This window comes from Bradyrhizobium sp. WBAH42 (assembly GCF_024585265.1).
Lineage (GTDB): Bacteria > Pseudomonadota > Alphaproteobacteria > Rhizobiales > Xanthobacteraceae > Bradyrhizobium.
In genome coordinates this window covers 7582681-7640351 of record NZ_CP036533.1, presented here as the reverse complement: position 1 = coordinate 7640351, position 57671 = coordinate 7582681, and the positions used below count along the sequence as shown (strand labels likewise).

Here is a 57671-nt window from a genome sequence, read left to right as displayed (position 1 = left end):
AGGTGAGCTCGCATCCGAGGAGACACGAATGCGAATAGCGCCGTCATTCTCATGTGCTCGCCGCGTCGCAACGCAATCGCGGAGCCCAGCATCACAAGCCAGAGAAACAGCATAGAAGCCAGCTCGTCCGACCAAATGATGGGCTTGAGGAAGACGTAACGCGCCAGGACTCCTGCAAACAGCAGCAGAATCTCGGCCGTCAGCAGTATGCTGACGCAGACTTCAAGAATATGGCCGAACAATTTATCGGCGCCATCTGCAATCGCCTGCAGAACGCTCTGGCGCGAACTCTCCACGGACCGTCCAAACGGCGCGTGCGAGGTCGCACTGCCGCGACTATCGTGCGCGGCCATGCCGCCCGAAGCCATCGTTGGGACACGCATTGGCATCCTCCCTATTTCGTTCTTACTAGACTCGACCCAGCCATCCGCGCTTGAAGAATTCTTCGTCGCCGAGTTGACCGCCCTTGAATGCTATCTGAAGTCCATCGAGACGGCCGCGGATCGATCTGGCTCGGCAAAGTGGCACGCCAGGGCTTACGCGCGATTCAATTTCAAGCGCATCAATATTCAAGAGTTGTGCGACCTGACTCGACGTGTCGCCACCGGACAACAACAATCTCTTTAGGGGCACCTCCTGCAGAATATCACTAACGAGTTGGCCAAGCTTCCGACCAAGGTTTCGGCCACCTTCATGCTTGGCGAACTCGCGCGACATCCCGCCGCTTACGAGCATATCAATCATCTTCCCGATCCGTGGATCATCGGGACCACGGGCTGTATGCAAAATGACGCTGCGTCCTTCCTTGAGCAGCGAGAGGGTACGTGCGACGGCTTGCCTCGCGGCTGCCATGTTTTGGCCATCACCGAGCAGCGCAGCAGCGTCGAGGGGCACCTCCGCAAATCCCGCCCGCACAGCGGCATCGATCTGCAATGCGGTCACAGGTGAGGCACTGCCCGACACGGCCAGTACCTGATCGATCGCAGCTGGGCCGCCGTAGGAGCTGGTAGGTGGAGGGATCACACCAGCCTCCCGCCACCACTGCGTCAGGGCATACTCCACCCCTGACGGACCCACCACGAATGCGCTTCCACTCACTCCAGCCCAATCCACGAGGAGTCGCCCAACCTGTGTAAGCTGTGAAGCATTGGTCGAGTCGAACAGGATTGCGTCGGCCCCACGCTCTGCTAAATCCTTGAACCGCCCGGATGCCAATTCATAGCCCTGGTCCAAGAACGGGCATGTCAGCTTTTCGATCCTGAGCGCTGCCTGCCGTCCGATGTGCAGCGCCAGATCGCTTTCGTGCATAGGCGTCACGGGGTGAACGCTCATAACCGGATGCCTATCGATACGATAGACGTTCCCATCAGTTCCGGATCGGGCAAACAGGTTTCCGAAAGCGCAATATCTTTGAAGCGATGGCGTACCCCCAACGATGGGAACTGGATCGCCAAAGATTGACCTTGCGATTTCGATCACTCGACCGATGCTGCCAATCTCCGGCGAACTGTCAAAGGTCGAGCACACCTTATAATGAACGATCGGCGCGCGAAGCGATGCAAGGTACCGTAGATCCTTCTCCAGATGTTCGGTCATCTCCGATGGAGACATGCCGCGACTCACACCGGCAAGCCCGACGACGTCAATGTCCCGAAAGTGATTCAAGACATCGGGGCTGGGCGGACGGAGAAAGAGAGCAGCACGGAGCCCGGCGAAGGCTACGACCTCAAGCGCATCCGTCGATCCAGTGAAATCATCACCGTAGAATGCCAACCGGTAGCGAGGTTGCGTCACGGCGCCCCCCCGAACTTGGACAGCGCGAGCTGAAGCGGCGCATGGGATTTTGCGTACTCGACTGCTGGTATACCCTGGACTGCCGCCTGCCAGGCTTCTCGCAAACTCATGACGCCGTCAGCGATGCCGCCGGGATGCCCCATGATCCCGCCACCGGCGAGGTGCATGAGATCTATGCTTCCGAGGCGCTCGAATGTGTCTCCGGCTTGTCCGGCCCATTGTCCTGAAGAGAAGACCGGCATCATTGGTTTGACACCTGAAAACGCAGCGAGGCATGAGCTCGCAGACAGGATGACGGAATCATCCGGCTCCCAGAATTTACTCCTCAGACCATTCACGTGCAGATGATCGACACCAGTCAGTCGCCACAGCTTTTGAAATGCCAAGAAATCGAAGCCGAGCCAGGGATGACGGGTAAATAAGCCCCACCCATTGCGGTGACCATGGATCGGCAGATTCGTGTAGGTCCGCAGATGTTCGATCGCAGAGAAGCCGCACCAATTGACGCTCACCATTACGCAGGTTCCACCGGCCTCTAGCACCAGGTCATGGCGACGCCGCATGTCGTCGATCGAACCACTGATATTGATCGCGTACATGGGCTTTCGGCCCAATCGGTCGGCATGCCTCTCAATTACGGGAAAGACCGCCCTCAAGCGCTCCTCGAAAGGCGCGTAAGGCGGATCGGCGATTAACTCGTCGTCCTTGAGAAAGTCGATCCCTGCTTCGCAGATCTTATCGACCAGCGAGGCGGTCTCGGATGGAGACATACCGATACTTGGCTTCAATATCGTACCGATGAGCGGGCGATCGAAAACACCGGCTAAGCGTCGGGTCCCGTCGACGCCGAACTTCGGACCTGGAAAGCTTGCGGCGTACTCGATGGGAAGGTCGATGTCGAGCAACCGAAGGCCCGTGATTTCGCCGAGCTCGAATAGATTGCCGGCAACCGTCGCCAAGAGCGTTGGAATATTGCGGCCCACGTTATCGACCGGAAACGCGATCTCGATCTCGCCGCGCCGAAACGCCTTTGGTCTCTGCCTCCGCTCTGAGAGCGCACTGCGCAATGTCGGGGCGTCGGCGGATGGCAGCTCGGTCACCCGAAGCACCCGTGCGCGCGACCGCTTCTTCAACTCATCCGTTTCGCCGGGCAATGAGAGAAACGTCCCGCTTGACTGCTCTCCTGCCACGACTTCCGCCGCCCTCTCCAGACTATCGACAGTCTCGATTAAATATCGGGCTGTGAACTCGGCTCGCGGATTGTCGCTGCGCATTGTGACGCCTTGCTGCATTTCTTCCCGGAATTCGTCTCATCCATCCGTACGATCGAAGAACGTTTGGATGCGGACGGTGATATCTTCACCCGGACTATGGCATGACGGCAAACGATATTCGTGAAGCAACCCGTGAGGAAAACTCACAGGGGCTCGGCCTTCGCTGGTGTCGGGAGAGGTTGCTAAGCCTCGACGTTACCCAACATGGCACAGCTCTTCACAGTGGCAGACATTTCGCGCGTGAGCCATTGCGAAACCGCTCTACTCTCGGGGCGAGTTTCGACGTGGGGCGCCGTCCATAGCATTAAGGTGCGTTTACCGGGGATGCTGCCAAAGGGCGCAATCAGTCTGCCGCTATTGATCTCCTCCAAGACGAACATCGTCGGGACCAGCGCCAAGCCCAGCCCGCATAGCGCCGCCTGGATGAGAAGATAGAAGTGATCATACGACTCTTGAATGCGGATATCCTGCTTCAACCGCATCTCATCCAGCCAATCTGACCAAGCCTCCGGGCGTGTTCGCGTGCCGAGCAAACGGCACCCCGCGATATCATCCGGATCATTCAGGCTGTTGGCCTTGGCGTAAGAAGCTGCGCAAACCGGGGAAATCCACTCCCGCGCAAGCTCCTTGATGACTACGTCCCGCGGCGGTGCGATGGTACTTGAACGGATAGCAATACTGACCTTGTCACGAATGAAATCTACCTGGTCGTAGTTCAAGTTGAACTGGAGATCGATGCCTCTGTGAGCGTCGTGGAAGGCTGCGAGGCGGGGAATCAGCCAATACATCATGATGGTCGCAGAACATGAAACCGTCAGCGGCCCCGGCAGGATTTGCTCTACACTCGCGTCGATAAGGCTAAATGCGCCAGATAGTCCTTCCGCCAGACGAATCCCCTCCGGCGTCGGGTCTGTGGAGGACGACCCTCGCACCAATAGCGGGACACCGAGCAATTCCTCCAGCGATCGGATGTGCCGGCTAACCGCCCCATGGGTGACGGACAATTCCACCGACGCGGCAGTCATGCTGCGCAATCTCGCCGTCGCCTCGAAGGCACGCAGCGCATTGAGCGAAGGCCGGGGACGCACCATCGATACCTCGAAAGCCTAAAGTTTAGCCGTTGTGAGCTTTAGTCACAAGTGCCGCGATAAAAGTCGTTTGGGCATTTGGCGACGGAGCCATAGTCTTTCTGCCGGAGGATCGTTCGTGGCTGATGCACTGCGATGGAGGCCGCCATGAACCGAAGCTCGAGCACCGCCGGCACTTCGCGAGAGAAACAGACTATGTTGAGAAAGATGATCGTTGAAGCCCGCGTGAACGAATACGCGATGCGGGACGATAACCCAAACGTGCCATGGACAGCCGATGAAATAGCCGAGACCGCGGCCCGCTGTCGCGAGGCGGGAGCGTCGATCCTTCATTTTCACGCCCGCGCAGACGATGGGGCGCCGCTCCACACAGCTGAGAAGAACGCTGAGATCATCCGCAAGGTCAGGCAGAAATGCGACATCCTGATACTGCCGACGCTCGGCTTTTTCGCCAACGACACTGACCCGAACGCACGGATCGACTGCATTCTTGAGCTTGCCAGGGATCCGCAGACCAAACCGGATATCGTTCCCATAGACACGGGAAGCACCAATCTCGACGTGTTCGATCGCGACAAGCTCGTGTTCGAACATTCCGAGCGCATCTATGAAAATCGTACGGCCGCTGTAGAGCACTACTTCCGCTCTCTCAAATCCGCAGGCATCAAACCGAAGATGACGTGCTGGTCGATCGGGTTTGTTCGACGCGCGATAGCATTCATGGAGATGGGCCTTGTGGCGGCGCCGGGCTATTTCCTTCTCAACATGACGGACGGTCCGTATCTCACCGGCCATCCGGGGACACTCGAAGGTCTAGACGCATTCTTGCCGTTCTTACCGAAGCAGATCCGCCACACTTGGACTGCCAACATCGTCGGCGGAAACCTGCTGGCTCTGTGCGAGGGCGTGGCCAGGCGCGGCGGCAACATCGCTCCGGGCATTGGAGACTATCCCTACGTAGAGTATGGCTGCCCAACTAACGAGGAACTCGTTCGCCGGACATGTGACATTGCAAGAAATTGCGGTCGCGAGATCGCTTCTCCTGACGACGTTCGAGAGATGCTTGAAATTTGTTGAGGCGCTCGTCCCGGCGTCCGTGCTTCGCCGCTAACCAACGGGCGCCGGGCGAACGACCGCGCCGTTCCACTCCCTCGAGGCTCTCTCCCTGACTGTGCCGGGACTTCAGTGATCCCGGCACTTTTTTTACAAACTTATTTGCCTCTGCTCTACAAAGCCAAGCAGCAAAATCGGGTTCCAGCGGCTACTCACTTCAATCCGACAACGCTGTGAGGCACATAACGCTCTTCCAGTCGCGCGATTTCTTCTGAGGTTAGCTTCAGACTTAAAGCGGCGATCGCATCGTCCAAGTGCTGAGGCTTCGTAGCGCCTATGATCGGTGCCGTTACACCATCTTTTCCGGCCACCCAGGCCAGTGCTACATGCGCCGGTGCTACTCGGCGCTCCCTTGCAACATCGGAAACCACATCCACAATACTCCGATCGGCCGCTTCAGCATGTCCGTAAAACTGCGAAGTTACATTGTCAGTCTCCGAACGGGCACTTTTCTCGGTCCACGGGCGGGTCAAGCGCCCGCGAGCCAGCGGACTAAAGGCGATCACACCGATCCCTTCGTCGCGACAAAGCGGCAGCATCTCTCGTTCCTCTTCACGATAGAGGAGATTTAGGTGGCATTGCATCGACACGAAACGCGCCCAAGAATTTGCGTCGGCCCGATGGAGAGCTTTGGCAAACTGCCAAGCGTAGGTGTTGCTGGCACCGATGTAACGGACCTTCCCGCTCCGCACGAGATCGTTCAAGGCTTCAAGCGTTTCATCGATTGGCGTGTCGTTGTCCCAAAAATGGATCTGGTACAGATCGATATAGTCGGTGCCGAGCCTCCGGAGACTGGCTTCCACTTCGGCAAGAATTGCCTTTCGCGAAAGGCCCATCCCGTTTGGCCCCGGCCGCATACGGCCGTAGACCTTCGTAGCGATCACGACCCCGTCTCGCGGCACCATTTCCTTTAGAATTTTGCCGACGATCTCCTCGCTCGTACCGTCCGAGTACATGTTGGCCGTATCGAAGCAATTGATTCCGCAATCGAGGGCCTTCTGTATGAAGGGCCGGCTCTCGCTCTCACCGAGAGTCCAAGGATGATTCCCTCGCTCTCCTACTCCGTAGCTCATACAACCCAGTACGATCCGCGAAATCTTGAGGCCCGAGCGGCCCAAACGCATGTAATCCATGAGCAATACCCTCGCTGGCTTGCCAGCCCCTGAGCCGTTTCAAAGTGTCGCGATATCGGTGATTCGAAGTCCCCGATCGCTCACCCGTGAGGGGAAGTGTTCTCTGAGCTTTTCCTCGTGGACGGGTACCAGCCTCAGCATGTCGCCGCCGACGCTGGCGAGCATCTCTTCTGCCGTGAGAATCAGATTGGTCTGGCTTCCCGTCGCGAGTCCGGGCGGCACGAAGCATGGATCATCCCGATCGCCTCCGTGCAGGTTTTCGTACGTGTAGACGACGTCTCCGGTAAGGACCCATCGGTCCTCGATGCTTCCGCCGTTGCGGACCACCACGTACTGCGAACCTGCCGTGTGCGTGTCGAAGGCGGGAAGAAGATCGATATTCGGCAGGACATCGTGCGACGCACCGTCCAGCACGACCAGCCGATTCTTCAGTCCGAGATCCACGAGCTTCAAGATATCGGCAGGATTGATGCCGCCGAGGAGGGAACGAAAACGACGTCCCTTGGTCATGGCCCAGACCCAGCTGTCGATCTCGCGCTTCTGGATGTAGAACTTGGCGTTCGGGAAGTAGTCCAGCCCCCCCATGTGGTCGAAATGAGCGTGTGTCAGGAACACGTGCTGCACATCCTCGGGACGAATGCCGACGGCTCCCAGGACCTCAAAAGGTGGGGTCCAGCCGGTGACGCCGATGGAATTGGCGATCTCGCCTCCGAAATCCGACTGATCGTAACCGGTGTCGACCAAGGCGACCGTGTCGCTGCTGCGCAGGAGCACATAGGCAAACGGCAGGTTGATGCTTCCGCTGTTATGCCGGCCGTACAAGACTCCACTTGTCGGATGCTTGGGACTCGCTGCGTATTCGAGCACAGTGATCGCATATCTCGTCATTCGGAGGCTCCAATCAGAAGGTCAGCACCAAGCTTAAGTTGGCCGCAGCACTGCCGCAGGTCGATCAAACCGCCGCTACCGACCGGGCTCGCCCGACGCAGATGGCCCCAAGCCCTTGACAGCAAGCTCGCCTCGCTCGTGCGCCGATGCGGCGCCAAAGGGGCCGCCCGCGACGGCAGCAGCAAATGCGCCGCCTGCTTCACGTGGTGATGCTCGTGCCGCCGCTGCAGCGGCACCCGAACCGCTGTAAGAACATCGTACACATGATCCGAATCGCCGTCGTCAGGCTTGCTTTCGTCCTCCAGATCCGACGTCCCGATGAAGTTCGCGAGAAGACGAACAGAGCGGTCAGTCACGACATCGCGCAGATAGCGGATGACCGGCACGATCACGATATCGTATTCGGCGACCGCTGAACCAGGTGCAATGCCTTCGAAGGGATCGTCGGCACTGAACTGTGCGCCCACAAACCCGCTCACGAGGATTGCCCGCCTTCAGGAACCGGAGCATTCGATGGGATCAGTTTGGAGGCCCTCAAGTCCTGCCAGAGGGCGGCGGGTATCCGCGCCGAGACAGCATGGACGTTCTGGGTAACCTCGCTTGTCGACTTCGCGCCATGAACCACGGTGGCTACGGCGGGATGCGCTTGCACGAACTGCGTCGCGACGGTCGGCAAATCGACACCCTGCCGTTCGCAAACTTCCTCGATTGAACGGACGCGCTCAAGGATGGCGCTCGGGACCTGCTGGTAGTCATAAGTCGAGGCCGCCGCCTTCGATCCAGCGGCCAGGATGCCCGAATTGTAGATGCCGCCGGCGATTACCGAGACATTTCGAGACCGCAATTCATCGAAATGTCCATCAAGCGGTGCATGGTTGAGCAGCGTGTATCGACCTGCGATCAATGCGCAGTCAATCGGAAATTCGCGCGCTACTCCGACAACCGAGTCGGTCTCGTTCACTCCTAACCCGACCGCACCAATGGCTCCCGAGCTCTTCAGCTCCTCGAGCGCTCGGTACCCGCTCTCACGAAGCTGGTTCCAGTAAAATTCTGCCTGATCGCCGTGCCATGCGCGCCCGACGTCGTGAACCAAAAGCACATCGATATAATCGAGGCCCAAGCGCTGCTGACTGTCCTCGAACGAGCGCATCACGCCATTGTACGTATAATCATACGTGTCTCGAAACGGGTACGGATCAACCCATTCGATCCCGTAGACGGTATCGAGCTTCGGTGTCCGACTGGCTGGCTTGAGCACCCGGCCGCATTTCGTACTTACTACAATTTGGTCTCGGATACGGAGGTCACGGATGGCGCGGCCGAGGAAATGCTCGGCCTTTCCGAGACCATACATCGGCGCGCAATCAAAGTAGCGCACGCCGAGATCGAATGCAGCTTTCACGACAGCTTCGAATTCGGCATATGGCACAGCGACATTGAACCCAGAAAGAGGTACCGTCCCGAGCCCCAGCGACGTGACGGAAACTTTGGTGCGGCCTAGAGTACGTGTCTCGAGCGGCATGATCGCTCTTCTCCTTGCTTGATTTGGAACTTCAGCCCGACCGGGCCAGCGACCCCGGATCCGGGAGCGGGGCTTGTTTGGGAATCAGGCCTTCGCTCTTGAGGTCCATCCAGAACGCCTGAGGAATTGGCGTCGATATCGAGGCGACGTTCTGCGCGACATGCGCGGTCGTGAGTGCGCCCTGAACGACCGATGTCACGGCGGGATGCGCATAGACGAACTGGGAAGCCGCATTGGCGAGCACGACTTTGTGACGTTCGCAGACAGCTTCCAGCGTCTTTACGCGCTCTACGATCGATTCGGGAGCCGCCTGATAGTCATAGGTCCGGGTTAATGCGTTACCTCGACTACCTTCAGCCAAGATCCCCGAATTGTAGACACCGCCGGCGATGATGCCGATGCCGCGGCGTTGAGCCTCGGGAAAGAACTCTGTCAACGGCGCATGATTAAGGAGCGTGTACCGTCCTGCTACGAGTGAACAGTCGAGATCGAATTCGGCAGCCACTTCAAGCACTGAAGCCGTCTCGTTGACGCCGAGGCCGATCGCCTTGACGGCTCCCGACCGACGGAGCTCATCGCAAGCCCGGTATCCGCTCTCGCGGAGTTGCCCCAGATACAGGGGATACTTCTCCTCGTGCCAAACTCCGCTCACGTCATGCAGGAAAAGAATGTCGATGTGGTCGAGACCGAGGCGCTGCTGACTATCCTCGAAAGACCTCATGATGCCGTCGTAGCTGTAATCGTATTCGTCGACGAAGGGCAGCGGATCAACCCAATTGATCCCATAGAGGCTTTCCGCGCGCTTCGACCGGCTTGCTGGCTTCAAAAGCCGGCCCGCCTTGGTGCTCACCACAACGTCCGGACGAAGGCCGTGCACACGAAGAACATGACCGAGGAAATGCTCGGACTTTCCGAGACCATAAAGCGGAGCAACATCGAAATAGCGTACGCCCTGCTCATAGGCCCTCAGGATCACCGCCTCGAAGGTCTCGAAGCCGACCGGAACACCGCACCCGCCCAAAGGTGACGTCCCAAGCCCAAGCGAAGTCAAACTCAGACGCCCGTTCGGAAGCGCCCTTTTCTGCAGAGCCACCATTTCCAAATATCCCTGTTTAAGCATCAGTGCGCACGCAGCTGTCCACCGCGTGCGCACGATAGGGTTCACATGTATTTTGCGACGTTCGCAGAATCCAAGATGAGCCATGGAACGGTGTAGTCCTTCTGGGTCCCGCCTTTCCACTCCATCAACGACTCCCAGATCTCGGACCGGGGCTTATAGCTGTCTCCCTTGACGGCACGCAGGGCGAGATCGACCGCACCCTGCCCCTCGGCACGGGCGTACTTGTAGAGCGTGACGGTCATTTCGCCTTTCTGCACTGCGCGCTTTCCGTCCGGGATGCCATCGATTGCGAGCACCGGAACGGACTTGAAGTCGACCTTGGCACTCTTCATGGCCTCGATCGCGCCCAGCGCCATCTCGTCATTTTCGGCGAGTACGGCATTGATCTGCCCTGGATGCGCGAGCAGCCAATTCTCCATGAGCGACTGCCCCTCGGCACGGCTCCAGTTGCCCGACTTGCTGGCGATCAACTTGAGCTTCGGGAACTTGGCCAAGCCGGCATCGATGCCAGCTTTGCGCTCGATCTGCGCCGACTGGCCAATGGGGCCTTCCATCAACACCACGTTCCCACCATTCGGAAGCAGCTTGCCTAACTGGTCCCCGATGATACGGCCTCCCTCCGTGTCGTTGACGATGATCGAGGCGGTGTAGTTCTTCGATGCGGTTTTCAGCGCCGATACGATCACCGGAATGCCAGCAGCGACGGCTTTATCGATTGCGGGCGCCGACGCCTGGAGATCGAACGGCGACATAATGATGGCATCGAACTTTTGGGTAATGGCCGTATCGATCTGGTTCGCTTGGACGAGAGGATCGTACCTGCCGTCAAAGATCGTGACTGCGACAGAGCCGTCCTTGACTGCCGGGTGGCTCTGAATCTCGCTGGACCAGGCCTTCATGTACTCGCCGGATTCCCCGAACGAGAGGACTGCGATCCGTGTCTTGCTTTGAGCAAAGGCCGTACCGGTCGATAGAATGATTGCAGCAGCGGCGAAACTCGCCATCGTCGATCTACGCGTAACCTTCATCGTCTCCTCCGATTGATGTGGTCAGTCACCTAGTCCGCCCATGCCGGGCGTTACAGCCGTTGTCATCGCCTGTAATGGTCTTCGCAGGTGTCACTTGCGAAATTGGTCAAGCATCACGGCGACGACAATGATCGCGCCCTTGAGAAGCTGTTGGTAATAGGAAGACACGCCCATCAGATCCATGCCGTTGTTGATCGTCCCGATGATGAGTGCGCCGAACAAGGTCCCGACTAGCGAGCCGCGCCCTCCTGCGAGGCTGGTCCCGCCGATCACCACGGCTGCAATCGCATCGAGTTCGTAGCCGATGCCCGCCTGTGGGAGCGCGGCAGTCGTACGGGAAGTAAGCACCAGGCCCGCGAGGCCGGCGAGAAGGCCTGAGATAACGTAGGTCGATGCAATGACGCTCCGCGTGGAGACGCCGCTTGTCCTGGCGGCCTTGTCATTTCCTCCCACTGCGTACACGTAGCGCCCGAACGTCGTGTAAGAAAGAACGACCCATCCGATGGCGAATACAAGAAACAGAATCAAGACCGGCACAGGAACGCCAGCAACGCTGCCGCCGCCGATCCATCGAAACGACTCGGAGAGATTGGGAACAGGACGCCCCTCAGAAAAGATCAGGGTCAAGCCGCGCGCCATGCTCAGCATTCCGAGGGTGGCGACGAAGGGTGGAACATTGAATGTCGTCACAATGACGCCATTGACCAAGCCGAACGCTGCGCCCGTTCCGAGGCCCGCCAGAACCGCCCAGGGCACGAAGTGCTGGTTGGTCGAAGTCACAAGGCTCGCAGCGATCATACCTGCGAGAGCCATAACGGAGCCGACGGAAAGGTCGATGCCTTTTGTCAGAATGACGAATGTCACCCCGATCGCCAGAACGCCATTGATCGAGGATTGGCGCAACAGGTTCACCCAGTTCAGCCAGGTCATGAAGTATTCGTTGGCCACGGCGAAGAATGCCGAAATCACCATGAACACGATGACGATGCTGAACGACTTCAGGTACGGTCCTAGGGCGGCCATACTTTTCGATCGCGCACCCGTCGGGACGCTGCTTATTACGTTGGTCACCACCTCAACTCCTCGCTTCGACCGCATGCGCAAAGCCAATTTCGAAAGCTGTTCGATCCGCTCAACTGGCGAGATCTGTCAGCATTTGCAGGGTTGTCTCGTGTCCATCCACGACATAATCCAGTCGTCCTTGCCTAAACACGGCAATCCGATCGCTGATCTGGAGGATCTCCGGCGCTTCGGATGAGACCACGAGCACGCCATTGCCCTTCGCCGCGAATTCGCGGAGAAAGGTGTAGATCTCCTGCTTTGAACCCTCGTCGATCCCGCGTGTCGGCTCGTCGCATATCAAAAGACGCGGGTTGGTCAGAAGGCAGCGTGCGAAAACGACCTTCTGCTGGTTTCCGCCGCTGAGCGTCTCCACGGCGACATTTGGGGATGCCGCCTTAATCCGATGCAAACGCATCATGCCATCGGTCGCGGCCGCCTCCGCCTTGCGGCGGACAAATCCGCTGACGGCCCGCAGCGCAAGGGACGACAAGGCAATATTATGGGCGATGGAGGCACACAGAACGAGGCCGGTATCCTTCCGATCCTCGGGCACCATGGCCATGCCTCGTTGAATGCACTTCTTGGGATTGCCGGGATCGACCCTCTTTCCATCAAGAAAGACGTCGCCGGCAGTCGGCGCGTGGATGCCATAGATCGTCTCCAGGAATTCGGTCCGACCAGAGCCAAGCAAACCGTAGATTCCCAGAACTTCTCCTGCAGCGACGGTCACAGAGATGTTCTTGAAATGAGATCCACGCGACAAGGAGCGCACTTCGAGCAGGATTGGCGCGCCCTCGTTCGGCCTTCCCTTTTCCACCGACTTGATTTCGCGGCCGACGATCTGAGTCACAAGGTGATTTCGGTCAATCGAGGAAATTGGTCCGCTTTCGATGAAGCGGCCATCGCGGAAGACCGTGTATTCGTCCGCAATCTCGAAAATCTCGGTCAGCTTGTGCGAGACGTAGATGATCGCGGCTCCACGCGCCTTTAGCCGCTTCAGCGCATTGAAGAGGATGTGCACCTCGTGTTCGCCGATGGCCGAGGTCGGCTCATCCATAATGACGATGTCCGCACGGTGACTCAGCGCCTTCGCAATCTCGACGAGCTGGACCTGGGCCAAGCTCAAGTCTCTCATGCGGGCACTGACCGGAACGTCGAATTCAAGGTCATCCAGAAGCCGTTTTGCGGCCTGCCGCATCTTGGGGAAGTCCACCACAAGCCCGCCGATCTTCGGCTCTCTTCCCAAGTAGATGTTCTCGGCCACTGTCATTTCCGGAACCGGAGACAGCTCCTGAGTGATGATCGTCACACCGTGTCGCAGTGCGTCTGCGGCGCTCCTGAAATCGACGGCCACCCCGTCGATCTGAATGCTGCCCTCGTCGCGGTGCAGCAAGCCCATCACGATGTTCAGGAAAGTCGATTTTCCAGCGCCGTTACCTCCACACAGCGCGTGGACGGTTCCGCGTTTGAGAACCAGCCGACCGTCGCGAAGGGCTGGAACGCCATTGAAAGACTTCGTGATTCCTTCCGCCACCAATAGCGGCTCGTCTCGTGCCTTAACGGCGACCCCGTCGCGGCCTTCCGGATTTGCGCCGGTCGACAAATGCATCGGTTTCCTCCAGCGGCGTCTTTGATCGCGCTCTTCTGTAGAGATATGAGGTCATACCTTATACCTGTTGTCAATGGAGATCATACCTCCTACGTTGTGGATGTTCGGTGGTTTGGGCTGGTCGCCTAGCGGCTTATGTGTTCGCTTGGCTTGCGACGGCAGAAAATTAGAGTTGCGAGCGACCCATGGAGCGAATGGAAACCAAAAAACTGCCCACGCGTGTCGAAGTCGCGCTGAATTACATTACGGGTGAGATCGCCAACGGAAATCTAAGTCCCGGAGACAAATTGCCCAATGAGAAGGAGCTCGCAGAGAAGCTTGGCATCAGTCGCACTCCTATCCGTGAGGCGATGAAGACGCTTGCGGTGTCGGGATTGATCGAAACCCGACATGGGCACGGCAACTACATCCGGAAGGATGAAGGCACCGCCGTGATGCCGCTGATGATGTTTCAGCTCTATCTCCAGGATTCAACTCCCGAGATGCTGATGGAGCTTCGATACATTTTCGACCGCAATTGCGCAGAGCTGGCCTCGATAAGACGCACCGAAAAGGATCTAGCCGTCATGAGAGAGAGCATCGACCGGTTGAAGGCTCTCTCCGAAGACCCCCATTCGCCGATCGACAAACTGCTGGAAGCGGATCTCGACTTCCACCGAGCAGTCTATGCGGCAGCGGGCAACAAACTGATCGTGGTGATCGCCGATTTCGTGCTGAACATGGTCGCTCCCTGGATCCGCAAATCGCTGGAGGTCAGCGGACGCTACCGCGCTGTGGGCCTACACGAGAAGATGTATGCAATGATCCGCGATCAGAAGACGGGCATGCTCAGTCGGGAAAGCGTGGAGGCGAACATGGAGCACTTCATGTCTTCCTTGAAGATTCCCGCGGCGTAGCGCCTGTGGCAACCTCGATTCAGGCACAGCTCGGGCCCGGTAGGCCTGTTTCTGCCATACGGCTGAGCTTTCTCACATCGACCTCGCATCCGTCTTGCCGGCAAAATACTCATGCAAGCCTGATTGAGCCCAGTTTGGCCACCGTCGAGCGCCTCGCATGATCGCAGGTCTCAGCCTGATTCTGCTCTGCCAGTTGGTGGGCGAAGCAATTGTGCGCGGTGTCGGGCTGCCGATGCCCGGACCGGTGCTCGGCATGGCGTTCTTGCTGCTGCTTCTCTTGACTCGCGATCACTTCACCGCCCTCAGGCGGGGCCCATTGCAGAACGATGCAGTTGAGACAACGGGCCGTAGCCTGCTCGGCCATCTATCTCTAATGTTCATTCCCGCTGGCGTAGGCGTCGTGAAGAAACTCGACTTGGTCATCGAGCACGGCGCCGCAATTTTATTGGCCTTGTCGGCCTCGGTGGTCATCACACTGCTCGTGACCGTGACTACATTCCTCGCGGTCAACCGGCTTCTCTCAAGGAGCCAACCGGCGCTATGAGCGAAAACTCATTCTCGCTGTGGGTCTACCTCTCGCAGTCCCCTCTGCTTTGGCTCACCGTAACGCTCTCGATTTACGCCATCGCGGACGCTATCTCGCTTACGACGCACCGGCATCCGCTGGCAAATCCTGTATTGCACTCGATCTGGATCATCGGCGCTTTCTTGATCGTCACGGACACTACGTACACCACATACTTCGCGGGCGCCCAGTTCGTGCACTTTCTTCTCGGGCCAGCGACGGTTGCGCTCGCGATCCCACTCTACGACAACCGGGCACGGGTCACCGCTGCGCTTCTGCCAATGTTGGTTTCGCTGGTAGTTGGCTCGATTACCGCGATCATTACGGTCGTACTGTTAGCCGAGGCCTTCGGTCTGCCTCGATCAGTTATCCTATCGCTTTCGCCAAAATCAGTTACAGCCGGCGTGGCCATGGGAATCAGCGAATCCCTGCACGCCGATCCGTCCCTGACCGCTGTCTCGGTTGTACTCACCGGGATCCTGGGAGCCATCATCGTCACGCCCCTCATGAACCGGGCCGCCATTACCGATTTTCGCGCCCGTGGTTTCGCGGTCGGCATCGCCGCACACGGCATCGGCACAGCACGGGCGTTTCAAGTCGACGAGGTGGCCGGCGTTTTCTCCGGGATTGCCATGGGCCTGAACGCGCTTGTGACGTCGTTCTTGGTCCCGATCGCGGTGACCCTCCTTCTACCCTGATGCCGTCTTGCGTGTCCGCTCGCGCCCCAAGAACCCGCTCGGCGAGCAGGCATCAGGAAGCGCCCGATGAACGTCACGGCTCGATTACAGCGCGTGCGGAGCGCCCGGGCAGAATGAGCAGCTCCCGGTATGTCGGCTTCAACTAAAGTGCTCGGGCAAAATTGGCGAAGAACTCGTCGGCGAGCTTCTTAGCCGTTCGGTGGACAAGCCGCTGTCCCAACTGCGCAAGCCTTCCACCAATCTGCGCGTCGACGTGATAGGTCAAGAGCGTGCCATCATCCCGCTCGAGCAGGCTGACTTTTGCGCCACCCTTCGCGAAGCCCGCGACGCCGCCCTCACCCTCGCCAACGATAGTATAGCTTCTCGGCGGATCGAGATCGTTTAGAGTAACCCTGCCTCTGAAATCGCGCCGAAACAGGTCCCACCTTCATCTTTGCAATGGCCCGAAACCCCTCCCCATCGCTCCTCTCCAACTCTTCGCATCCGGGAATGCAGGCCTTCAAGACGGTGGGATCGTTCAATTTGGTCCAGACAACTTCTCGCGAGGCGGCGAGCAGGATTTCCCCGTTCATTGTCATTGCCATTGATGTATCCGAAATCGCCGAGATCGGCCCGCTTCTGTGGGCTCAGTTGGTAACAGGCGCAAAGACTCTGGCCATGTAAGTCGATAGGTCGTTCTCGATCTCTGCCCGCGTCGTGGAAGAAATGCCAGCGAGCGCTTTGGCCAGTTCCTTCTTGAGCTCGATCTGCATGGATCGGGCGATCTGGATACGCTGTGCTTGCGGCGAGCCGGCACCATGCATGGACTCAGTCAGATAGCCCACAGCGTTCCTTCCGAGAGTCATGTTTTCGACCAGGCGAAGGATGCGAATCCGGTCTTCCGTTGCGATCTCAGCTCGCCCCTTCAGATATTTCTCGATCATCGGACCGATCTTCTCGTGCCTGAGCTCGCGCTCGGACGGCAGCGTCACCATCAGCCCCCCAGCGAGATCCTGCGCCAATCGGCCGATCTCGTAAGGTAACCGCGTGACATGATGCTTGCAGACGTTCGCGAGCATCTCATCCGGCAAGAAAGCACCGGATTTCATCTCGATTCCTTGATTGCTCGCGGCAATGGCTGTGCCGTAGATCGTCTCGTTGAGATGGGTCATCTCGACGAGCTTGTCGCGGATATGCGATGCGCGATCGACACCGTTGTAGTCAGCAATGGTTGCTGCAGCACCGATCAGGACATCGCCCACTCCCGTTTTGCAGACGTAGCTACGGCGGTGATAGCAGGTAAAGCGCTCGACGAGCGTCGAGGCAAATTCGACCTCCCCATCCAGGAAAATGTGCTCATTGGGAATGAAGACATCCTCAAAGATGATCATCGCCTCCTGGCCGGCGAATTGAGCGTTGCCTGCGTCGATATCTCCGCCTTCGGTGCTTCGGGTATCACAGGACTGCCGGCCGTAAATGTAGGTGATGCCCGCAGCATCGACCGGGATCGCGCCGACAATTGCGTAATCCTTGTCGGCCGCCTCCAATCTCATTGTTGGCATAACGATCAGCCAATGCGAGTTTAAGCACCCGGTTTGATGCGCTTTCGCTCCTCGGACGAAAATGCCTTCCGCAGTTCGACGGATGACGTGCAGGAACAGGTCTGGATCCGACTGCTGTGAAGGCGAGCGACCGCGATCTCCCTTGACATCGGTCATTGCCCCTCCGATGACCAGGTTCAGGGCCTGTATGCGCGCGAGGAACTGTATAAATCGCGCGTGGTATTGGGTGCCGTACTTTCCGTCCAAATCGTAGGTTACCGAGTGCAGTGAGTTTAGTGCATCCATGCCCACACAACGCTGAAAGCAGGTACCCGTGAGTTGTCCAAGACGGCGCTGCATCTTGTTCTGCATCACAAGATCGGCAGAGCTGGTGGAGATATGGTGGAACCTGTTGACGTTGCCGCCCGTGATCGGTGACACTGCTGACGCGAGGGCGGGGTCCTCATTTGCAAGATCGTAGGTTCTTGCCACCGCATTGATCGACGGCCGGATCATGGGGTGATCGACCGGTTCATCGACCAGCTCGCCCATCAAATAGACTGTCAATCTACGTCCGCGGAGGCTCTCGACATATTCGGCTCGCACTGCGGATCGGGTTCGCAACTCCAGATCTCGCCGCCACAACTTCCTGATCCATCGAGATGCCTCCTTGAGTTTGAGCCATGACGCACACGGGTTCGAACCGGCTCTCCTCGCTCAACCTTTCTTCACGATCGGGCAGGCGCTATCCTTGAGCGGACGGAACGCCTGATCGCCCGGAATCACTTCGCGGAGCCTGTAGAAATCCCAATCCCCCTTCGATTCCGACGGCTTCTTGACTTCGTATACGTACATGTCGTGCACCATGCGGCCATCCTCTCGAATACGTCCGTTTTTGGCGAAGAAGTCATTCACGGGCATTTCGCGCATTTTTTTCATGACTGGACCATGCACTACCTGCGCGCGGTCGAAGCGGCCGGCACGGACGAAGCTCAGGCGACGAATAGTCGCCGGCATCACCCATGTGCGGCATCACCTTCATCTTTTCGAAGAACCGCTTCGACCATGCGCGCGTCTCATCGTCGCGGTCCCAGTAAAATGCGTTCGTCAATACCAGACCCTGAGCGGCCGAAAGGCCAAGGGCCTTAATGTCAGTTTCCCAAACGAGCAGGCCAGCCAGCGTTTGGCGTTGTTGAATTCCAAATTCCTGCGCGGACTTGATTGAGTTGACCAGTACGTTGCCCGATCCGGCTAGTGCAACAACCTGGGCTTTCGACGATTGCGCCTGGAGCAGGTACGAGGACTGATCGAACGACTCAGGCGGGTATCGTGTCGATCCGACGACCTCACCACCCATTGCCCTCACGACAGCGGAAGTGTCGGCTTCGAGGGCGTGCCCGAACGCATAGTCCGCGGTCAGGAAGTACCAGGACTTCTTTCCTTCCTTCGCCAGCGCAGCGCCGGTTCCGCGCGCGAGCGCGTAGGTATCATAAGAGTAGTGTATGCTGTTCGGCGTGCACGCATCGCCAGTCAGACGAGAAGATCCGGAGCCGTTGATGATGGCAATCCGGTTCTTGTCCTTCGCAAGCCCGGAAACGGTAAGTGCGATTGAGGAATTGATCAGGTTCCCGATCATGTCAACCTTCTCAACATCGAACCATTTGCGCGCCAATGCGGAGGCCGTGTCGGGCTTGTTCTGATGATCGGCGACAATGACCTGAATCGGTTTTCCGAGGATTTTGCCCCCGAAATCCTCGACAGCCATCTTGATCGCAGTCACCGCGCCTTCGCCCGACTCGTGCGAGAATTGACCGGACATGTCCGTCAGCACGCCGATCTTCACGACATTGTCCGAGATTGTAACGGTCTGAGCACCGGCGCCGACGCTCACCGTCAGAATCGTTGCCGCCGCGATCAGGCCGCTATTCACTCTACCCTTCATGACACGCCTCCCGCATTTGGTTTCCAATCCCGCTCTTACTATCATAACTAGACTGCTGTTACATGCATAACTAGACTTATTTTTTCAACGAGTCAATCGCGCGATGTGCTACAGGTGCGCAACTTTCAGGGCTGTCCGGTCGTGGCGGCTGTGCGAAACGGACCGTCGGAATGCCTGTCGCCGCTAAGCTCCAAACGTCCAGAACATCGGCCAAGTCCAAGACGGCACCCACTGCTGCCCGTACTGCCGCTGGACGAACGGAGCGCAACTGCTCTGTCGCTCGCACGTTGGACATCGTCTCGGACGCATGGGCTTTCCTGATCATCCGCGAGGCATTTTTTGGAACTCAGACCTTTGAAGCCTTTCGATCGGCGCTTGGCATTCCGCGGGCCACTCTGACCGATCGGCTGAAAAAACTGACGCAGCTCGGGATCTTCCGCCAAGTTGCGCCTGGCTCGTCACAGAGGAAGGAGTACCGACTGACGAAAATGGGCTTCGATCTCTATCCGAGCTTTATTGCGCTCATGCAGTTCGGAGACCGTTGGCTGTCCAAAGGCAAGCCGCCTCCACTGACGCTTGTCCACGCGACCTGCGGCTGCGAAAGTCACCCGATCGTCACGTGCTCCCATTGCGGCGAAAGCATCTCGGCGCGCGACGCGAAATACCGCGATGGACCTGGTGCCGGCCGCAGTCCCGCGAAAGCTGGTCGTAATACAAGGCGCCCTTCGGATGGAAGCCGGTTCATGCTCGGTCGCCCCAGCTCCGTATCTCGCGCCCTTGAGATCATCGGCGACAAATGGAGCTTTATGGTCGTCCGGGAGGGATTCTTCGGCAACCGGCGCTACGACAAGATTCTCAACGAGCTCGCAATCGCACCCAATATCCTGACTGATCGGTTGAATCGCTTGGTCGCCAGGGGAGTGCTCCGACGGAGACGCTATCAAACTTCTCCCGACCGCTACGAATACCTGCTAACGGACATGGGTTTAGAGCTTTACGGTTCCTTCATCGCCATGCTGAGATGGGGTGATCGCTGGCTTTCGAAGGGAAAGCCGCCCCTTATCCTCACGCACATCAAGTGCGGCCACGACTTTGATCCTGTCGTCGATTGCGATCGGTGCAAGACGCCGATCGTGGCCGCAGACATGCGGTATCGTCTCGCCTACGATCCGAAATCCTTTGGCGCGCTTGGTCCGCGCTCCGTCGACTGAATGCGCGCGCGGATCAAGCCTGGGCGCTCAAGGCCTCGACGAGCTTGAAGCGCATGATTTTGCCAGACCCCGTGCGCGGAATTTCTCCGACGAGATGTGTGGATTCCGGGATCTTGTATGAGGAGAGATGCGCTCTGCAATGCTCCAGCAGCGCGGGGACGTCGAGAGCCTCATCCTTCGGGACAACGAAGAGGCACGGCACTTCGCCTAATGTCGCGTGCCGCATCCCGACGACGGCGCAATCCCTGACCTGGGGGTGCTTCACGACCACTTCCTCGATCTCGGCCGGCGAAATGTTCAGACCGCCGCGAATGATCAGTTCTTTGATCCGGCCGGTGATCGTCAGATAGCCCGACCGGTCCGATTTCGCGAGATCGCCGGTATGATACCAACCCTTGCGCAGCGCCGAAGCAGTTTCCGCAGGCTTGTTGTGATAGCCGTGCATGAGGTTCGGCCCGCGGACGATCAGTTCGCCTTCCTCGCCGATCGGGACGTCCTCCAGCGAGGACGGATCGACGATGCGGACCGCGAGGCCGGGCACCGGAAGGCCGCACGATCCCATCGGCCTGCCGCCGTGCAGCCAGTTCATGGTCACCATCGTAGATGTCTCGGTGATACCGTATCCGTCGAGAAGCCGCGTCTTGAAGCGTTCCTCGAACGCCTTGTTCAAGGTTGCGGGCATGATCGCGCCTGCCGAGATGCACAGGCGCACGGCTCCCAAACGCTCGATGCCGGCCTCATGCGCGCGGAGCAAAAGGTAGTGAAACATCGTTGGCACGCCCGGCATGACCGAATATTTGCCGGTCTGGAGCAGTTCGAGCGCATGCTGCGGCGAGAAGCGCTCCATGGTGTGCTCACTGGCGCCGACTGCAAGCACACCAAGAACCGAGAGGTTCAGACCATAGGAATGGAAGAGTGGAAGCGGCGATAGGATCACGTCCTCGCTCGTCAATTCGGCGATCGGCGCCCAGCACGCTGCCGAAATCCACAGCATACCGCGGATCGACAGCAGCACGCCCTTTGCCCGTGCCGTCGTTCCTGACGTGTAGATGATAAACGAAGATCGATCGATGTCCGCCGGATCGAGCGACGCCGCGCCATGCGCCTTAGCGAGATCCTCCATAGATACTCCGGCTCCACCGGCGTCCGGCCCAGCGAAGATCACTGTCGGCGAGATACTCGCGTCCCGACAGATCTTTTCCAGCAGGTCCTTTCGGGCACCCGCTGTGACGATAATACCGCAGTCGGCGTCGGTCAGACGATAGCTGACCTCCCCCTCGGCTGCATCAAAGCTGATCGGCACCACAACGGCCCCGGCCCGCAACGCAGCGAAGCAGGCTTCGATCCAGTTCACCCCATTCGGCAAGTACACCGCGAGCCTGTCGCCCTCCTTCAACCCTGCCCTCGTCAGGTTCGCAGCGATTGAGGCGGTACGGTCGGCGAGTTGTGCGTAGGTGATTGACCGCGCCGAAGCCCAATACGCCACCTGCTCCGGTCGGCTTTTCGCCTGACGCTCCATGAGCCTCGCGATAGGTGCGATTAGATCGACATTGAGCATCGCCGCCTCCCTCAGACCATCGAATATCCGCCGTTCACGCTGATTACCTGGCCGGTAATCCAGGCGCCGGCGTCCGAGGCGAGCAAAGTTACGAGGGGAGCCACATCCGATGGCAGGCCCAGGCGACGAATGGCGTAGGCCTTGACCAGTTTGTCGCGATTGGCGTCGACCCAGGCCTTGTCGTGTGCGGTCTCGATCAGACCAAGCGAGATCGAATTCGCGGTAACGCCCGAACGACCCCACTCGCGAGCGAGCGATTTCATCAGCGCGATCGTTCCGGCGCGCGCGGCTGCGCCGATCGCGAGCCCGGATTCGCCGACGCGGGAGGAGTCGCCCATGATCGAGATGATGCGTCCACGGCCCGAAGTCTCAAGCAGCGGCCCGGCGCTATGCGAGCAGTTTAATGCGCCGTAAAGACAGGTGTCGACCTGCTTCTTCCAGTCCTCCGGCGTGCTCTCAGTGAACTTCTTTCGGAATACCAGGCCGGCGTTGTTGACAAGAATATCTAGGCCGCCGAAGTCGTTCTTGATGTCGGCGATCATCTTCTTGACGACGGTCGGATCAGCGATGTCGGCCTGATAGGCTTTTGCTTTTCCGCCGGTCCTTTCGATCTCAGCGACGACTCCTTCTGCATCCACGTTCGAACTGTGGTAATTGACTGCGACGGACGCGCCACGTTCCGCCAGCATCTTGCAGATAGCAGCCCCAACGTCGCGGCCGCCTCCCGTGACCAGCGCTATACGTCCCTTGAGATCAGTCATGATTTTCCCTTTGCTCTGAACTTGGCGTTCTGGATAAGCCTGAAGATGCGTTCCGGGGTCATTGGAAGGATCGAGACATCAATCTCGAGGGGCGATAGCGCGTCGGCGATAGCGTTGGCGATCGCCGCCGGCGCACCGATTGTGCCGCCTTCGCCCATACCGCGGAACCCGCCCGCCACCGCAGACTCGCTTTCGACGTGGACGACATCCATCATCGGCACTTCCGGGGCCGACGGAATCACGTAGTCGACAAGGCTCGCGCTGAGAAGTTGGCCATCGTCATCGTAGATGAGTTCCTCGAACAGCGCGGCACCGATGCCCTGTGCGACGCCCCCGTGGACCTGACCATCCACGATCATCGGATTGATGATGCGGCCACAATCCTCGGCGACGACAAACTTGTTGATCTTTACGAAGCACGTCGCCGGATCGATCTCGACCGCCGCGATGTGGGTTGCCGCCGCGGTTGTGCCATTGACTGGATCGTAGGTGTAGCTCGCAGTCAGCTCTTCCCGCGCATCGACCGGCAAGGTCTTCATGTCGGAATAGACGGCCTTGGAAATCTGCTTGAAAGACACTGTGCGATCGGTGCCGAGTACAGTCACCATTCCCTCGGAGACTTCGAGGTCATCCGCGTTAGCTTCCAGGAGATGCGATGCCACCCTCTTGATCTTGCCCTTCAGGATCTCTGAGGCATGCTTCGCGGCACCACCGCCGAGCACCGCGCTGCGGCTGGCGTACGTCCCGGTCGACATCGGGACCTCGTCGCTATCACCTTGAATGACGCGAATGTCCTCGAAGCGCGCACCGAGGTCGTCGGCAACGATCTGCGCCAAAGTTGTCTCGAGGCCCTGGCCATGGGAGGCGACGCCAAACGCTGCGGTGATGCCTCCGGTCGAATCGATCGTGATCTTCGCCGTTTCCGAGCCCGTATTGATCGGCATGCCTGGCGCGACCGCTATACGTGAGCCGATGCCGGTCAGTTCCGCGTATGAAGCGATGCCAATCCCGAAAAGTCGCCCACGTTTGCGGGCCTCGGACTGTTGCTTTCGAAGCTGATCGTAGCCCGCTGCCTCGGCGGCAGCCTCCAAGCAGTCGACAAAGCCGGTCTTGTCCCAAATGATGCCGGACGCGATCCGGTATGGGAATTCTTCAGCCCGCACCATGTTGCGGCGCCTGATCTCGAGTGGATCGATCCCCAGTGCCTTGGCGCCCATGTCCATCAGACGCTCGCAAACGAAGGTCGAAACCGGCCGGCCAACACCTCGGTAGGGTCCGGTCGGCGGCTTGCAAGTCGCTACACCGCGAACCGCGCCACGATATGATTGTATCTTGTAGGGGCCGGGCAGAAAGCTGACGACCTGCACGGGCTCCAGGCCGCAAGTCCACGGATAGATGGAAAAGGCGCCGACGTCGCCGATCACGTCTGCTTGCAGCGAGGTAGCCATGCCGTTCACGTCGAAGCCCATTTCGGCGTCAACGATCTCGGCAAAAGCCTGACTGCTACTGCTGATGTCTTCGAGCCGGTCCGCCGTCCATTTGATCGATCGGCGCAGCTTGCGTGCGGCGATGCAGATCAGAAGCTCCTCCGCATACAGCGAGCCTTTCGACCCGAAGCTGCCACCGACGTCGGGGGCGACCACCCTCAGGCGATGTCCTGGAAGCGAGAGCGATTCCGAGATGGCATCGCGGATGATGCCTGGGATGTTCGAGGACGTGTAGAGCGTGAGCGCATCTCTTCGCTTCTCGTATTCGGCAGCATAGCTGCGCGGCTCCATCGCAAGCGCCGCCTTTCGAGTCATCTCGAAACGCCCACCCACCCTCACCGCGGCGCCAGCCAGACCGGCTTCGACGTCCCCCTTCTTGAACTCGCGGGCGATCAGGACGTTCGTCCCAGCCTCTTCGTGGAGCAGAGCCGCACCTTCCGCGACCGCCGCTTCCGGGCGCGCGACCGGCTCCAGACGTTCGTAGTCGACGTCGATCAATTCGATCGCATCTTCGGCCAGGTAGCGCGAGGTGGCGGCGACGGCGGCGACGGCCTCTCCAACATAACGGACTTTTCCGGAGGCGAGCGGCAGAATCGGCGTCGCGTAGTAGTTCGCCATCCGAGAGAATGGGATGACCGGCTTGAAATCGCCGGCTATCTCCTCCGCGGTCAGCACCGCCACGACACCCGGCGCTTCCAGGGCGGCAGACGTGTCGACCCGCACAAGTCTGGCATGCGCTTGGGCGCTGCGTAGGAAGGCGATATGCAACGGCCGATCCAGCTTTCGATCGGCGGCGTATTCACCGCTTCCCGCGAGCAGGCGTGGATCCTCGGTGCGCCTTATCGGCGCGCCGACTTTTTTCGGGCACTGCACGTCGGAGGGGTTGGGGCGATGATCTCTATTCATAGCTGTCGCCGCCTTTGCGCAAGCCTTGCCATTGCGCATCGTCGTGTCCGCAGATCACCGTTGCACCGGACTTCTCGATCCGGCGAACCTCCGCAAACGTCTTCAACTGCTGTTCGACGTTCCAAGTGTTGCGGGGGGCCGCGTCAGCATCGAGGTTCTGGCGCAGGCTGACGGCATCCGAGGCGAGCAGGAACTGCCCATCCTTATCCAAATTGACGAGCGCTCCCATCGTCCCCGGCGTGTGGCCCGGCAGCGGAAGCAGAACCAGACTAGAGTCGCCGAAGACATCTTTCTCTCCGTTTACTGGCTCGATCGGCTGTCCGTAATCCCAGTCGGCTCTGAGGTATCCTGCGGCGTCTGCGCCAGGCGCCTTCGCCGCTTCGATCTCCTTGGCATGTGCGAGAATTGTCGCCTTGCGGAAGAACTGATTGCAACCGCAATGATCCGGATGAAAGTGCGAGTTGACGACGATGTCGATGTCATCCGGCCCGAGGCCCGTGCATGCCAGGCTTGGCAGCAGTGTCTCATCCTCTCGCATCATCGGCTTCATGACCTTTGCGAGCGGGCCCCAACGACCCTCAGCGTCGGTGACGACGGACGGATGACATCCGGTATCGAACAGCACATTGCCCTGCTTATGCCGAACCAGCGCGCTGCTGACCGAGAGATCGATCGTCTCGCTCCGCTCTGCGCCGGCCACGTAGATACTCTTCTTCATCCGAAGGCGCCCGGCGGCGAGGAAGTTCAACTTCATGACTTTTTCCCTGCGCGCATAGTGGCGGCGCTGCGGATCGCGGCCACAATGTTCTGATAGCCCGTACAACGGCAAAGATTTCCGGAAAGCCCCTCCCGGATGTCCTCATCGGTAGCTAGAGGATACTTTCGAAGCAGGTCCTCACCGGTCATCAGCATACCGGGCGTGCAATAGCCGCACTGAAGCCCGTGATGCTCGCGGAACTGCGATTGAAGGACGTTTAGTTCTTCGGCCGACCCCAGTCCCTCGACTGTTACAATTTCGGCACCATCGGTCTGGACTGCCAACATCAAGCAGGCGCGCGCGCTGTCGCCGTTCACAAGGATGGTACAGGCTCCGCAGACACCATGCTCGCACCCGACATGCGTTCCGGTGAGACCTAGTCGGTCGCGCAAGAAGTCAGACAACAGCATGCGCGGCTCGACGTCAGTAATGTCGTAGCGCTCTCCGTTCACTTTCACCGAGATCTCTGTCATGCCGCCTGCTCCGTCGGTATCAGAGCGGTGCGCAATGCGCGCCGGGACAGCTCTTTCAGGAGGTGCGTGCGGTACTCACCCGATGCATGAACATCGTCGTTCGGAGACACCTCTGACGCGATGATCTCGGAAAAGAGCTCCGGAGCCTGTTCGTCGAGCGGCAATGCAACGAGTTCTCGCTCGGCTTGCTTCAAGCGCAGCGGAGTGTTGGCCACTCCCATCACCGCGATGCGCGCATCCTCAAGCCTGGCACCCGTGCGACGAACGGACAGAGCGATGCTCGCCAGCGCGAAATCGCCGAAGCGGCGGGCGACCTCTTCAAATGCCCACCCGTCGTGATCGAGGACCGGAAATTCGATTTCCACGACGATCTCGTCGGGCTCTAGGCAACTTGTCAGAGCATCGACAAAGAACTCCTCCGCGGCGACCGTCCTGAGCCCGCTCGGGCCCCGAATTGATATGGTTGCATCGTAGAATACCGTTAGCATCGGCAGTTCGGCGGCGGGATCCGCATGGGACAAGCTGCCGCCGATTGTGCCGCGATTGCGTATAGCCAGATGAGCCACGTGCCGCATTGCGGCCGACAATACCGGAAGCTTTGAAGCGGTCATTGGCGAATGTTCGAGGTGACGATGGCGGGTCAGCGCGCCGATCGCGATGCTATCGCCCCGGTCCTTGATATAGGAAAGTCCTTCGATGCGGTTGAGGTCGATCAGAACCGAAGGGCGGGCCATCCGGAAGTTGAGGAGCGGTAATAGACTTTGCCCTCCGGCGAGCAGCTTTCCCTCTCCGTGCGAGGCAACTAGTGCCTCGACGGCCGCCTCCACGGTCGTTGGAGCGACATAGTCAAACTTGGCAGGCTTCATCGGCACTCTCCAAATCCTGATCTTTCTTCATCCAACCTATTCTCCGCGAAACCGCGGCGTCCTCTTCTGCGCGAAGGCCTCACGGCCTTCCTTGAAGTCGCCGCTGTCGGATGCCTCGTCGACGAGCCGCTGTGCTGTCGCCAGATCCAGCGCTCCGTTGCCCATGGTGAGACCATTCAGCATGAATTTGGCGCCGGAGATCGAGAGCGGTGCATTGCCGGAGAGGTGTTGCAGGAACTTCTCCGCGGCCGTGACGACATCGTCGTGAAGCTCGTCGATCAAGCCCATCCGAATGGCTTGTTCGGCGCCGAAGCGGTCTGCCGAATAGAGTATCCTCTTGGCGTTGGACACGCCGGTGAGTGCGAGCAGGCGCTGCACACTGTGAACTCCGTAGACAATCGACAGCCTCGCCGACGGAATGCCAATTATAGCGTTGAGATGGGCGAAGCGGAAATCGCAAGCGAGCGCAAGATGGCAGCCTCCTCCGAGACAGTAGCCATCGATCGCCGCGACGACAGGCTTTCCCAGTGCAGCAATCGCTCCCGAGCAGGCATCGACTGCGACTTCGTAGGCAGCCGCCTGATGACGGTCTTCTCTGATGCGATCGAATTCGGAGATGTCCGCGCCGACGGAGAAGTTCCGGTCCGAGCCACGCAGGATCACGCCGCGGACATCCCGATCAATGGCGTAACTCGAGAAGATGTCAGCAAGCTCCCGCCACATCGCAAGCGTTACGGCATTCCTTACAGCTGGACGATTCAGAACGACGTGCGCAACGCCGTCTAGCCGCTCGACCCGAATTTCCTCCACGAATGCCTCTCTGGGCTGGGACAGGTTTGAGCATACCCGACGAAGGTCGAGGCTCACCTGTTACTTGCATAACTAGACTTAATACTTCGAGGGAGTCAAGTCCGCTCTTGCCGTTGACCTCAATCTGCGGAAACATCTCGAATCCCGCGAGTTTCCAGTTCAGCGTCAGGCGATGGTTCGGCCAGCAGATCTGTCGGGCAAACTGTCAACTCTGCTGCGCTTGCTCAGGTGGCGCTACCTAGAGAACGATTGACGTCGTCGAATAGACTGTCGCGACGCGATGGTTCACCGCCGACGCTCAGCCAGCGCCCATTCGAGGCTGTGCAAAATTTCATGGGACACTGATCACGGTTATAGACCATGCCGTTGATCGACAAACTGCCTCCTAGCGTGCGGCCCTGAGCTGTCTAGATAGGTCGACCACCAGTCCGAGCGGTCGGATCCGTCTTGAATTGCTAGTTGGAGGAAGCATCGAAGCGTTTTGATAAACCCCGCTGGTACATGAATGAATGGGTTGCGGTCCACGGGAGCAGCCTCGAGGAGACAGCCTGTTGCCATATCATCCGCCGAGAGGCGATTTGCGAGTAGGCAGCCGGCCGCACCAGCCCCCACAATCACGGCCGCACAAGGGTGTCGCGTTCCACGACGATGACAAGCGCCGAGTGGTGCCAACGCCAATCCAGGTAAAGAGGCCATGCATGTGAGTTGATCTCGACCACGACGTGTTTCGCACAGGTCGATTTCGTGACCAGGGTGGCGCTGTAGCTGCCGCCCGGTCATGTGGCCGACGATAATCGTGTGAGGATCGGAAGCGGCCCGAAGCAGTCCCTGCGTCTGTGTCTTGCAGTCCAGCATGAAGCGCCCGGGGATACTGGCGACAACGAAAGTCGAAACGTCCAAGCACCTCGTCGTCGTAGTCAAGCGAGCCGTCCGCCAGAATGTCCGACTCGATGCCGCTAAGGAGCCGGAAACCCTTGCCGAAGCGCTTGTTGAGCCGGTCGGCTGCTCGATGCTGCTGCGCGCCCCGAAATACTCGTCCGCGCTGGCGCGCCGCTTTTCGCCATCGTCTCCAGGGTCTCGATCCCGTCCGAGTTATCGGCGTGGCAGTGAAGGATTCCGCGCAGGTTCTCCGTCGGTGAAGAGCTTCGGCAGCTTGCCCTTCAGGACCAGCTCAATTTCGCCGCGCCCTCCCGAGCTCCGGAGCGATGAAGGGCAGCCTGGCAGCATCTAGCGTTGCACATGGTGGTCGCACGAGCCGGGGGCCGTTTGCCGCGCGAGCGGATTGAGTTAGGCGAATAGGGCAGATTCGCGCTCAGTTTCGTTTCAGAGAGTCATCCAGAACAGGTGAATGCGGCTCACCGATGATTGCAAAGTTATCATTTGTCGGCCTGTTCCGCCCCGACGCGGATTAGCCTAAAGTCAACGCTCTCGAGCGTTTTGGGGAGGATGGGTGCTTCTACAACGCCACTGGCGTCCATTCAGGTTGCGGGCGACAAGCCGGACCCGCGATGCGCCTGCGCTAAATCCTCCACATAGATGAATTTGTTTCTCTCGGCGGTGACCGCCGACAGCGTCCGTTTATGCCGGGGGCTGGCTAAGCGGGCAGAGATCACGTGAGAAGCGCTCCGAAGCCGGCGCCGCCGGACTCCGGTCGTCCAAGAGAGGAGGAGAAAGGCGCTGCCATTCTATAAGTTGGCAGCCTGATTGCTGTCTTACCCGAGGTCTCCACGACTTCGGGCGCCCAGATCTCCGGGGCGAATTCAGGGTGGTCGGACCAACGGTCCGGCCGCCCCTTTTGCGTTGGCTTCCAGCGCTGCGAGAAGGCAGGACGGGCGCCTCGCTGATCGCCTGAACGACTTCCAGCCGTTGAGCCCAACGCGGGCTGAAAGGCTCTCAGGCGGTCAGGACTGGCGGCTGGCAGCAAAGGTTGAAAATCAGCGGCGAAGGCCGAACCGCCAAGTGGAACAAGTGCCAGAATAGGTGCCAAAAGAGGTGCCAATGCAAATCGGTCTGGCACCCGTTCTGGCACCTCATTCTGGCGGCTGTCTGGCACCTCGTTTTGGCACCTTAAGTTCGTTTTGGCACCTTAAGTGCTGATTACATTACTGAATTCGGCGAGTGCCAGAAAGTGCTAGAAAGAGCCAGAAATTTTCCCATCTTGATTGCCATCTCTGCGCCCCCGTTCTTTAGAACGGGGCGATGGCAGTGGGCGGGGGTAAGGGGCTAGCAGGTCTGATCGACTGAAAGCCCAACAGTCAAACCGAAATGAGAGAGGTGGGATTACTCGCGGATAGGCGTGTCGCGGTCGGTGCTTTTTACAAGTTCGATTGCCGCGAAGCAGTCGGCCTTGTGGTGATAACCCTCGCCGGACTCAGCGATCTTGCGCTGATTTCCGGCGTGCAGCGTCCAACGCCACTCATTACGCTCGTCGCGGTAGAGTTGAAAGTACATGCCTCGCTCCTGCGTGGGTGTCCCTGAGGCCCGGCAGGGTACGGCGAAAAGGCCGCAGGGTAAGTTACCGGGGCTGGTGGGCCTCTTCGGGCTGAAGGGCTGTAGGACCCCTGAGCCGAAGGGGCCAACACGTTGTTCTCCAACGGGACATTTTGGCGAACGGACTGCGAACTAGGTGTTCCGCAGGGCGAACACCCGGCAGGCGGCCCCGAGCCGAAGGGCTGAGGTCTGTCAATAACCGTCTGATATCGCAGCCAATATCGGAAACCAGCCAATTTGGCGCATCTGAAATCCATACTATAGGGGCAGCGTTTGCGGGGCGCTGGTCCTTTCGGTACGCGGCGCCCGGGTCGACTGACCAAGCGGCGCCGCGCAGACCGGCCTTAACCCAGACCCGCCACACGAGACTGCCACATGACTAGACAACCCGACCCGGTCTTCGCTGGGCTGGCCTAAGGCTTGCGACCGCGCGCCGTCGCGCCCGAGCCTGAAACGATCACCCTAGACATCGACGCGATTCGCGCCGACGAACGTTTTCGCATCATTCAAGTCCTCAACGGGCAACAGCTTCAAGCCAGATCGCGATGGGGACGACGATGAGTGACCTAGCATTACAGTTGCCTTTTTTTCTTGAGATGGCTTTGCGCGCGTTGGCCTGATGAGCCCTGCGCCAGGACGACCACGCGAGGATGTGAGCGTGCGGGATACGTCGCTGGGCTAGCTTAAGGGCGATGCGACGGATCTCCTGGATCGACCAGCGGATCAACAATCTCCAGCGTCCCCACTCGTCGCTGAAATACCTGACCCCCGCGGCCTACGCCGCCCACCTCACCGCAACGGACGATCGGCTGCGCAACCCCGACCAGCTCCGCCGATCGTCCGTTGCTCCATCAGCGCCACTTGGCGTACAAAACCCCGAGACTCTAACTGCCGCTGGATGAAAATGCAGTGGCAGGTCAGTCCCGCAAGAGGATTGAGATTCCGCAAGAGGATTGGCGGATTCAGAAGCCGTTGAAAAAGTCTCAAAAAGAACGAGGCTGACGAAGCACAATCGCAAATAACCGGACATGGAAGAATCCCGGTATCGCGCCCCGCCGGGGATGACCATTCGCTCAGACCTAGGCAGCCATGGGGGTCAAATCTGGCGGTGCGATAAAGTCATTTGCTTCTGACGTGAGATCTTGGGTTAACGTAAGTCCCATCCGCAGCGGCTTGCAGAACAGAGCCCTTTCGGCGTTTGGTCGAGCTTCGGAGTGAGCGGCAGACATCATGTCATTGGGGAGCCGATGTACGGCTTCAGGTATAAGGGCGTGGTCGGTCGGTTTCCGTAGTTTCGTTTGAGGCCCGCAACGTTGCGCCCGTTCGAACTGTGCGTCGGTAGCGCCGCGATTATGAGCGTACATCTCGGCCACCGGTGCCGAATATTTCGCGATGTAGTATCTGACCTCGCTGCAAGATATGCGAGTTGTGGGCCTGTGGTGACGCGAAGTGAAGGCTTCGACCCCAGCGGCATCAGCAGCAACGCAACAATGGCCGCCGCGCGTACAATCATTCCCCCGCCCCATTCTGTCTTCTTCGTACAGAGAGCAGGTCTGAGTAGCCCACACGGCGCAAATTAAGAATCGCGCACTGGTGTCAAAGTGCGGGGAAACTGTTGCTACAATGCTTCGGTATTCCGGCTAATGGCTGCAGACGGCAGCTGCTCGTGAAGGGACGTGACCCGGCTTCGTATCAAATTCGAAGCGGGGACGGGCGATCGTTGCATTGAACGGGAGCTGTTACCGCCGAACAACTCTTCTTCTCCGCGCGGCGTTCTGTACGCCGACAAATCCTTCTCGCGTTAGCGGGTCGCAGGCGTCGCCGGAGCGCCTGCAGTTCCCCAAATAGTGCGATAAGCCCCTCGACCCGTTGACGCAGAATAGCCGAATAGTTGTAAACCTGACGTCGATTACTCATTACTGCCTCAAACAATGACTATTGAAACAATATCGGGCGAAAGGGTATGCAACCGGAGGTAGGATCATACAAGCTAAAAAAGGGCAGGGTAAAGCGTGGAACAGCTATTCTACGCGCCAGCCGCTCGGTGTCGTCGCCGGAATCACACCCTTCAATTTCCCTGTCATGGTTCCGATGTGGATGTTCCCGGTCGCCCTCGCCTGCGGAAATGCGTTCATTCTGAAGCCATCTGAGCGCGACCCATCGCCGTCGCTCATCATGGCGGAGTGGTTGAAGGAAGCGGGTCTGCCGGACGGTGTGTTCAGCGTGGTGCAAGGCGACAAGGAAGCTGTCGATGCACTGCTGCATCACCCGGATATTTCGGCGATCAGCTTCGTGGGCTCCACGCCGATCGCGCAGTACATCTATTCGACGGCCGCGAACACCGGGAAGCGCTGCCAGGCGGTGGGCGGCGCCAAGAACCACATGATTGTGATGCCCGATGCCGACATGGATCAGGCGGTCGATGCGTTGATGGGGGCCGCCTACGGCTCCGCCGGCGAACGCTGCATGGCGATCTCGGTTGCCGTGCCGGTCGGCGAGGGGACGGCGGATAAGCTGATCTCTGCGCTCGAACCCAAGGTCCGAGGCCTGAAGGTCGGGCCGGGTACCGACCCCGAAGCGGAGATGGGGCCTCTCGTCCCGAAGCAGCACCTGTACTGCTGGTCGACGGACGCAAGTTCAGGATGCAGGGCTACGAAAATGGTTTCTTCGTGGGCGGAAGCCTGTTCGACCATGTCAAGCCGAACATGAAGATCTACAAGAAAGAGATCTTCGGACCGGTGCTGTCAGTCGTTCGAGCGCCGGACTACGCGACAGCCGCGCGCATGATCAATGAACACGAATTTGGCAATGGTACCGCCATCTTCACGCGTGATGGCGATGCCGCGCGTGAATTCGCCCATCAGATCAAGGTGGGGATGGTCGGCATTAACGTTCCAATTCCGGTGCCGATGGCCTTTCACTCCTTCGGTGGATGGAAAGCATCGATCTTCGGCGACCACCACATGCACGGCCCTGAACGCGTCCGCTTCAATACTCGAATGAAGATAGTCACCAGCCGCTGGCCAACCGGAATACGAGCCGGTGCCGAATTCGTCATGCCCACCATGTCTTAGGAAAATGCCATCGAGCTTTTTGGATTGCTGCTTCCTCCTATGAGGGCCCCTCCGGCCCTCGCTTCTTTTCGGGGAATTGTCCGTCGTCAGATAATTTGAGACTGATCAGGCTTTTCGCGAAGAGAGGCTCTGGCTCATCAGGGGTTGGAGTTTAAGCTGCTTGCAATTGATGCTGCAAGCGGCGGTTTGCGATGGTGTTGCGCTTGATGCGTTTTCGCACGGCGAGGATCGCCTCAGCCCTGCCGAAGTAGACATCGGCAGGAGTGAGGTTGTCGATGCTCTCGTGATAGCGGACGTGATTGTAGTGTTCGACGAAGGCCCGTATCTGCCGTTCGAGGTCGCCGGGCAGGTAGTAGTTGTCGAGCAGAATGCGGTTCTTCAAGGTCTGGTGCCAGCGCTCGATCTTCCCTGGGTCTGAGGATGGTACGGAGCGCCGCGCACATGCTGCATGCCCTTCTGGTCGAGCCACTTGGCCAGATCGTCCGACACGTAACTCGAGCCATTGTCGCTGAGAAGCCTTGGCCGGTGCGCGACGGCGATGTTGTCAAGACCGGAGGCGGCGAGTGCCTGGTCGAGGGTGACTGTGACATCGGAAGCGCACATGGTGGGACCAAGCCTTCAGGCCACGATGTAGCGCGAGAAGTCGTCAAGCACGGTCGAGAGATAGTACCACCCCCATCCGGTGATCTTGAGGTAGGTGAAGTCGGTCTGCCAGAGCTGGTTGACGGCCGTCGTCTTGTCCTTGAACTCGTTCGCGGCCTTGATCACCACATAGGCCGGGCTGGTGATGAGGTCATGCGCCTTCAGCAGCCGATAGACCGACGCCTCGGAGACAAAGTACTTTCGTTCGTCGGTGAACCGCACGGCCAGCTCGCGTGCCGACAGCTCAGGTAACTCCAGCGCCAGGTCGATGATCTGGCCCCGCACATCGTCCGGGATGCGGTTCCAGACCCGGTCTGGTCGAGACCGATGATCGGCCAGCGCTTCAGCGCCTCCCTCGCGGTAGCGATCATACCAGCGATAGAATGTGGCGCGCGGGATACCGAGCTTGTCCAGCGTGCGTTTGGCCGGAAGATGCGATTGCTCGACCAGCTGGATGATCTCGGCCTTTTCGGAGGCGGGATATCTCATGCGTCGTCCTCCCCATCTCCGTTCATACTTTTTTTGAGCAGACGGTTCTCCAGGGTCAGATCGGCCACGGCCTCCTTCAAGGCGGCAGCCTCTTGGCGGAGGTCCTTCACCTCGCCGGAGGTCGTAGCTCGCGCCGTGTCGCCGGCCAGGCGGCGCTTGCCGGCCTCGAGAAACTCCCTGGACCAGCCGTAATACATCGAGGCGGCAATGCCTTCTCGGCGGCAAAGCTCGGAGATGTTCTCCTCGCTGCGCAATCCTTCCAGCAGTATGCGGATCTTCTCTTCCGCCGAATAATGCCGGCGGGTCTGTCGCCTAATGTCCTTTATAACTTGTTCTGCCGGCGCTTTGCCCGGTCCGGATTTCTGCTTCATCTTCGCTCCTGGTGGCTACGATGAACCAGAAATCCTCCCTCCGCAAAATCCTACAATTTGTCTCACAGGTCCTGACGGCGAACAGCATTCATCCCCCACGGGCTAATCCCTGGATTGCGCAACACGATTCGTGAAGAAACTTCGAGGGTTTTTATAATCCCATCGATTTCAGTCTACAAAATATCGAGCTGGTCCTGCGAAAGGCCATGTACGCTCGGCGATGAGGCGAGCGTACCGTAATCAATCTGTCGAAAAACAAGATAAGACAGCAGATATTCGTAAAACCGACTTCGAGTCCGAATTGCGCGACTTTTCGCGTATTCCATGAACTCAGAAAATTCGGACGCCAGCCGCTGAGTCGCAAGACGAATAACGGAACGTAAAGTTATCGCTTCAATTGCCGTTTGCAGATTTGCATCGCCCCAAATCTTTTCTGCCAGCGCTTGGACGGTCATGCTGATAATCCTAAGGACTTCTTCATCGCGGACCGGAAATCATCGCAAAAACCAAAAGGAACGTAGAGAATATGGATCTCAAAGCTTTCAATGCCCCGATTGGTGGCCCTTGATTTTGCCATCTGGCACCACTGCGGAAAGACGGCCTTTACCTTCGCGGTGAATTCGTCCTGCCGCACCTGGTTAGGTTTCTGAGGGTATTCGTAGTCAAAGCCGACAAGGCAAATCCCCCTCCATGAAACTCTGTTGAACGCTGCAGAGTGAGGATTGATGGAGTCGAGGATCAACTTCTGCAGTTCAGAGTCTGCCAAGTCCATGTAATGATCAAGCAGTGCGAGCTCTCGGCGCTTATCTGAATCTCCCGCTCCTGCCGACAACAGAAAAGGTTTCAGACCATCAAACGCTTCGGATAGAGCTCGATCTAGATCTTTATGAACTTTCGACTCACACCAGTAGATTGCCAGCTCATCGGGCCCGCTTCCTGTGAAGTGGCCCCCGGATTTGGGACCAGAAGCCTAGTTGGAATGTAGCCGTTCCGTTTGGTAAACGGAGCGGAGATGACGAAGAAGACGAGACGGAAGATCGACGCGGCGCTGAAGGCGAAGATCGCCTTGGAGGCGCTGCGTGAACAGGTGAGCGTGGCCGATCTGGCGCAGCGCTACGAGGTGCATCCCAACCAGATTTATTCCTGGAAGAAGCAACTGCTGGATCAGGCGGCCAGAGCTTTTGATCCCGCTGGGGAGGCGGCGGACGTTGGTCGCGACCGTGAGATCGGGAAGCTGCATGCCAAGATCGGGCAGTTGGTCGTGGAGCGGGATTTTTTAGCGAAGAGGTCCGGAAGATGAGCGTCCCGGACCGCAGGGCGAAGCTCGACCGCGCATGGCGTGCTGTCGATCCGCCGCCAGTGCCGGCTGCTCGCGCTCGGGCGTTTACCGGACGCCGCAGCCGGCCAATGACGACGATCTGACGCTGATGCGCCAGATCGACGAACTGTTCACCGCGCGGCCGTTTCTGGGCTCGCGGCGGATGGCGTGGCTGCTGAGGGAGGATGGCGTTCCGATCAACCGCAAGCGCGTGCAGCGGCTGATGCGCAAGATGGGGATCGAGGCACTGGGGCCGAAGCCGCGCACCAGCAAGCCTGCGCCGGGGCACCTCTGCTGCGCGGCATGACCATCGACCGGCCGAACCAGGTCTGGGCGACCGACATCACCTACATCCCGATCGGACGCGGCTTCCTCTATCTGGTGGCTGTGATCGATTGGGCGAGCCGGGCCGTGCTGAGCTGGCGCCTGTCCAATACGATGGACGTGTCGTTCTGCATCGACGCCCTGGAGGAGGCGCTGGCGCGGTTCGGCAAGCCGCAAATCTTCAACACCGATCAGGGCAGCCAGTTCACCAGCGAGGCCTTCACCGGCGTGCTGGAGGCCGCCGGCATTCGGATCTCGATGGACGGTCGCGGCCGCTGGATGGACAACGTGTTCATCGAACGGCTGTGGCGCAGCCTCAAGCACGAGGACGTCTATCTCAAATTCTATGCCGACGGCAAAGAGCTGCACGCGGGCCTCGCCGACTGGATCGGCTTTTATAACGAGGAGCGCCCGCACCAGGCACACGGCTATCGCACCCCGATGGCGGTCTGGCGCGCCGGCGCTACAGCAAAGGCTGTGGACATGGTGGACAACGCCGAAGAGGCGTTGCCCACATGCCCACAACCTCAACAACAGACGCAGACAGAGGCCCTCGCGGCCTGATATCAGAAAATCGGAGCGGCGAGACTTCCAACTAAGAAGGCGGCGTCAGTGGTCCTGCTCCCGGGGGCCACTTCACTGGTCCGCAATGGACACCATCAAGGCCATTAAAATGCATCTCCCTATCCGTTTTGAGGTCCATTTTGCAGAGGAGCTGCGGTACTTGAGCAGGCTTTCGGCCAAAACGAAGAGAAGCATCTCTCCTTGTTCTCCAGACATGCCATAACGCTTGAAGGTGTCGATCGCTTGCCGGCGGAGGCGTTCGTTTTTTAGTCGAGCTTCTTGTTGATTTGACGAACTCGCAGCCATCAAAAGCCTGCGAGGGGTCACATAGTCGAGGAGCCAGTTCGCGACTTCGTCGGTAAAATCTGAAAGCCTTGGCAAGCACGAGCCGTCGAGCGCTACATGGTGGCAGTGAGCAACGGCCTTTGTATGTTCAGCCACAGCATGGGTTGTAACTGTGGTGAGCACTGGCGTTAGGTCTAGGCCTCGTCGTGTTACTGCCGCGAATCGTTCGGCAAGCGTTAGGCTAGATGCAATCTTAGAGTCCATAAAACAATGCCGCTCAATCAAAGCGGAAATCAATTCGTTGGCAAAAGTATCGCGCGTGTTAGTTGTGGACGCGCTCGCGATTGCCCAGGTACAAATCAGTTGCCGAGTGATCGTAAGCGCATTGCCACCCAATTGATTGAGGCGTCCTCCCGACTTGCGGTGCGACATTTCAGATGACGAGCGGGCTTGGGATGCACAGGGAGCGGCGCCGCAACAAGTGAGCCGGGCCAAACTCGGCCATGGGAGTTTGGACCGGTATGAAGATCGCTTCTGCTTGCCGCATGCTTGCAAAGGGCCAAGCTTCCGGGCGGAGCCATCGCGACGGAGCTATCGTGCGATCTCTCCAATAGAAGTTCGGTTCGTCAGTTTTATCGACCTTAGATTTATGCGCGCTTATACTTTGGTCGTATTCCCCGCGACCATGCAGCTATTGTGCGTCATTGACTGTGCGGCGCAGAAAAACGACTGGCTTGATCGCTGCGAGCTACCCAAATCGAGCTGATCAAAGTCGCGCCGACGGGCGACACGGCTTGCCGCTGGTGGATAAATCGGTGAATAGACGTTTGGTCCAGCGCCAGCGCTCGCCCAAGACCGTCATGCTCAAACGCTTGCCATGCGGTTGATCTCGGACGAAGGGCACCGGCTGACTTGGCGACGCTGCGCTATGTGGCGGTAACCTTCGCGACTTTTCTAATGATCGTGCGAGCCTGCGCCAGCGTCAGCCCGAAATGTTCTGATGCCGCCTCGAGCAGGTCGAGCGAGCAGCGCATTCATCCAGATCAATGTTTGTGGTCAACACGCGAGCCTTTACACCGCTTGGCACTGAAATGAGGCCATAGGCCGGAGACAGCGACCAGCCGGCCTTTCAGAGCTATAGGAGGCCGTGGTTGCGCGGGTGGTCGTCGGCATTCGAGATCAGCACGTTCACGACCACACGCCGGTAGAGAGGCTGGGCGTCGGTCTTTCCACACGCCGTGCTACGCGAGGCCGTCTATCCTCACGAGACCGGTAGCTCAAACGATTTGGATATGCGTCTGGGCTATCATGTTCAGTGGCTTCCCGATTTTGCGATATGACCGCCGATCCTTCCCAGGAGAAGGTTGGTGCCTTTACGCAACGAGACCTTACCACCATGACCATCAGGTCCTATCGCAAAATTCCGACCGTCGATGACTTGTAATACACAACCAGAAATTTTGCCAGACACGCCGCTTCGCCTTGCTGATGCCGTGAAGATTGCGTTTCCTTTGGGAGGGATGACGGTCGCGGGGCTACGCCGTGAGCGCGATCGCAACCGATTAGTCATTGAGAAAATCGCCGGCAAGGAATTCACGACGCTGGCGCACATTGAACGGATGCGAGAGCTATGCCGCGGAGAAGCAAGGGGGCTCGACTTCAGCTCAAAGCCGCCCGTCGAAACAAATATGGAAAGATTACCCATCAAGCAACCTGGATCATCAGAGACAACGGTCGGGATGTCGGCACAGGCTGCGCTGCAGGTGAAATTGCAGCCGCGGAGGAAAAGTTAAGGGACTACATCACCTCAAAGCACAAACCAAAGCGAAGAATTCGCCATATAGACGATATCCCGATTGCGGATGTCCTGTCGATTTACTTGGATGCCCAACTAGACAAACTTCGCAGTCGCTTCAGCGTCGACGCCGAAAACGAAGACTCCATTTCGGACATCCGAAAGTTCAAGAAGCGGATCGAACGGCTGAACGATTGGTGGGGCGGAAAAATGCTTGGCGAAGTCAATGGCGAGGCATGCCGGTCCTACACCAAAAGACGTCAAAGAAAGGGTGGGGCTCGCCGCGACCTGGAAGATCTCCGTGCTGCCATCGGCCACCATGCAGCCGAGGGATACCATAGAGAGATCGTGAAGGTCTCCCTGCCCGAGAAGGGCCAGCCGCGAGACAAGTGGTTGACGCGCAGCGATGCGGCTAAACTGATCTGGACCTGTTGGCGCTATCGCGAAATGCAGAAGGGTTCACGTCGGTCGTCGGATGAGACGAAGTTGCCGACGAGCAAACGTCCACTCCGGCATCTTGCTCGTTTCATCTTGTTGGGAATCTACAGCGGCACCCGCGCCGGCGCCATCGCAGCCGCATCTCCTGTGCCCGCCCTTGGTCGCTCATATGTTGATCTGGAGCGCGGCCGCTACTACCGTCTGAAGCAGGGGGCCTCGCAGACCAATAAGCGGCAGCCAACGGTTCCCATTCCCTTGCGCTTGCTTGCTCACCTGCGGCGTTGGCATCGAATCGATCCTGAGGCGAAGCATTTCGTTGAATACAACGGCAAGCCGGTTAACTCAGTCAAGACGGCATTCAAAAGTGCCGTAAGACTCGCGGGGCTTGGACCAGGCATTTCCCCTCACACATTGCGGCATACCGCAGCGACTTGGCTCATGCAGAGAGGGGCGGATCCTTGGCAGGCAGCAGGCTATCTTGGAATGTCACTTGAGGTGTTGCTCAACACCTATGGTCACCATCATCCTGACTACTTGTCTGACGCAGTCGCGAAGATCGCCAAACGGGACCCAGCCGGCGAACGAAAGATGCACGTATCTGGTGCGATATCTGGTGCGGTCATCCCGATGAGGCGAAACGGCTCGTCCTAAGTCACTGATTTCTTTGGTGGGCCCGGCAGGACTCGAACCTGCAACCAGACCGTTATGAGCGGCCGGCTCTAACCATTGAGCTACAGGCCCCGCCGCGAGGCGGCCGCAGGTAGCGCGGCCGGCAACGGTGCGCGGTTCGTTTACAGGGCCTGAGGCGGGGGTGCAATGCTGGCTCTGGTGGCTTGGAACGCCGGCGCGGCATCAAGGGTCGTTTTCGAATACCCGAAATTCGCGATGATGCCTGTATAACCCTGTTTTGCCCGACGGAGCAAACCGCTTTTTCGAAGGTGTCTTCGAGGCGGCGGTAACCCATTGAAATCACTCGCCTCGTCTACTGTGCATGGGGTTGTTTTCGCAACTTTGTTTGAGAGGGCCTGTTGGCCCCCTCAAACGTGGTGCGGCCGGGCTCGGCGGCGGGGCCGCCGCCTAGTCCACCGAGACCCCGGCGAACTCGACCACCTTGCGCCACTTCTCGGTCTCGTCCGCGACCAGCTTGCCGAACTCGGCCGATGTCATCGGCTTAGGCAGGCCGCCGACTTCGGTGAGGCGCGCCACCAGCTTCGGATCCTTCAGCGCTTCGCCGACCGCCTTGTTGAGGATCTCGATCACCTCGGTCGGCGTGCCCTTCGGCGCGGAGATGCCGTAGAAGCCGACCGATTCGAAGCCGGGCACGGTCTCGGCGATCGCGGGCACGTCGGGCACGCTCGGCCAGCGCTGCGGCGAGGTCACGCCGAGCGCCCGGACGTTGCCGCCCTTCACCTGCTCCATCGCCGAGGGCAGATTGTCGAAGATCAGCTGCACCTTGTTGGAGATGATGTCGGGGAAGGCGATCGCCGAGCCGCGATAGGGCACGTGCACCATGTCGCACTTCGTCATCGCCTTGAACAGCTCGGCCGACATGTGCACCGAGGTGCCGTTGCCGGAGGAGGCATAGGTGATCTTGCCGGGATTGGCCTTGCAATAATCGATGAACTCCTGAACCGACTTCGGCGGAAACGCGTTGGAGACGACCAGCATGTTGGTGAGCTGCATGATGCTGGCCACCGGCACGGTGTCGCGCAAAAAGTCGAACGGCAGCTTTTTGTAGAGCGAGGTCGAGATCGCGTTGTTGGGCGCGACGAACAGCAGCGTGTAGCCGTCCGGCGGCGAGTTGATCGCGGCGGCGGCGGCGATGTTGCCGCCGGAGCCGGTGCGGTTCTCGACGATGAATTGCTGGCCGAGCCGGTCCGACAGCCATTGCGCCATGATCCGCGCCACGATGTCGACCGGGCCGCCGGCGGCAAAGCCGATCAGCCAGTGCACGGGACGGTCGGGATAGCCGGCGGCTGCGGGAGGGGTGGCGCTGAAAAGACCCAAGAGGACTGCGAGCCCGAAAACACCGCACCGCAAAATTCGCAACATGACATCTCCCATTGTTCTATTGTCTTTGCGCGGCATGCTTTCACAGAATCAGGTCGCTGCCTACATCGCCGCAAGTCGGTGTTGACGCAGGTCCGCCAGGAGCGACCATGAGATTCGCGATGATCATTCTAGGTGCGGCGCTGCTCGCCAGCCCAGCCGCCGCCCAGACCGGAGGCACGGCCATTCCGACCACGACGATCAGCTTGGGTACGGCGACGCCCGGCGGCGGCTTCCCGCTCTATGGCAACGCCTTCGCGGAGGTGATGAATGCGGCCGATCCGCATCTCACCATCGCGCCGCGCAACACCAAGGGCAGCAACGAGAACATTCCGCTGCTGGAGAAGGGCGAGCTCGACCTCGCGCTGGTCGCGGGCGAGCCGGCCTACGAGGCCTTCGCCGGCATCGGCCGTGCGCCTGTGCGCCTGAAGATTCTCACGGCGATCTATTCCAACCCCGGCATGTTCGTGGTGCGCGCCGACAGTCCCTACACGACGATCCGCGATCTCGTCGGTCAGCCCGTCGCGTTCGGCGCCAAGGGCTCCGGCCTGCCGATCCTGGCGCGCTATGTGCTCGATGGTCTCGGGCTGAAGCAGGACGAGGACTTCAAGGCGATCTATCTCGACCGCGCCGGCGACGGCCCCGCGATGGTCGAGGACGGCCGCGTCGCTGCGCTCTGGGGCGCCGGCATCGGCTGGCCCGGCTTTGCCGCGGTCGCGTCGAGCGCATCAGGTGCGCGCTTCATCGCCCCAAGTGCTGACGAGATCGCGCGCATCCGCGCCAAGCATGCGTTCCTGAAGCCGCTGACGGTGCCGGCGGGCAGTTACCCGAAGCAGACCGAGCCGATCGCCTCGCTCGGCTCCTGGAGTTTTGTTCTCACGCGCGAAGATCTGCCTGACGACATCGCCTATCGCCTCGCCAAGACGCTGCGTGGCAATGAGGCGACGTTCTGCAAGAAGCTCGCGCAGGCCTGCGAGACCACCGCCGCAAACACGGTCGCGGCGGCGCCGAAGGCAGAGCTGATCCATCCTGGCGTGATGACGTATTTTCGCGAGATCGGGGTGGTGAAGTAGCGAACTTTCGACGACGCGCTTTCTCCCTTCTCCCCTTGTGGGAGAAGGTGGCGCGAAGCGCCGGATGAGGGGTTCTCTCCGCTCGTGAAGTTGTTCGTGAGGATAGATACCCCTCACCCGGCTTCGCTTCGCGAATCCACCCTCTCCCACAAGGGGAGAGGGTGCACCGTCATCGCGGCTTCATATTAGCCAAACCTATTTCTTCACCATCGCACACGCCGGGTCCGGCGGACCGAACGCCTTGTCGCCGGAGATGGTGGTGAGGATCTTGTAATAGTCCCACGGATATTTGCTCTCCTCCGGCGTCTTCACCTGCACCAGCCAGAGATCGTGCACCATCAGATTGTCCTCGCGCAGCTTGCCGTTGCGGGCGAAGAAATCCTCGATCGGCTTCTCGCGCATCTTCGCCGCCACTTTCAGCGGATCGTCGGTGCCGGTCTCCTTGATGGCGTTGAGATAGTGCATCACGCTGGAATAGACGCCGGCCTGCCACATCGACGGCATCTTGTTCATCTTGGCGAAATAGCGCTTCGACCATTCGCGGGTCTTGTCGTCCATGTCCCAGTAGAACGAGGTGGTCAGGAGCAGGCCTTGCGCCGCCTGCAGTCCGAGGCCGTGGATGTCGGTGATCAGCGCCAGCAGCGCCGCCATCTGCTGGCCGCCCTTGAACACGCCGAACTCGGCGCCGGTCTTGATCTCGTTCATGTTGTTGGGGGGACCGGCGGCAATGCCGATGATCTTGGCCTTGGAGGCCTGCGCCTGCAGCACGAAGGAGGAGAGATCGGGCGTTGCCAATGGCGGCCGCACCGAGCCCAGCACCTTGCCGCCATTGGCGGTGACGACGGCGGAAGCGTCGCGCTCCAGCGAATGGCCGAAGGCATAATCGTCGGTGATGAAGAACCAGCTGTCGCCGCCGCGCTTGACCACGGCGTCCGCAGTGCCGACCGCGAGCGCGCGGGTGTCGAACACCCATTGGATGGCGTAAGGCGAGCAGAACTTGCCGTGGAAATCCGCGGTCCCGGTGGAGTGGGTGATGAACAGCCGCTTCTTCTCGTTGGCGACGTTCTGCACCGCGAGGCCAACCGCGGAGACGGGCACGTCTACGATCAGATCGACCTGGTCGACGTCGTACCAACGCCGCGCGATCGTGCCGCCGATGTCGGCCTTGAGCTGGTGGTCGCCGATCACGATGCTGATCGGCTTGCCGAGCACCTTGCCGCCGAAATCGTCGATCGCCATCTGCGCGGCGGTCACCGAGCCCTGGCCGGTCGGCGCCGAGGCCGGGCCGTTCATGTCGGTGAGAACGCCGATCTTGACGACGTCGTCGGAAACCTGCGCCCTGGCCGCGCCCGGCAGCAGCGCTGCCGCAAGTGCGGCCGCGACGGGCAGTCCAAATCTCGTTGAATACACGTTTCTCCTCCCCTGATCCGGCGCGTTGGCCGGTGTTGCTTGTTCCGGGTATGGCCCGGCTGAATTGGTTTCTTTTGCAACTAATAGGGGGCAGGCGTCAATGTCAGGCTGCGAAGCGGATCAGTCCTGCGGGCGAGGGATCGTAACCGGTCAGCTCTTCCGCGCGCTGGCGCAGCCGCCGATCGTTCATGAAGCGGAGCAGGGCCTGCATGGCAGGGCGGAAATAGCTGCGCTGCCGCATCGCAAGGTCGAAATTCTCCCAGACCAGCGGCACGAAATCGAGGCCGGCCGAGCGCGCCGCGGCGCGCGTCGCGATGCCGCAATCGGCCTGGCCGGCGCGAACCAGCTCGGCAAGATCCGGGCCCGTCAAAGCCGGCGTCTCGATGCGGCGCAGGTCCCGCATCGAGGCGCCCGCACGCTTCAGCAGCACGTCGAGCAGCATCTGCGCGCCCGTGCCCTGTTGCCGCGTCGCCATCCGGGCGCCGGCTGCGAGCACGTCCGTCAGGCTGTGCAGGTGCTGGGGATTGCCGTGTGGCAGCACGAGGCCTTCTTCGCGGCGGACGAACGCGACCAGCACCGCATCATGCAGGTCCGGCGTGGTCCGCAGCGCTTCCATACTGGCATCGCCGGCGAGATTGTCGGAGGCATCCAGGGCGTGGAAGTGCACAGCCGCGGCCATCACCTCGTTGCGCTGCAAGCGCTCGACCCCGCGCGCGCTGCCCTCGCTCATCGATCCGAGCCCGGAGCCGGACTCGCGCAGGCTCCAATCCAAGAGCTCGTCCTGGCTGCCGCCGACGACCGGCGGCGGCTCGGCGATCAACATGCCGGCCGGACGCGCCAGGCCCGACAGGACCCAGAGATCGAGCTCGTGCCGTGGGAAGAGCCATTTCCCCGTCACCTTGCTGCAGGGGATCGCACCGGTGGTGACGAGTTCGTAGAGCTTGCGTTCGCCGAGCCGAAGGTAGTCGGCGGCTTCGCTGGTGGTCAGGAATTCCATCCTGCATTCCTATGCAAATTCTTGCTTCTTTTTGACGTCCGACGCAGGTGAAATTCTGCATTTCAGATTTTTGTCGCGGGAACCATGCCCGATCATCTCGCTGCTTTGCAACACATCCGCACGCGCGATTTTCGCTTTGGTGAACGATCCCAAACGATCGTTCGCGCGCTATGTCTCGACGAAATTGCCGAAATTTCCCGACTGGCAACGCAAAAACGCGTCACGAGTGCGGCGCAATCGATCATCATCATGATCGCGTCAAACCTGAGGGAACCCGATCATGGGCCGCCTGTCCGTTGCACTTGTGCTCCTCTGCGGCCTTGCCGCAGGCATTGCGGCGTCATCCGCGGAGGAGCGCAGAATCGTCCTCGCTTCGACGACGGCGACGCAGGAGTCCGGGCTGCTCGACTATCTGCTGCCGATCTTCCGCGACAGGACCGGCATTGACGTCACCGTGATCGCGCGGCGCGCCGACGAGGTGCTCGATGGTGCGCGGCGGGGCGAGGTCGACGTCGTGCTGATGCACGCGCGGCCACAGGAGGAGAAGTTCGTTGCCGACGGCTTTGGCGTGAAGCGCTACGACGTGATGTACAGCGACTATGTGCTGATCGGGCCGAAGAGCGATCCCGCGGGCGTGAAGGGCAAGGACATCGCGACGGCGCTGAAGGCGATCGAAGCCAAGGGCGCGCCGTTCGTGACGCGCGGCGATCGCTCGGGCACCCACGCCGCGGAGCTCGCGCTTTGGATCGTGGCCGGCATCGATATCGCCGGCGCCAAGGGCGCCTGGTATCGCGAGGCCGGGCCCGGCATGGCCGCGGCGCTCGAGGCCGCGCGCGCCGCCAATGCTTACGAGCTGGCGGATCGCGGCAGCTGGATCGCCTTCAGGGATCGCGGCGATCTCGACATCGTCGTCGAAGGCGACCGGCGGCTGCTCAACCAATATGGCGTGATGCTGGTGAACCCTGCGAAGTTCCCGAACGTGAAGAAGGACCTCGCGCAGACTTTCGTCGACTGGCTGACGTCGCCCGAGGGGCAGACGGCGATCGCCGGCTACAAGGTCGACGCGCAGCAACTGTTTTTCCCCAATTCGGACAGGTCGGGCGGCTGAAGCCGGCATCGCCGGCGGTTGCCAAACCGGACGATGCATGGTCCTCATGGCGCATGACCCAGCGCCTGCCGCCCTCGCTCACGCCGCTCGACACCGCGCTCGCCGCGCTGTTGCGGGGCGTTGATCCCGTTGCGCCGGTGGAGGTGCCGCTGGCGGAGGCGATCGGCTGCATCGCGGCTGGCGATCCGCTGCTCGCCGCCCATCCTTCGCGCGACATTGCGGCCGTAGACGGTTGGGCGCTATCGGCCAACGATCTCGTCGGCGCGTCCGCTTATTCGCCCGTGCCGCTGACAACGGCCCCTGCATGGGTCGAGGCCGGTGACACGATGCCGGCGGGATGCGACTGCGTGCTCGATGCCGACGCCGTGGAGATGTCGGGGCCGCTTGCCCAGGTGCTCGCAGAGGGGGCGCCGGGGCAGGGTGTCAGGCGCGCCGGCAGCGACATCGCCGCGCGCATGGCCGTGGCGGCTGCGGGCCATCCCATCGGTGCGGCGGACCTGCTGCTCGCGCGCGTGGCGGGCGTGGAGAAACTCGCCGTCAGGCGGCCGCGGCTGCGCATCGTCAATGTGCCGAGTGGAACGGTCACGGCGCAGATGATTGCCGGGATCGCGCACACAGCGGGACTGGATGTGGAAACGCGTCAAGCGCGTGCGCGCGATGAAGCGTCGATCGCCGATGCGCTCGATGCGTCGTCTTGCGACGTTCTGCTGACCATCGGCGGTAGCGGTGTCGGCCGCCAGGACGCTGCCATCGCGGCCCTCGCCCGGCGCGGCGAGGTGATGGCGCACGGCCTTGCGCTGCAGCCGGGACGCACGGCGGCGGTCGGACGGCTGGGACGGGTTCCCGTCATTGCCTTGCCCGGCTCACCCGATCATGCGCTTGCAGTCTGGCTTGCACTCGTGCTGCCGCTCGTCGAGCGTTTGTCGGCGCATCGGCCGCGCCGAAAAGTGTCGCTGCCGCTTGCGCGAAAAATCGCCTCCAGCGTCGGCCTGACGGAAATCGCTTTGCTGGCCGAGGAACATCGTGCCTGGATACCGCTTGCCGTGGGCGAATGGCCGCTCCAGGCGGTCGCCCGTGCGGACGCATGGCTGCTGATTTCCGCGAGCGACGAGGGATTTGCGGCAGGTACGCCGATCGATGCCGATCTGATGCCGGCGTGATATGGGTTCTGGTATGACGATGATCCCGAAATCACCAGACCGCAGCGCGCTCGAGCAGGAGCAGTTCCTCAAGATCCTGTCGCGCGAGGAGGCCTTGGCGCGCTTCGAGGCGGCCTTGTTCCCGCGTGCGCTTCAAACCGAAACGCGCAAGCTCGTGGCTGCGCTGGGCACTGCCCTCGCTGAAGACGTCACGGCGCCGATCGACGTGCCGCCGTTCGACCGCTCCAATGTCGACGGCTTCGCCGTGCGCTCCGCCGACCTTGCGGCGGCCGGCGAGGGCGCGCCGGTGCGCCTCGCGCTGAATGGCGAGACCATTCATTGCGGGACCGCGCCGATACTGCAGGTGGCGGCCGGAACCGCAACGGCGATCGCCACCGGAGGTCCGTTGCCGCGCGGCGCCGATGCCGTGGTCATGGTCGAGCACACCCAGCCGGCCGGCCAGGATGCGATCGATGTCCGTCGCGCCGTCTCGCCGGGGCTATTCGTCTCGTATGCCGGATCCGACATCGCGCGCGGCGAGGCTTTGCTGCGCGCCGGCACCATCATCGGCTCGCGCGAGATCGGCATGCTGGCGGCTTGCGGTGTCGCCGAGGTGAGTGTCGTGCGCAGACCGCGGGTTGCCGTCATCTCCACCGGGGACGAGCTGGTTCAGCCCGGCCAGGTGCTCGGGCCCGCCGAGATCTACGATACCAACGGCGCCATCGTCGCGGCCGCGATCGACGAAAACGGTGGTGAGGCTGTCTTCCTAGGCGCCATTCCGGACGACGAAGCCAAGCTCGAAGCCGCCATGCGCGACGCGCTTGCGGATGCCGACATGCTGGTGCTGTCGGGCGGCACGTCGAAAGGCGCGGGCGACCTCTCTCATCGCATCATCGGCCGGCTCGGCGCACCCGGCATCATCGCCCACGGCGTTGCGCTCAAGCCCGGCAAGCCGCTGTGCCTTGCGGTGTGCGACGGCAAACCTGTCGTGATCCTGCCGGGCTTTCCAACCTCGGCGATGTTCACCTTCCACGACATGATCGTGCCGGTGCTGCGCAGGATGGCCGGACTGCCGCCGCGTTCCGATGCCAAGGTGAACGTGACCGTGCCGGTGCGCATCGCCTCCGAGCTCGGCCGCACCGAATTCGTCATGGTTTCGCTGGTCCAGGGCAGGGCGGGTCTCATCGCCTATCCCTCCGGCAAGGGGTCTGGTGCGATCACGTCCTTTGCGCAGGCGGACGGCTTTCTGCGCATCGACGCACTTGCCGACCAGATGCCGGCCGGCACCGAAACCGAGGTGACGCTGTTCACGCCGCATGTGCGCGTGCCGGATCTCGTCATCGTCGGCAGCCATTGCACCGGCCTCGATCTCGTCACCGCACAGCTCGCGCATGCCAGCCTGACCGTGCGCTCAATCGCGGTCGGCAGCCTTGGAGGATTGGCGGCGGCCAAGCGCGGCGAATGCGATCTCGCGCCGATCCATCTGTTCGACGATCGCAGCGAGACCTACAACACGCCCTATCTCGTCGAAGGACTCGAGCTCGTCGCCGGCTGGCGGCGGATGCAGGGCATTGTCTTCCGCAAGGGCGACAAACGTTTCGAAGGCCTGAGCGCAAAGGAGGCTGTTGCGGCTGCGCTCGCCGACCCCACCTGCATCATGGTCAACCGCAACCAGGGCGCCGGCACGCGCATCCTGATCGACCGGCTGCTCGGCGGCGTCCGGCCGGAAGGCTATTGGAACCAGCCGCGTTCGCACAATGCGGTTGCGGCGGCCGTGGCGCAGCACCGCGCCGACTGGGGCATGACCATTGCGCCGGTCGCCCACGCCGGCGGCCTCGGTTTCATTCCGCTGGCCGAAGAGCATTACGATTTCGCGCTGGTGACCGCGCGCAAGGATCGGCCGGCCGTGCGGGCCTTTCTCGATGCGCTCGGCTCGAGCGCAGCGCGCGCCGCACTTGAGCGCGCGGGTTTCCGGCCTGCGTAGATATCAGCGAGGGCTACGGTTGCGACGCCTGGTCGGTGGCGCTGGCGGCCTGATCGGATTGCTCGCGCCTGCGCTTCCGTTCCTCGGCCTCGGCCAGCGCACGCTGCGCGGCGGCCGGCAACGGCTTCGGATCGGGCGGAACCTCGACGGTGTCAGGCTTGCTCAGCTGCTTCGTGCGATCGATCACATCCGAAACATCGAGCGCAAGATCGACGACATCGAAGACGACATCAAGGAGAGAGTCGGCCATGGTTCATCCCGGGGACAACGTACCGATCATTGGTCGTTCCCCAGCTCGGTCGGGTTCACGGCAGCTCAACGCAGCGGCTTAGGATGGTCATCCAGCGTCGCCAGCCGCTCGGCCTCGGCAATGTCCTCGACCGTGTTCGCATTGAAGAACGGATCGACCGGCTCGGTCGGCCAGGTCACTGTCGCGAGCGGATAGCGCGCGGTCCAGCGGTCGATCTTGCGGAGGTCTTCGACCACGAGGGCGTGGCGCAGCTCCTCACGCAAGGCGACACGCCACAGGCCGATCACCGGATGCGACTGCTCATCTGATGCAGCGACCGCGAGCTGTGCGTTCTCATGCGCGCGCGCCTCATGCAGGCGCGCCACGAGGTCGCGAGGCAGGAACGGGCAGTCGCCGGCGGCGCTGAGCACCCATTCGATCTCCGGCCGGTTCGCCGCGGTCCAGTCGAGCGCCGCGAGGATGCCGGCGAGGGGGCCGGGGAAGCCGGGCACGTCGTCGGCGACGACCTGCAAGCCGAACGCGGCAAAGCGGGCGGGATCGCCGTTGGCGTTGAGGATCAGCTCGCTGCACTGGGGCGAGAGACGCGCGATCACGCGTTCCAGAATGGTGCGGCCACCGATGGTGCGCATCGGCTTGTCGCCGCCGCCCATGCGCCGCGCCAGCCCGCCGGCGAGCAGCACGCCAAGGGTCGGCGGAACACGCGCCGCGGACATGTCAGTCGTCACCGCCTTCACCCTTGCGCTTGTGCTTGGCCGATTCCTCTTCGACATAAGTGAGGTTCTGGTCGTAGACGATGCGCTCTTCGCCTGCGAGCACGATGAAGCGCTTGCCGCGGGTGCGTCCGACCAGCGTCAGGCCGACCTGTCTTGCGAGATCGACACCCCAGGCGGTGAAGCCGGAGCGCGACACCAGGATCGGAATGCCCATGCGCACGGTCTTGATCACCATCTCCGAGGTGAGGCGCCCGGTGGTGTAGAGGATCTTGTCGGAAGCGTCGACGCCGTGGCGGTACATCCAGCCCGCGATCTTGTCGACGGCGTTGTGGCGGCCGACATCCTCGGTGTAGCAGAGCGGCGTGCCCTCCTTGCACAGCACGCAGCCGTGGATCGCGCCGGCCTCCAGGTAAAGCGAGGGCATGGTGTTGATGGTCTGCGTCATCTGGTAGAGCCAGGAGGTGCGCAGCTCCGCCTTGGGCAGCGCGACGCTCTCGACCGCCTCCAGGAGGTCGCCGAAGGCGGTGCCCTGCGCGCAGCCGGACGTCTGCGTGCGCTTCTTCAGCTTGGCCTCGAAATTGGTGTGGTGTGAGGTGCGCACGACGACCACCTGGAGGTCGTCGTCGTACTCGACCTCGGTGACCACGTCATTATATTTCAGCATGTTCTGGTTCAGCAGGTAGCCGAGCGCCAGATATTCGGGGTAGTCGCCGATCGTCATCATGGTGACGATCTCCTGGGCGTTCAAATAGAGCGTCAGCGGCCGCTCCATCGGCACCTTGATCTCGACCCTGGCGCCGGTCTGGTCGGTGCCGGTCACGCTCTGGGTCAGGCGTGGATCGTCCGGATTGGGGACGATCAGGGGCACCGGGGCTTTGTCGATCTTCATCATGGCGGCGAGGTTAGCATGACATTCGGGTCAAGCCGATATAAGCATGGCCGGGAATGGGCAAAATGCCTCCGCTCGTCATTGCGAGCGGAGCGAAGCAATCCAGAATCCTTTCGCGGCGGCAGTCTGGATTGCTTCGCTGCGCTCGCAATGACACGGAGGGGGCCGCGGTTCCAGAAGGGACCTGGGTCGTTCGCGGACACGGAGCTGGAATGAAAGTCATCGGCCTTGCAGGATGGAGCGGTGCGGGCAAGACCACGCTGTTGACGCGGCTGATTCCGCATTTCAACGCGCAAGGCCTGCGCGTCTCCGTGATCAAGCATGCGCATCACCAGTTCGACGTCGACGTGCCCGGCAAGGATTCCTGGCGCCATCGCGAGGCCGGTGCGGCGGAGGTGCTGGTTGCTTCGTCGAAACGCTGGGCGCTGATGCATGAGCTGCGCGGGGCGGCGGAGCCGCGGCTGCCGGAGCTGCTCGAGAAACTCTCCGCGGTCGATCTCGTCGTGGTCGAGGGATTCAAGCGTGAGCCGCATCGCAAGATCGAGGTGCATCGTGCCGCCAACGGCAAGCCGCTGCTGTTTCCGGACGATCCCGGGATTGCCGGGATCGCGACGGACGTCGCGATTGACACGCGGCTGCCGACTGTCCATCTCGACGATATCGAAGGCGCCGCGGCATTGATGCTACGGGCGGCGATGCCGGTCGAGGAAGCGGTGGCAAGAAGCGCCGCGATACGCTGACGAGGCACCATGGCGCAACTGTCGGACGATTGCTTTGCCTTCGGTGGCCCGATGATGTCGGTCGACGAAGCCGTTGGCCTCATCACGACGCGCGTCAGTGCGATCGTCGATCTCGAGACGGTTGGGCTCGCCGACGCGGACGGACGCGTGCTCGCGGGCGATGTGGCCGCGCCTCTGCCGCTGCCGCCCTTCACCAACTCCGCCGTCGACGGCTACGCGGTGCGCAACGCGGACCTTCCGGCAAGGGCGGAACAGGCGTTCCCGCTCGACGGTCGCATTCAGGCCGGCGGCCTTGCGCAGGCGCCGATCAAGCCCGGCCACACCGCGCGCATCTTCACCGGCGCGCCGATGCCGCCGGACGCGGAGACCGTCTTCATGCAGGAGGACGTCCGCATCGATGAGTCCGGGAAGATCGTGTTGCCGCCGGGGCTGAAGCCCGGCGCCAATGTGCGACCCGCAGGCGAGGACATTCCCCAAGGACACGTCGCGCTCCGCGCCGGCCAGCGCCTGCGGCCGCAGCATGTCGCGCTTGCCGCCGCGTTCGGCCTGACGAGGCTCGACGTCGTCAGGCGCATCCGTGTTGCCGTGTTCTCGACCGGCGACGAACTGGCTTCACCCGGCGAGCCGCGCGCCGCTTCGCAATTGTTCGATTCCAACCGCTTCATGCTGATGGCGATGCTGCGGCGGCTCGGCTGCGAGGTCAGCGATCTCGGCATTCTGCGCGACGAGCGAACGTCACTGGCGAGCGGCCTGAAGCGGGTTGCAGGCGACCATGACCTGATCCTCACCACCGGCGGCGTCTCGACCGGGGAGGAGGATCACGTCAAGGCGGCTGTGGAGAGCATCGGCTCACTGGTGCTGTGGCGGATGGCGATCAAGCCGGGCCGTCCCGTGGCGATGGGGATCGTCGCCGGCACACCGCTGATCGGACTGCCCGGCAATCCCGTCGCGAGCTTTGTCACCTTCGTCCATGTGGTGCGGCCGACGGTGCTGGCGCTGGCGGGTGGGCTGCCGGAGCCGCTGTTGCCGATTCCGGTGCGTGCTGCGTTTACCTACAAGAAGAAGGCCGGGCGGCGTGAATATGTGCGCGCCTCGTTGCGGCGCGCGCAGGACGGCGGGCTCGAGGCGATCAAGTTCCCGCGCGAAGGGGCCGGGCTCTTGTCCTCGCTGGTCGAGACCGACGGCCTCGTCGAGCTCGGCGAGGACATCACGAATGTCGAGCCGGGGCAGGATGTCGGCTTCCTGCCCTACGCCAGCCTGATCTGAGGCCTCCCCGCGTTGACGCAGCCGTTCCACGCCGCCATGGTGCGGCCATGACCAGGACGACACTCGATCTCACCGGGCTGAAATGCCCGCTGCCGGCGCTCAAGACGCGCAAGGCGCTCAAGCCGCTCAAGGCAGGCGACCAGCTCGAAGTTCACTGCACCGATCCGCTCTCGGTGATCGATATCCCCAATCTGATCCGCGAGACCGGCGACAAGGTCGAGATCACCGAGCGCAACGAGGCGCGCATCGTGTTCCTGGTCGAAAAGAGTGACGCCCCGTAGAAGGCGATGTTCACGGCGGCGGCCTTTGTGCTCCCGCCGTAGCCTCGGACCGGGCATTCGATAGGACTTCGCTATCGCAGCACGGGACACCTTTATTGATCTCCCGACCAATTCGGGCTTCGCTCCATCAATGGCCCGTTGGGACGAAACGCAGGCCGTGTCTGGGCAGTCACGTCTACCCTGAGTTTCGCTTAAACGCTTCCGCGAACATCACAATTCGCTTGGCATCTGGCATGCCAGGGGCTAAAAGTGGAGCCGTTCTAAAAGAAGAGATCGAGACGAATCGATGAGCCACGAGGACGTGCACAAGGTCCGCTCCTTCGAGCATCCCGGTGAGGGACGCCGACGCGCCAAGGCGACTCCCAAGGGGCGGCAGGTCGATCCCACGGCCGCGCACGAGATCGAGCTGTTGCTCGGCGACAGGCCGCGGCGGCGCGATCTCCTGATCGAATATCTGCACTTGATCCAGGACAAGTACCGCCAGATCTCGGCGGCGCATCTGGCCGCGCTCGCCGACGAGATGAAGCTCGCCTTCGCCGAGGTGTTCGAGACCGCGACCTTCTACGCGCATTTCGACGTGGTGAAGGAAGGTGAGCCCGACATTCCCCCGTTGACGATCCGCGTCTGCGATTCGCTCACCTGCGCGATGCTTGGCGGCGAGAAGCTGCTCGAGGATCTGCAGAGCGCGTCAGGTCCCGGCATCCGCGTCGTGCGCGCGCCCTGCGTCGGCCGCTGCGACACAGCGCCGGCCGCCGAGGTCGGACACAATTTCGTCGACCACGCCACCGTCGCCAACGTCATGGCGGCAGCCAAGGCCGGCGACACGCACGCGCATCTGCCCACATATACCGAGTACGATGCCTATGTCGCCGATGGCGGCTACAAGCTGCTCAATCGCCTGCGCTCCGGCGAACTGTCGAAGGACGATTTGCTGAAGTCGCTCGACGACGCTTCGCTGCGCGGGCTCGGCGGCGCCGGCTTCCCCACCGGACGCAAATGGCGCGCGGTGCTCGGGGAGCCCGGGCCGCGGCTGATGGCGATCAACGGCGACGAGGGCGAGCCCGGCACGTTCAAGGACCGCTATTACCTCGAAACCGATCCGCATCGCTTCATCGAGGGCATGCTGATCGGCGCGCATGTGGTGCAGGCGAGCGACGTCTATATCTATCTGCGCGACGAATATCCGGCCTCGCGCGAGATCCTCCAGCGCGAGATCGCAAAGCTCCCGCCTGGCGGCCCGACGCTGCACCTGCGGCGCGGCGCCGGCGCTTACATCTGCGGCGAGGAATCCTCGCTGCTGGAGAGCATCGAGGGCAAGCGTGGCCTGCCCAGGCACAAGCCGCCTTACCCGTTCCAGGTCGGCCTGTTCGGTCTGCCGACGCTGATCAACAACATCGAGACGCTGTGGTGGGTGCGCGACATCGTCGAGAAGGGCGCCGACTGGTGGAAGGGCCATGGCCGCCACGAGCGTCAGGGCCTGCGCAGCTTCTCGGTTTCGGGACGCGTCAAAAATCCCGGCATGAAGCTCGCGCCCGCGGGTATCACCGTGCGCGAGCTGATCGAGGAATATTGCGGCGGCATGGCCGACGGCCATCGATTCTACGCGTATCTGCCGGGCGGTGCGTCCGGCGGCATCTTGCCGGCATCGATGGACGACATCCCGCTCGATTTCGGCACGCTGGAGAAATACGGCTGCTTCATCGGCTCGGCTGCGATCGTGATCCTGTCGCACAAGGACAGCGTGCGCGCTGCCGCATTGAACCTGATGAAGTTCTTCGAGGACGAGAGCTGCGGCCAGTGCACGCCGTGCCGCGTCGGTACCCAGAAGGCGGCGCTGCTGATGCAAAGGCCGGTCTGGAACCGTGCCTTGCTGGAAGAATTGAGCCAGGCGATGCGCGATGCCTCGATCTGCGGGCTCGGACAGGCGGCATCGAATCCGCTGTCCTCCGTGATCAAATATTTCCCTGACGAGTTCAAGGAAGCGGCGGAATGACGAAGATTACGTTCGAGCTCGACGGCAAGCAGGTCGAGGCCAAACCCGGCGAGACGATCTGGCAGGTCGCAAAACGCCAGGGCCGCGACATTCCGCATCTCTGTTATTCGCCGGCGCCCGACTATCGCCCCGACGGCAATTGCCGCGCCTGCATGGTCGAGATCGAGGGCGAGCGCGTGCTCGCCGCGTCCTGCAAGCGCACGCCGTCGGTCGGCATGAAGGTGAAGACGGAATCCGCGCGTGCGGTGTCGGCGCAAAAAATGGTGATGGAGCTGCTCGTTGCCGATCAGCCGGCGCGTGAGACGTCGCACGATCCGGATTCGAAGTTCTGGCACTGGGCCGAGACCACTGGCGTCACCGAGAGCCGCTTTCCCGCCGCCGAGCGCTGGGCAACCGACGCCAGCCATCCGGCGATGCGCGTCAATCTCGATGCCTGCATCCAGTGCGGCCTCTGCGTGCGCGCCTGCCGCGAGGTCCAGGTCAACGACGTCATCGGCATGGCCTATCGCAATGCCGGCGCCAAGATCGTGTTCGACTTCGACGACCCCATGGGCGAGTCCACCTGCGTTGCCTGCGGCGAATGCGTGCAGGCCTGTCCGACCGGCGCCTTGATGCCGGCCGTGATGCTCGACGAAAACCAGACGCGCGTCACCTATGCCGACAAGAAGGTGGATTCGCTCTGCCCGTTCTGCGGCGTCGGCTGCCAGGTCACCTACGAGGTCAAGGACGAGAAGGTGATCTATGCGGAAGGCCGCGACGGCCCCGCCAACCACAATCGTCTTTGCGTGAAGGGCCGCTTCGGCTTCGACTACATCCACCATCCGCATCGCCTGACGAAGCCGCTGGTGCGGCTGCCGAACGCGAAGAAGGACGCCAACGACCAGGTCGATCCGGCCAATCCGTTCACGCATTTCCGCGAAGCGAGTTGGGAGGAAGCGCTCGACATCGCCGCCAAGGGTCTCGTCAAGATCCGCGACGAGAAGGGCGTGAAGGCGCTGGCCGGCTTCGGTTCGGCCAAGGGCTCGAACGAAGAGGCCTATCTGTTCCAGAAGCTTGTGCGCACCGGCTTTGGCTCCAACAACGTCGATCACTGCACCCGTCTGTGCCATGCCTCCTCGGTGGCGGCGCTGTTCGAAGGCCTGAGCTCGGGCGCGGTGTCGGCACCGTTCTCCGCTGCGATGGATGCCGAGGTCATCGTCGTGATCGGCGCCAACCCGACCGTCAACCACCCGGTCGCCGCGACCTTCATCAAGAACGCGGTCAAGCAGAACGGCGCCAAGCTGTTCGTGATGGATCCGCGCCGGCAGTCGCTGTCGCGTCATGCGACCAGGCATCTGCAGTTCAAGCCGGGCTCCGACGTCGCCATGCTGAACGCGATGATCAACACGATCATCACCGAAGGCCTGACCGACGACCAGTACATCGCCGGCTACACCGAGGGTTTCGAGGACCTCAAGGAGAAGATCAAGGAGTTCACGCCGGAGAAGATGGAGCCGATCTGCGGCATCCCGGCGCAAACCCTGCGCGAAGTAGCGCGCACCTATGCGCGGGCAAAATCCTCGATCATCTTCTGGGGCATGGGCATCAGCCAGCATGTCCACGGTACCGACAATGCGCGCTGCCTGATTGCGCTCGCCCTGATCACGGGCCAGGTCGGCCGTCCCGGTACCGGCCTCCATCCGCTGCGCGGCCAGAACAACGTGCAAGGCGCCTCCGATGCCGGCCTGATCCCGATGTTCCTGCCGGACTATCAGCCGGTGGGCCGCGATGATTTGCGCGGCAGCTTCGAAAAGCTCTGGCAGCAGGATCTCGATCCCGTCCGCGGCCTGACCGTGGTCGAGATCATGAACGCGATCCACGCCGGCGAGATCAAGGGCATGTATATCGAGGGCGAAAACCCCGCGATGT

At 60.9% G+C, this 57671-nt stretch carries 44 protein-coding genes, 1 tRNA gene and 9 pseudogenes (2 of these 54 only partly in view); 18 read left to right on the top strand and 36 right to left on the bottom strand.

Annotated elements, in window-relative coordinates; all coding sequences use genetic code 11:
- From DCG74_RS35935 to DCG74_RS35920, 4 genes are all read right to left on the bottom strand, one after another.
- Nucleotides 1-383, bottom strand: partial view of a TRAP transporter large permease subunit gene (locus DCG74_RS35935; RefSeq protein ID WP_373569503.1) — the 5' portion only. Its footprint begins 1555 nt before the window's first position; the window shows 383 of its 1938 coding nt (coding positions 1-383); it begins with the start codon at nt 381-383; its stop codon lies off the left edge, out of view.
- Nucleotides 384-408: 25 nt separating this feature from the next.
- Entirely contained in the window at nt 409-1794 is a 1386-nt protein-coding gene (locus DCG74_RS35930) for a four-carbon acid sugar kinase family protein (protein ID WP_172789204.1), read from the bottom strand.
- Entirely contained in the window at nt 1791-3086 is a 1296-nt protein-coding gene (locus DCG74_RS35925) for a ribulose-bisphosphate carboxylase large subunit family protein (RefSeq protein ID WP_257187490.1), read from the bottom strand. The genes DCG74_RS35930 and DCG74_RS35925 overlap by 4 nt, the downstream gene beginning before the upstream one ends.
- A gap of 164 nt (nt 3087-3250) precedes the next feature.
- A complete protein-coding gene (locus DCG74_RS35920; RefSeq protein WP_172789202.1) occupies nt 3251-4159 on the bottom strand; it encodes a LysR substrate-binding domain-containing protein in 909 nt (302 codons plus the stop codon).
- A 144-nt stretch (nt 4160-4303) separates the two neighbouring features.
- Between DCG74_RS35920 and DCG74_RS35915 the strand changes: the two genes are divergently transcribed.
- Nucleotides 4304-5233: a 3-keto-5-aminohexanoate cleavage protein gene (locus tag DCG74_RS35915; RefSeq protein ID WP_246709041.1), complete on the top strand. Its 930-nt coding sequence runs from the start codon at nt 4304-4306 to the stop codon at nt 5231-5233.
- A gap of 188 nt (nt 5234-5421) precedes the next feature.
- Here DCG74_RS35915 and DCG74_RS35910 read toward each other — a convergent pair whose 3' ends face one another.
- The 8 genes from DCG74_RS35910 to DCG74_RS35875 all read right to left on the bottom strand — a co-directional run bounded on the left by DCG74_RS35910 (nt 5422) and on the right by DCG74_RS35875 (nt 13631).
- Nucleotides 5422-6402, bottom strand: coding sequence for an aldo/keto reductase (locus tag DCG74_RS35910; protein WP_036044410.1), 981 nt, complete (start codon nt 6400-6402; stop codon nt 5422-5424).
- A 39-nt stretch (nt 6403-6441) separates the two neighbouring features.
- Entirely contained in the window at nt 6442-7290 is an 849-nt protein-coding gene (locus DCG74_RS35905; RefSeq protein ID WP_172789201.1) for an N-acyl homoserine lactonase family protein, read from the bottom strand.
- Nucleotides 7287-7769: a hypothetical protein gene (locus tag DCG74_RS35900; RefSeq protein ID WP_172789200.1), complete on the bottom strand. Its 483-nt coding sequence runs from the start codon at nt 7767-7769 to the stop codon at nt 7287-7289. The genes DCG74_RS35905 and DCG74_RS35900 overlap by 4 nt, the downstream gene beginning before the upstream one ends.
- On the bottom strand, nt 7766-8812 hold the full coding sequence (locus DCG74_RS35895) for an aldo/keto reductase (protein ID WP_172789199.1): 1047 nt from the start codon (nt 8810-8812) through the stop codon (nt 7766-7768). The genes DCG74_RS35900 and DCG74_RS35895 overlap by 4 nt, the downstream gene beginning before the upstream one ends.
- 31 nt (nt 8813-8843) lie before the next feature.
- The gene (locus tag DCG74_RS35890; RefSeq protein ID WP_172789198.1) at nt 8844-9908 is read right to left on the bottom strand and encodes an aldo/keto reductase; all 1065 of its coding nucleotides are present in this window, start codon (nt 9906-9908) and stop codon (nt 8844-8846) included.
- 65 nt (nt 9909-9973) lie between these two features.
- A complete protein-coding gene (locus DCG74_RS35885; protein ID WP_172789197.1) occupies nt 9974-10960 on the bottom strand; it encodes a substrate-binding domain-containing protein in 987 nt (328 codons plus the stop codon).
- 90 nt (nt 10961-11050) lie between these two features.
- Nucleotides 11051-11983 (bottom strand): ABC transporter permease, encoded by a 933-nt coding sequence (locus DCG74_RS35880; protein ID WP_210268552.1) that lies wholly within the window; start codon nt 11981-11983, stop codon nt 11051-11053.
- A gap of 109 nt (nt 11984-12092) precedes the next feature.
- The gene (locus DCG74_RS35875) at nt 12093-13631 is read right to left on the bottom strand and encodes a sugar ABC transporter ATP-binding protein (RefSeq protein WP_172789195.1); all 1539 of its coding nucleotides are present in this window, start codon (nt 13629-13631) and stop codon (nt 12093-12095) included.
- 185 nt (nt 13632-13816) lie between these two features.
- Between DCG74_RS35875 and DCG74_RS35870 the strand changes: the two genes are divergently transcribed.
- The 3 genes from DCG74_RS35870 to DCG74_RS35860 all read left to right on the top strand — a co-directional run bounded on the left by DCG74_RS35870 (nt 13817) and on the right by DCG74_RS35860 (nt 15790).
- Nucleotides 13817-14527: a FadR/GntR family transcriptional regulator gene (locus DCG74_RS35870; protein WP_172789194.1), complete on the top strand. Its 711-nt coding sequence runs from the start codon at nt 13817-13819 to the stop codon at nt 14525-14527.
- A gap of 157 nt (nt 14528-14684) precedes the next feature.
- Nucleotides 14685-15071: a CidA/LrgA family protein gene (locus DCG74_RS35865; protein WP_172789193.1), complete on the top strand. Its 387-nt coding sequence runs from the start codon at nt 14685-14687 to the stop codon at nt 15069-15071.
- Nucleotides 15068-15790 (top strand): LrgB family protein, encoded by a 723-nt coding sequence (locus DCG74_RS35860; RefSeq protein ID WP_036044400.1) that lies wholly within the window; start codon nt 15068-15070, stop codon nt 15788-15790. Before DCG74_RS35865 ends, DCG74_RS35860 begins: the two co-directional genes overlap by 4 nt.
- Nucleotides 15791-15932: 142 nt before the next feature.
- On the opposite strand, the pseudogene DCG74_RS35855 reads toward DCG74_RS35860, so the two are convergent.
- The 3 genes and pseudogenes from DCG74_RS35855 to DCG74_RS35845 all read right to left on the bottom strand — a co-directional run bounded on the left by DCG74_RS35855 (nt 15933) and on the right by DCG74_RS35845 (nt 19252).
- Nucleotides 15933-16374 (bottom strand): annotated as a pseudogene (locus tag DCG74_RS35855) (CoxG family protein).
- A 42-nt stretch (nt 16375-16416) separates the two neighbouring features.
- A complete protein-coding gene (locus DCG74_RS35850) occupies nt 16417-17916 on the bottom strand; it encodes a 4-hydroxyphenylacetate 3-hydroxylase family protein (protein WP_257187489.1) in 1500 nt (499 codons plus the stop codon).
- Between the two features lie 111 nt (nt 17917-18027).
- Nucleotides 18028-19252: pseudogene (locus tag DCG74_RS35845) on the bottom strand (ABC transporter substrate-binding protein).
- A gap of 287 nt (nt 19253-19539) precedes the next feature.
- On the opposite strand from DCG74_RS35845, the gene DCG74_RS35840 reads away from it, so the two are divergent.
- The gene (locus DCG74_RS35840; protein WP_246709038.1) at nt 19540-20463 is read left to right on the top strand and encodes a helix-turn-helix domain-containing protein; all 924 of its coding nucleotides are present in this window, start codon (nt 19540-19542) and stop codon (nt 20461-20463) included.
- A 13-nt stretch (nt 20464-20476) separates the two neighbouring features.
- Here DCG74_RS35840 and DCG74_RS35835 read toward each other — a convergent pair whose 3' ends face one another.
- The 9 genes and pseudogenes from DCG74_RS35835 to DCG74_RS35790 form a co-directional block, all read right to left on the bottom strand.
- Nucleotides 20477-22021, bottom strand: coding sequence for a class I adenylate-forming enzyme family protein (locus DCG74_RS35835; RefSeq protein ID WP_172789191.1), 1545 nt, complete (start codon nt 22019-22021; stop codon nt 20477-20479).
- A gap of 11 nt (nt 22022-22032) precedes the next feature.
- Nucleotides 22033-22782, bottom strand: a complete 750-nt coding sequence (locus DCG74_RS35830; RefSeq protein ID WP_210268545.1) for an SDR family NAD(P)-dependent oxidoreductase — start codon at nt 22780-22782, stop codon at nt 22033-22035.
- On the bottom strand, nt 22779-25214 hold the full coding sequence (locus DCG74_RS35825) for a xanthine dehydrogenase family protein molybdopterin-binding subunit (protein ID WP_246709037.1): 2436 nt from the start codon (nt 25212-25214) through the stop codon (nt 22779-22781). The genes DCG74_RS35830 and DCG74_RS35825 overlap by 4 nt, the downstream gene beginning before the upstream one ends.
- Entirely contained in the window at nt 25168-25929 is a 762-nt protein-coding gene (locus tag DCG74_RS35820; protein WP_172789190.1) for an N-acyl homoserine lactonase family protein, read from the bottom strand. Before DCG74_RS35820 ends, DCG74_RS35825 begins: the two co-directional genes overlap by 47 nt.
- Entirely contained in the window at nt 25926-26405 is a 480-nt protein-coding gene (locus DCG74_RS35815; RefSeq protein WP_172789189.1) for a (2Fe-2S)-binding protein, read from the bottom strand. Before DCG74_RS35815 ends, DCG74_RS35820 begins: the two co-directional genes overlap by 4 nt.
- On the bottom strand, nt 26402-27271 hold the full coding sequence (locus DCG74_RS35810; RefSeq protein WP_172789188.1) for a xanthine dehydrogenase family protein subunit M: 870 nt from the start codon (nt 27269-27271) through the stop codon (nt 26402-26404). Before DCG74_RS35810 ends, DCG74_RS35815 begins: the two co-directional genes overlap by 4 nt.
- A gap of 36 nt (nt 27272-27307) precedes the next feature.
- Nucleotides 27308-28081, bottom strand: a complete 774-nt coding sequence (locus tag DCG74_RS35805; RefSeq protein ID WP_172789187.1) for an enoyl-CoA hydratase-related protein — start codon at nt 28079-28081, stop codon at nt 27308-27310.
- A 653-nt stretch (nt 28082-28734) separates the two neighbouring features.
- Nucleotides 28735-29306, bottom strand: a pseudogene (locus DCG74_RS35795) (DNA polymerase/3'-5' exonuclease PolX); the annotation flags it as partial.
- 1055 nt (nt 29307-30361) lie between these two features.
- Complete coding sequence (locus tag DCG74_RS35790) at nt 30362-30532, bottom strand: DUF1508 domain-containing protein (RefSeq protein ID WP_172789186.1); 171 nt, start codon at nt 30530-30532, stop codon at nt 30362-30364.
- A gap of 767 nt (nt 30533-31299) precedes the next feature.
- Between DCG74_RS35790 and DCG74_RS35785 the strand changes: the two are divergent.
- Both DCG74_RS35785 and mmsA read left to right on the top strand, forming a co-directional pair.
- Nucleotides 31300-31473, top strand: a pseudogene (locus tag DCG74_RS35785) (IS3 family transposase); the annotation flags it as partial.
- A gap of 1117 nt (nt 31474-32590) precedes the next feature.
- Nucleotides 32591-33645, top strand: a pseudogene (mmsA, locus tag DCG74_RS35775) (CoA-acylating methylmalonate-semialdehyde dehydrogenase); the annotation flags it as partial.
- 151 nt (nt 33646-33796) lie between these two features.
- Here mmsA and DCG74_RS35770 read toward each other — a convergent pair.
- From DCG74_RS35770 to DCG74_RS35760, 3 genes and pseudogenes are all read right to left on the bottom strand, one after another.
- Nucleotides 33797-35147 (bottom strand): annotated as a pseudogene (locus DCG74_RS35770) (IS3 family transposase).
- 173 nt (nt 35148-35320) lie between these two features.
- Entirely contained in the window at nt 35321-35602 is a 282-nt protein-coding gene (locus DCG74_RS35765; RefSeq protein WP_172785689.1) for a hypothetical protein, read from the bottom strand.
- Nucleotides 35599-36069 (bottom strand): annotated as a pseudogene (locus DCG74_RS35760) (Hachiman antiphage defense system protein HamA); the annotation flags it as partial. The pseudogene DCG74_RS35760 and the gene DCG74_RS35765, both read right to left, overlap by 4 nt.
- Nucleotides 36070-36159: 90 nt before the next feature.
- Between DCG74_RS35760 and DCG74_RS35755 the strand changes: the two are divergent.
- Nucleotides 36160-37230 (top strand): annotated as a pseudogene (locus DCG74_RS35755) (IS3 family transposase); the annotation flags it as partial.
- Between the two features lie 154 nt (nt 37231-37384).
- Here the strand turns inward: DCG74_RS35755 and DCG74_RS39105 are convergent.
- Together DCG74_RS39105 and DCG74_RS35745 are read right to left on the bottom strand one after the other, a co-directional pair.
- Nucleotides 37385-37659 (bottom strand): annotated as a pseudogene (locus DCG74_RS39105) (Hachiman antiphage defense system protein HamA).
- Between the two features lie 1114 nt (nt 37660-38773).
- Nucleotides 38774-38830 (bottom strand): HipA domain-containing protein, encoded by a 57-nt coding sequence (locus tag DCG74_RS35745; RefSeq protein ID WP_257187597.1) that lies wholly within the window; start codon nt 38828-38830, stop codon nt 38774-38776.
- Nucleotides 38831-39268: 438 nt separating this feature from the next.
- On the opposite strand from DCG74_RS35745, the gene DCG74_RS35740 reads away from it, so the two are divergent.
- Nucleotides 39269-40522, top strand: coding sequence for a site-specific integrase (locus tag DCG74_RS35740; protein ID WP_172785691.1), 1254 nt, complete (start codon nt 39269-39271; stop codon nt 40520-40522).
- 14 nt (nt 40523-40536) lie between these two features.
- Here DCG74_RS35740 and DCG74_RS35735 read toward each other — a convergent pair.
- Nucleotides 40537-40612, bottom strand: a tRNA-Ile gene (locus DCG74_RS35735).
- Nucleotides 40613-40948: 336 nt separating this feature from the next.
- Nucleotides 40949-41923 carry a tripartite tricarboxylate transporter substrate binding protein gene (locus tag DCG74_RS35730; RefSeq protein ID WP_172785692.1) on the bottom strand — a complete coding sequence of 325 codons (975 nt, stop codon included), beginning with the start codon at nt 41921-41923 and terminating at the stop codon, nt 40949-40951.
- Between the two features lie 107 nt (nt 41924-42030).
- Here DCG74_RS35730 and DCG74_RS35725 point away from each other — a divergent pair, with 107 nt between their 5' ends.
- Nucleotides 42031-42993 (top strand): TAXI family TRAP transporter solute-binding subunit, encoded by a 963-nt coding sequence (locus DCG74_RS35725; protein WP_172785693.1) that lies wholly within the window; start codon nt 42031-42033, stop codon nt 42991-42993.
- A gap of 195 nt (nt 42994-43188) precedes the next feature.
- Here the strand turns inward: DCG74_RS35725 and DCG74_RS35720 are convergent, their stop codons facing one another.
- Both DCG74_RS35720 and DCG74_RS35715 read right to left on the bottom strand, forming a co-directional pair.
- Nucleotides 43189-44403, bottom strand: a complete 1215-nt coding sequence (locus tag DCG74_RS35720) for an ABC transporter substrate-binding protein (protein ID WP_172785694.1) — start codon at nt 44401-44403, stop codon at nt 43189-43191.
- A 103-nt stretch (nt 44404-44506) separates the two neighbouring features.
- Entirely contained in the window at nt 44507-45400 is an 894-nt protein-coding gene (locus tag DCG74_RS35715; RefSeq protein WP_172785695.1) for a helix-turn-helix transcriptional regulator, read from the bottom strand.
- A gap of 280 nt (nt 45401-45680) precedes the next feature.
- Here DCG74_RS35715 and DCG74_RS35710 point away from each other — a divergent pair, with 280 nt between their 5' ends.
- From DCG74_RS35710 to DCG74_RS35700, 3 genes are read left to right on the top strand one after another with little or no spacing between them, the layout of a single operon-like run.
- Entirely contained in the window at nt 45681-46508 is an 828-nt protein-coding gene (locus DCG74_RS35710) for a substrate-binding domain-containing protein (protein ID WP_172785696.1), read from the top strand.
- A gap of 53 nt (nt 46509-46561) precedes the next feature.
- Nucleotides 46562-47668, top strand: coding sequence for a molybdopterin-binding protein (locus DCG74_RS35705; protein WP_172785697.1), 1107 nt, complete (start codon nt 46562-46564; stop codon nt 47666-47668).
- Nucleotides 47669-47681: 13 nt separating this feature from the next.
- Nucleotides 47682-49631, top strand: coding sequence for a molybdopterin biosynthesis protein (locus DCG74_RS35700; protein WP_172785698.1), 1950 nt, complete (start codon nt 47682-47684; stop codon nt 49629-49631).
- A gap of 13 nt (nt 49632-49644) precedes the next feature.
- Here DCG74_RS35700 and DCG74_RS35695 read toward each other — a convergent pair whose 3' ends face one another.
- The 3 genes from DCG74_RS35695 to fdhD all read right to left on the bottom strand — a co-directional run bounded on the left by DCG74_RS35695 (nt 49645) and on the right by fdhD (nt 51486).
- Complete coding sequence (locus tag DCG74_RS35695; protein ID WP_172785699.1) at nt 49645-49881, bottom strand: hypothetical protein; 237 nt, start codon at nt 49879-49881, stop codon at nt 49645-49647.
- A gap of 65 nt (nt 49882-49946) precedes the next feature.
- Nucleotides 49947-50594, bottom strand: coding sequence for a molybdenum cofactor guanylyltransferase MobA (gene mobA / locus DCG74_RS35690; protein WP_172785942.1), 648 nt, complete (start codon nt 50592-50594; stop codon nt 49947-49949).
- Nucleotide 50595: 1 nt separating this feature from the next.
- A complete protein-coding gene (fdhD, locus tag DCG74_RS35685; protein ID WP_172785700.1) occupies nt 50596-51486 on the bottom strand; it encodes a formate dehydrogenase accessory sulfurtransferase FdhD in 891 nt (296 codons plus the stop codon).
- Between the two features lie 209 nt (nt 51487-51695).
- Here fdhD and mobB point away from each other — a divergent pair, with 209 nt between their 5' ends.
- The 5 genes from mobB to fdhF all read left to right on the top strand — a co-directional run.
- Complete coding sequence (mobB, locus tag DCG74_RS35680) at nt 51696-52223, top strand: molybdopterin-guanine dinucleotide biosynthesis protein B (protein WP_172785701.1); 528 nt, start codon at nt 51696-51698, stop codon at nt 52221-52223.
- A gap of 9 nt (nt 52224-52232) precedes the next feature.
- Nucleotides 52233-53489 (top strand): gephyrin-like molybdotransferase Glp, encoded by a 1257-nt coding sequence (glp, locus tag DCG74_RS35675; RefSeq protein ID WP_172785702.1) that lies wholly within the window; start codon nt 52233-52235, stop codon nt 53487-53489.
- Between the two features lie 47 nt (nt 53490-53536).
- Complete coding sequence (locus tag DCG74_RS35670) at nt 53537-53770, top strand: sulfurtransferase TusA family protein (protein ID WP_036011410.1); 234 nt, start codon at nt 53537-53539, stop codon at nt 53768-53770.
- Nucleotides 53771-54056: 286 nt separating this feature from the next.
- Nucleotides 54057-55763 carry an NADH-ubiquinone oxidoreductase-F iron-sulfur binding region domain-containing protein gene (locus DCG74_RS35665; protein ID WP_172785703.1) on the top strand — a complete coding sequence of 569 codons (1707 nt, stop codon included), beginning with the start codon at nt 54057-54059 and terminating at the stop codon, nt 55761-55763.
- On the top strand, nt 55760-57671 hold the 5' portion of the coding sequence (gene fdhF / locus DCG74_RS35660; protein ID WP_172785704.1) for a formate dehydrogenase subunit alpha. Its footprint extends 857 nt past the window's final position; only the first 1912 of its 2769 coding nucleotides appear in the window; its start codon is at nt 55760-55762; its stop codon lies off the right edge, out of view. The genes DCG74_RS35665 and fdhF overlap by 4 nt, the downstream gene beginning before the upstream one ends.

Coding starts and splice junctions, on each gene's coding strand:
- DCG74_RS35925 (WP_257187490.1), bottom strand. CDS start 3,086: ATGCAGCAAGGCGTCACAATGCGCAGCGACAATCCGCGAGCCGAGTTC.
- DCG74_RS35920 (WP_172789202.1), bottom strand. CDS start 4,159: ATGGTGCGTCCCCGGCCTTCGCTCAATGCGCTGCGTGCCTTCGAGGCG.
- DCG74_RS35915 (WP_246709041.1), top strand. CDS start 4,304: ATGAACCGAAGCTCGAGCACCGCCGGCACTTCGCGAGAGAAACAGACT.
- DCG74_RS35910 (WP_036044410.1), bottom strand. CDS start 6,402: ATGGATTACATGCGTTTGGGCCGCTCGGGCCTCAAGATTTCGCGGATC.
- DCG74_RS35905 (WP_172789201.1), bottom strand. CDS start 7,290: ATGACGAGATATGCGATCACTGTGCTCGAATACGCAGCGAGTCCCAAG.
- DCG74_RS35895 (WP_172789199.1), bottom strand. CDS start 8,812: ATGCCGCTCGAGACACGTACTCTAGGCCGCACCAAAGTTTCCGTCACG.
- DCG74_RS35890 (WP_172789198.1), bottom strand. CDS start 9,908: ATGGTGGCTCTGCAGAAAAGGGCGCTTCCGAACGGGCGTCTGAGTTTG.
- DCG74_RS35885 (WP_172789197.1), bottom strand. CDS start 10,960: ATGAAGGTTACGCGTAGATCGACGATGGCGAGTTTCGCCGCTGCTGCA.
- DCG74_RS35880 (WP_210268552.1), bottom strand. CDS start 11,983: ATGGCCGCCCTAGGACCGTACCTGAAGTCGTTCAGCATCGTCATCGTG.
- DCG74_RS35875 (WP_172789195.1), bottom strand. CDS start 13,631: ATGCATTTGTCGACCGGCGCAAATCCGGAAGGCCGCGACGGGGTCGCC.
- DCG74_RS35870 (WP_172789194.1), top strand. CDS start 13,817: ATGGAGCGAATGGAAACCAAAAAACTGCCCACGCGTGTCGAAGTCGCG.
- DCG74_RS35865 (WP_172789193.1), top strand. CDS start 14,685: ATGATCGCAGGTCTCAGCCTGATTCTGCTCTGCCAGTTGGTGGGCGAA.
- DCG74_RS35860 (WP_036044400.1), top strand. CDS start 15,068: ATGAGCGAAAACTCATTCTCGCTGTGGGTCTACCTCTCGCAGTCCCCT.
- DCG74_RS35835 (WP_172789191.1), bottom strand. CDS start 22,021: ATGCTCAATGTCGATCTAATCGCACCTATCGCGAGGCTCATGGAGCGT.
- DCG74_RS35830 (WP_210268545.1), bottom strand. CDS start 22,782: ATGACTGATCTCAAGGGACGTATAGCGCTGGTCACGGGAGGCGGCCGC.
- DCG74_RS35825 (WP_246709037.1), bottom strand. CDS start 25,214: ATGCGCAATGGCAAGGCTTGCGCAAAGGCGGCGACAGCTATGAATAGA.
- DCG74_RS35820 (WP_172789190.1), bottom strand. CDS start 25,929: ATGAAGTTGAACTTCCTCGCCGCCGGGCGCCTTCGGATGAAGAAGAGT.
- DCG74_RS35815 (WP_172789189.1), bottom strand. CDS start 26,405: ATGACAGAGATCTCGGTGAAAGTGAACGGAGAGCGCTACGACATTACT.
- DCG74_RS35810 (WP_172789188.1), bottom strand. CDS start 27,271: ATGAAGCCTGCCAAGTTTGACTATGTCGCTCCAACGACCGTGGAGGCG.
- DCG74_RS35790 (WP_172789186.1), bottom strand. CDS start 30,532: ATGTACTTTCAACTCTACCGCGACGAGCGTAATGAGTGGCGTTGGACG.
- DCG74_RS35765 (WP_172785689.1), bottom strand. CDS start 35,602: ATGACCGTCCAAGCGCTGGCAGAAAAGATTTGGGGCGATGCAAATCTG.
- DCG74_RS35740 (WP_172785691.1), top strand. CDS start 39,269: ATGCCGCGGAGAAGCAAGGGGGCTCGACTTCAGCTCAAAGCCGCCCGT.
- DCG74_RS35730 (WP_172785692.1), bottom strand. CDS start 41,923: ATGTTGCGAATTTTGCGGTGCGGTGTTTTCGGGCTCGCAGTCCTCTTG.
- DCG74_RS35725 (WP_172785693.1), top strand. CDS start 42,031: ATGAGATTCGCGATGATCATTCTAGGTGCGGCGCTGCTCGCCAGCCCA.
- DCG74_RS35715 (WP_172785695.1), bottom strand. CDS start 45,400: ATGGAATTCCTGACCACCAGCGAAGCCGCCGACTACCTTCGGCTCGGC.
- DCG74_RS35710 (WP_172785696.1), top strand. CDS start 45,681: ATGGGCCGCCTGTCCGTTGCACTTGTGCTCCTCTGCGGCCTTGCCGCA.
- DCG74_RS35705 (WP_172785697.1), top strand. CDS start 46,562: ATGACCCAGCGCCTGCCGCCCTCGCTCACGCCGCTCGACACCGCGCTC.
- DCG74_RS35700 (WP_172785698.1), top strand. CDS start 47,682: ATGACGATGATCCCGAAATCACCAGACCGCAGCGCGCTCGAGCAGGAG.
- DCG74_RS35695 (WP_172785699.1), bottom strand. CDS start 49,881: ATGGCCGACTCTCTCCTTGATGTCGTCTTCGATGTCGTCGATCTTGCG.
- mobA (WP_172785942.1), bottom strand. CDS start 50,594: ATGTCCGCGGCGCGTGTTCCGCCGACCCTTGGCGTGCTGCTCGCCGGC.
- fdhD (WP_172785700.1), bottom strand. CDS start 51,486: ATGATGAAGATCGACAAAGCCCCGGTGCCCCTGATCGTCCCCAATCCG.
- mobB (WP_172785701.1), top strand. CDS start 51,696: ATGAAAGTCATCGGCCTTGCAGGATGGAGCGGTGCGGGCAAGACCACG.
- glp (WP_172785702.1), top strand. CDS start 52,233: ATGGCGCAACTGTCGGACGATTGCTTTGCCTTCGGTGGCCCGATGATG.
- DCG74_RS35670 (WP_036011410.1), top strand. CDS start 53,537: ATGACCAGGACGACACTCGATCTCACCGGGCTGAAATGCCCGCTGCCG.
- DCG74_RS35665 (WP_172785703.1), top strand. CDS start 54,057: ATGAGCCACGAGGACGTGCACAAGGTCCGCTCCTTCGAGCATCCCGGT.